Consider the following 57,671-nt stretch of genomic DNA (forward strand, 5'->3'; position numbering starts at 1 on the left):
GGGCGGAGCGGCTGCTCAGCACCCGGCACAACGAACGCGGCATGCCCGTCGAACCCCGTGTCCTGGTCGAGCAGGCCCTGACCGGGCCGGAGTACTCCGTGGAGCTGCTCGGTGGCGAGGTCTACGCGATCGTGGCCAAGCACCTGGGGGCGCCGCCGTTCTTCGTGGAGGTCGGCCACGACTGCCCGGCGCGGCTGCCCGAGGAACAGGCCCGGGGGATCGCCGACACCGCGCGGGAAGCCGTGCGCCTGCTGGGCCTGACCTGGGGGCCGGCCCACGTGGAAGTGCGCCACACCGCCCGGGGACCGGCCGTCGTCGAGGTCAACCCCCGGCTGGCCGGCGGCATGATCCCGCACCTCGTCCGGCTCGCCACCGGCCGGGACCTGATCGCGGCCGTGCTCGGCGCCGCGCTCGGCCGGCGTCCCCGCCTGGCCGAGGGGGCCGGACACCACGCCGCCATCCGGTTCGTCACCGTGCCCGGCGACGGCACGCTCAGCGCCGTCACCGGGCTGGACCGGGCCAGGGCCGTGCCGGGCGTGGTGGACGTGCGGTGCACCGCCACCCCGGGGCAGCGGCTCACCGTGCACCACTCGTTCCGTGACCGGGTCGGCCACGTCATCGCGGTCGGCGAGACCGAACGGGACGCGGTGACCGCGGCCGAGACGGCGGTCGCCGGCATCGAACTGACCATCGCGCCGCCGTCCGCGCCCCTGGTGCCGGCGGCGGACCGGACCTCATCGGGGGGTGCGGCATGAATCCCCTGCGCGTCGCGATCCTGCGCGCGGACGACCACCACCACCGCTACCTGGAGTCCCTGCTGCGCGGCCGGTTCGACGTGGTCTTCACCGCGGTCGAGCCGGGCGCGGCCAAGGTCAGGCGACTGCTGCGGCGGCGCCGCTACCGCGACTACGCCTATTACAAGTACCACGAGTACCGCCGGCTGCTGACCGGCAAGGACCGCTACCGCCGCGAGTACTTCCGGCACGACCCTCCACTGTGGTCACTGGCGCGCGATGCCGTGGTGGTGGAGTCGATCAACGCGCGCGAGGTCGCCGAGGGGCTGGCCACGGCCCGACCCGACGTCACGGTGGTGATCGGGTGCTCCATCCTGCGCCGGCGCGTGCTCGCCGCGGCCGGGCCGCGGATCGTCAACGTGCACGGCGGCCACCTGCCCGACTACCGGGGCAACCACTGCGTGTTCTTCGCGCTGTACAACGGCGAACCGGACAAGGTGGGGGTGTCCATCCACCACGTCAGCCAGGGCGTGGACACCGGACCGCTGATCGAGGTGGTCCGCCCGCCCGTGCACGGCGGTGAGACCGCCGAACACCTCTACTGCCGCGCCGAGAAACTGGCCCTCACCCGGCTGGTGGCATTGCTCGAACGGGTGGAGCAGGGCGAGGACCTACCCGCCCACCCGCAGGAGGACCGCGGCCGCACCTACCGGACTCGGGATCGGGGCCCCGGGCACGACCTGCGGATGTGGTTGCGGCGGTTCACCGCACCGGCCCGCACCCGCCCGGCCGCCACCAGGACCAGCTCCCGATGAACCGGCCACGCACCCCCCGGTCCGTTGTGGACACCGCGCACCCGGCCTCCCCCAACCACACCGCGGGCTTCCTCGCCGGCGCCGGCGCCTACACCGCGTGGGGTCTGCTGACCCTGTACTGGCCGCTGCTGGAACCGGCCGGCGCGGTCGAGATCCTGGCGCACCGCATCCTCTGGTCGCTGGTGTTCGTCCTGGCCGTGCTGGCGCTGCGCCGGCGCTGGCGGTGGCTGGTGGGCCTGTGGCGCCAGCCCCGCGTCCTGCTCATGCTGATGGCCGCCGGCTGCTTCGTGGGCCTGAACTGGGGCTGCTACGTCTGGGCGGTCAACAACGGCCACGTGATCGAGGCGTCCCTGGGCTACTACATCAACCCGTTGTTCAGCGCCCTGCTCGGCCTGCTCGTGCTGCGCGAGTCACTGGGGGCGGCCCAGCGGGTGGCGCTCGTGCTGGCCGGCATCGGGGTGGCCTGGCTGGTCGTGCTCTCCGACCGCGCGCCGTGGATCGCGCTCGCGCTCGCCGCCTCCTTCGGGCTGTACGGGCTGGTGAAGAAGCGCGCCAACACCGGTGTGCTGGAGAGCCTGGCGGTGGAGAGCGCCACGCTGGCCGGGCCCGCCCTGGTGTTCCTCGCCATCACCGGCGCGTCCGGGAACAACCACTTCGGCCCCGACCCGGTCCAGGACCTGCTGCTGGTCAGCACCGGCCTGGCCACCACCGTCCCGCTGATGCTGTTCGGCCACGCGGTCAACCGCGTCCCCCTCACCACGGTGGGCATGTTGCAGTTCCTCACCCCCACGATCCAGTTCCTCATCGGCCTGTTCGGCTTTCACGAGAACCTCGGCTCTACCGGCCTGGGCCCCTACTGCCTGGTGTGGGCGGGCGTGCTGGTGTTCGTCGTGGGGGACGTGCGCGCCAGGCGCCGCCGGACGCAGGGCCCCGGTCCGCAGCGGGAGTTGCCATGAGCCAGTCCACAGCAGGCCAGTCGGCCGCGACCAACCAGCCGGTGTGCCCAGCCCAGCCGCGGCGGCGGGGACTGGTCGCCAGCGGCCTGGGCAACGCGCTGGAGTGGTACGACTGGAACGTCTACGCGGTGTTCTCCTCGGTGTTCGCCGCGAGCTTCTTCCCCCACACCTCCCAGGCCGCGGGACTGCTCCAGGCGCTGGCCATCTTCGCGGTGGGGTTCTTCTTCCGGCCGCTGGGCGGTCTGCTGCTGTCCGCGGTGGCCGACCGGTTCGGCCGCCGCGCCGGCATGGTCCTCACCGTGGGCCTGATGGCCTGCGGGTCGCTGCTCATCGCCGGCTGCCCGACCTACGAGCAGATCGGCTTCGCCGCACCGGCCCTGCTGCTGCTCGCCCGGATCGCGCAGGGGCTGTCCACGGGTGGCGAGCTGGCCACCACATCGTCCTACCTGGCCGAGCTGGCGCCACCGCACCGGCGCGGGCTGTTCTCCTCGGCGCTGTACGTCAGCGACATCCTGGGCACCATGGCCGCAGTGGCCACCTCGCTCGCGCTGCGGTCGTGGCTGTCGGCCGAGCAGCTCGCCCAGTGGGGCTGGCGGATTCCGTTCGCGCTCGGCGCCGTGGCCGGGGTCGTCACCTTCCTCATCCGCCGGGCGGTGACCGAGACCTCGGCGTTCACCGAGGTCGGCGGCGCGGCTCGGCGGACCCCGTTGCTGGCCGGGGTGCGCCGGCACCCCCGGGCCTCGCTCCAGGTGTTCGGCATGACCGTCGGCGCCACGGTGTGGTTCTACCTGTTCGCCGTGTACCTGCCCAGCTACGCCAAGACCGCCAACCCCGGGGCGGCGCGCGCTATCGACCTGGCCTCGCTCGGGGCGCAGGCGTTGTTCTGCGTGGTGCTCCCGGTGTTCGGCTGGGCCTCGGACCGGTGGGGCCGCCGGCTGTGGATGCTGGTGTTCTGCGGGTTGGGCGCGCTGACGGCCGTGCCGCTGTTCCTCGTGCTGACCCCGAGCGCGGTCAGCCTGTTCCTGGTGCAGGCGCTCGCACTGCTGGTGTTCGCGTTCTACGGGTCGATCGCCCCGACGTTGATGTCGGAGATGTTTCCCACCGACGTGCGCTCGGCGGGCATGGGCTTTCCCTACGCGATGGCGGTCGCGCTGTTCGGCGGCACCGCCCCGTACCTGTTGGAGTGGCTGACCGAGGTGGGCCAGCGCGACCTGTTCGCGTGGTACCTGGCCGCGCTGTGCCTGGTCTCGCTGCTCACCAGCCTGACCCTGGTGGACCGCCGCGCCCAGGACCTCCGCGACGTGCGCTGACCGCCTCGCCCGGCCGCGCTGCGCGGTGTGGGCTCGGCCAGGGGAGTCGTCACGCGCGATGAGCCGGTGGACGAGACGCCAGCTACCCGCGGTGGGCGACCGGCACCAACGACCTGTGGGGCGGCACGGTCAGCACCGACGCCATCCTGGCCGCGTACTCGAAGCTGGTCGACCGGATGCGGGCGAGCAACCCCGGCATGAAGATCCTCGTCGCGCGGATCATCCCGGTGGAGCCGAGCGGCTGCGCGGCGTGTCCGCAGCGGGTGGTGGCGCTGAACAAGGCGATCCCGGGCTGGGCCGCCGGGAAGAGCACGGCCCAGTCGCCGATCACCGTGCTGGACCAGTGGACGGGTTTCACCGCGGCCACGGACACCAACGCCGGGGTGTGACCCGGCGACTCCGGTTTCCAGAAGATGGCCGACCGCTGGTATCCCGCCGTGGCAGCGGCCCCCGGCGACGGGCAGCGGATCAGCCAGGCCTGGAACGCCGCGGTCACGCAGAGCGGAATGGTGGCGATGGCGCGGAACCTGACCTGGAACGGCGCCCTGCCGCCCGGTGGGTCAGCCAGTTTCGGCTTCCAGGCGAGTTGGACCGGCGCCAACGTTCTCCCCGCGGTCAGCTGCGCGCTCGGCTGACCGCGCTGGCCGGCATCGGGCGGGTCCAGCCGACCGGCGGCCGGCCCAGCACGCCAGCATCGGCACGGGCACCACCGGCCACGTCGGGCTCACCAATACGCTGGAGTCCCCGACCAGCCCAGCCGAGCAGAGAGAACCGCGTTGACCAACACCCCCGACGAGCGCAGGCCCAGCTACTTCGAGCGGCTCGGCGAGCACCGCTACCAGCCGACCCCCCACGCCGGCGGCGCGTGGCGCGACGACGAGCAGCACTTCAGCCCGCTCGGCGGTCTCATCGTGCACGCGATCGACCGCGCACGTGCCCGGGAGCGCCGCCCTGACCTGCTGGTCAGCCGCATCAGCTTCGACATCCTGGGCCGCATCGCCGTGGACGAGTTCGACATCCACGTGGAGACCGCGCGCCCTGGCCGCACCATCGAACTGGTGGACGCCACCGTCGTCATCGCCGGGCGTCCGGTGGTCCGGGCCCGCGTCTGGCTGCTGGCGGCGCTGGACACCAGCATCGTCGCCGGCGGCGAACCCGACCCGCTGCCCGCGCCCGAGTCGCTGCGGCCCTGGCCGATGGACTCGCTGTGGCCGGGTGGGTACATCGCCTCCCTGGACGTCCGGCCCGTCGGCGCACCCCAGCCAGGACGCACCACGGCGTGGGTGTCCACCCCGGTCGAACTCGTGGCCGGCGAGCCGGCCAGCCCGTTGGCGTCCTACGTCGCGCTCGTCGACACCGCCAACGGCATCGCCGTGCGCCAGGAACCCACCAAGTGGATGTTCCCCAACGTCGACCTGTCGATCCACCTCTACCGCCAGCCGGAGGGCCGCTGGACCGGTCTGGACACCAGCGTGGTCTTCGGCAGCCACGGCCAGGGGCTCACCAGCACCGTCCTGCACGACGTCCGCGGACCGGTCGGGTACGCGCAGCAGATCCTCACCGTCCGCCCCCTGGAGTCGTAGCACGGTCACGGGCGCCCGCCGCGCGCGGTCACGCCCCTGATCCGGGCCCACCGCACGCGGTTGGGGTGGCCGGGGAGCGGCCCGCGTTGGGGCCAACTCCCGTACCCGCGGCCACCCCCAGCCGGTTCGGGCCGGCCGGGCGCCGCGCCGGCCACAATTCCTCCTCACGGGACATCCCGGCCTGCCCCTGGCGGGCGCCGGCAAGCCACGCCCGTCGGAGGCGCTCCATGACCAACTCCCGCGATCCCGGCCCCACCTCCGGCCAGTCGCGCTGGGTGGACCTCTCCGCCGGCCGGTTCCACTACCGGGCCTGGGGCGGCGGTCGAACCGACGGCATCAGCGCCGTGCTGCTGCACAGCAGCGCCGGCTCGTCGGCCAGCTGGTCCCGGGTGGGCGCCGCCCTCGCCGCCGCGCGCTCCCACCACTGGTCAACGCGGCGCGGCGACTCCGGGGAGTTCCTCGTGCGGGCCTACCACCTGGCCCGCGCCCTGCTGACCCGGGTCGGCGAGCACCACCTGGCCTGGCTGGTCGCCGACCGCGCCCTCACCCCCGCGGCCCAGTCGCCCGATCCCCTCCTGATGGCGAGCTGCGCCTGGCACACCGGCACGGCTCTGCTGTTCCTCGGGCACTTCCGGGAATGCCGCGACCACACCGTGGCGGCGGCCCGCCACCTGTCCGCCGAGGCCCCCACCGCCTCCGCCGACCTCGCCCTCTGGGGTGCCCTGCACGTGCTGGCGGCCGAGGCCGCGGCCGGCGCGCAGGACGTGCCCGACTGCCAGGCCCTGGTCGCCGTGGCCGCCGAGGCCGCCCGGCAGCTCCCGGCCGACCGGGAGACCACCGGCGTCTGGTTCGGCGCCGACCTCGACCGCCTCGTGGCCCTGGCCGGGATCGCCTGAACCCGGGCCGGGTCTACGGCCAGCGCCCGGTCGCACCGGTCCGGGCCGCGCAGCAGCGGCACGCGAACGCGACCACCGGGATCACCGGCAGGTCGGTCATGGCCATGATGTTCGCCTGGTGCCACAGCAGCGCGGCCCTCGGCAGGCTCACCGCGCCCAGCGCGCGGCCGATGAGAGCGTCCAGCCTCGGGTTCTCGTAGCCGCCGTAGTTCCCGGCGCCGCGCAGCAGCTGCACCATGACCGACCGGTTGTTGTTGCCGTGCCAGTCCGGCGTCCAGCCCGGTGCGGCCAGCTCCCAGTGCCCGGTCTCGTCGGACATCAACTCCGCGTAGAACGCCGGCGTGGACAGGTACTTCGGCTCCAGCGCGATGCCCGCCCTGGCCAGCGCCGCGTCGCAGGCGTCGAACACCGACCGGTGCAGCGGGCTGTCGCGCACCAGCATCGCCAGCCGCAGTCCGTTCGGGAAACCGGCCTCGGCGAGCAGCGCGCGTGACTTCTCCGGGTCGCCGCGGTCGCCGGGCGTCGGGTACGGGTTGTACTTCGAGTAGCCGAGCGCGCCGGGCGGCACCATGGAGTGCGCGGGCACCGCGGTCACGCCGGGCAGCGCCGCGAAGATGTCGCGCACCGCGACCTTGTCCACGGCGTAGCCGATCGCCTGGCGCACCCGGAGGTCGGACAGCGCACCACCGGCCCGGAGGTTCAACACCAGGTACGGGTTGAGCGTGTAGCCGGGGCAGTGCTCGTCGGTCGCCGCGCCGTTCCACGTCACGATGCCGAACGGCCAGGCGGGATCGGCGCGCGGGCCGTGCCGGCGCACCACGATCCGGTCCGCCTCGGCCCGCCGGACCGGATCGGTCTCCGGCCGCCACACCGGGTTGCGCTCCAGCACCACCGCGTCGTCCGTCCGGTGCGCCACCCGGTACGGGCCGGCGGAGCGCTCGCCCTCGTGGGGTTCGGGCAGCGCGGTGGCATAGCCGGTGGACAACAGGTTGACCAGGTCGTTGGCGGGGTGGTGGAGGTGGAACACGAGGGTCCGGTCGTCCGCGGCCCGGACGTCCCGGACGGTGTCGGTGAAGAACCGGGCCACGTCGCCCGCGTGCCCCGGGTCGGTCATCCGGGCCAGGCCCCGGACGAAGTCGTGCGCGGTGACCTCGCGTGGTGGCTCGGTGTCCCACAGCACGCCGGGGCGCAGCCGCACGACGCACGTCAGCAGGTCGGCGGACAGGCCTCCGTTGTCCTGCGTTGGCACGGCCTCCGCCACGTCCGGCACGGGCACGAACACCTGGTCGCGCTCGGCCACGTCCGCCACCACGGGCACGGCGAACAGCTGCCGCGACAGCACCCGCAGCACCTGACCCGGGCGCAGGTGGTAGCCGCTGTCCGGGTCGAGGTGGTCCGGGTCGCCCGGCCCGAGGAAGGTCAGCGTTCGGGTGCCGGTCGTCGCCGCGGTGGTACCGCCGGGGCTGGCGTTCGCGCTCACCAAGGTCTCCTCCCGTCCGGGATCGCCACTGGTTCTTCCCGTCACATCGGCCGTTGCGCCACGAACAGCCCGGTGCCGTTCACCCAGCCCGGCAGGTACTCGCCGACCAGGCCCGCGCGTTGGAACGCCCGGTGGTAGTCGTCCTCGGTGAACAGCGAGACGACCTCGGTCTCGGTGAACCCGTCGATACCGGTGCGGTCGGCGACGACGAACCGGATGGTCATGCGGACGCGGTCGCCCTCGCGCACCGAGTGGGTGATGCGGGAGACCACCCGACCGTCCTCTTTGGACATATGACCGCCCACGTAGCCGTCGATGAACCGGTCGGTGAACCACCACGGCTCGACGATCAGCACGCCGCGCGGAGCCAGGCAGCGCGCCATCGCCGCGATCGCGGTCGCGAGGTCCTCCGGCGTCGGCATGTACGTGACGGCGAAGAACAAGCAGGTGACCACGTCGAACTCGCGGTCGACGGCGATCTCGCGCATGTCGTGCGGGTGCACGACCAGGCCCGGCACCCGGCTCTCGGCGATCTCGCGCATGGCCTCGGCCGGCTCCACGCCCGCCACGTGCGCGAAGCGCCCGGCGAACGCGGCCAGGTGCGCGCCCGTGCCGCACGCGACGTCCAGCAGTGACCTCGCGCCGGGGCAGCGGTCCAGCGCGACCTCGGCGACGGCGTCCGCCTCAGCGGCCCAGTCCTTGCCCCGGCTCACGAACACCGCGTCGTACAGCTCGGCGTGCTTCCTCCCGTAGCCCACCTCGGTTACTTTACTATCAAATAGCGAATTCGGGAGGTGTCGTGAGCGAACCGGTTGTCCGGGAGTACCTGCTGCTCGGGTTGCGGATCGGTCGGCTGGTCCCGGGTTTCGTGGACTGCTGGTTCGGCGACCCGCGGCTGGCCCGCCAGGTGGACGACGAGCCGCCCGCCGACCCCGCCGCGCTGGCCGCACACGCCCGGGCACTGCGCGCCGACCTTCCCGCCAGTGGCCTGTCCGCGCGGCGGTCACGCTTCCTGGACGGCCAACTCGGCGCGCTCGCGTGCACCGCGGACCGGCTCGCCGGGGTGGAGGTGCCGTTCCTGGCGGAGGTCCGGGAGTACTTCGGGGTGGAGATCGAACCGACCGACGTCGAGGTGTACGCGGCGATCCACGACGAGATCGCCGAGCTGCTGCCCGGTTCCGCTCCCCTGCTCGACCGCGTGACGCGGTTCCAGGAGCACGACCGCGTCCCGGCCGGCCAGCTCGTGCCCGCCGCCCGCGCCGTGTCCGACCGGCTCAGGCTCCGCACCCGTGAACTGTTCGGCCTGCCCGAGGACGAGTCGGTCGCCTACGAGGCGGTCGCGGACCGGCCGTGGAACGCGTTCAACCGCTACCACGGCCACTACCGCTCGGCGATCGCGCTCAACTCCGACGTGCGGCACCGCATGGCCGCGCTGCCACTGCTCGTGACGCACGAGGCCTACCCCGGCCACCACACCGAGCACTGCCGCAAGGAGCGGGTGCTGGTGCGCGAGCAGGGGCACGACGAGCAGACGATCGCACTGGTGAACACGCCCCAGTGCCTGATGGCGGAGGGCATCGCGGAGGCCGCCCTGCCCGCCGTGCTCGGGGCGGGGTGGGGTCGCTGGACGCAGGACCTGCTGGCGGAACTCGGCCTGGCGCTGGACGGCGAACTGTCCGAACTCCTGCTCCGGCGCACCACACTGCTCATGGCGGCCCGCCAGGACGCGGCCATCCTCCTGCACGACCGGGGCGCCGACCCGGACGAGGTCGTGGCCTACCTGCGGCGCTGGATGCTCGTGGACGAACAGCGCGCCGCGCACGCCGTCCGGTTCCTCACCGATCCCCTGTGGCGCGCCTACTCCACCACCTACATCGAGGGTTCCCGACGGGTCCGGGCCTGGCTGGACGCCCGACCGGAGGACCAGTCCGTGGCCGACCGCTACCGGACGCTGCTGGACGAGCCGCTGACCCCCGCGGACCTCGCGGTGTGAGCCGGGGCGGCGGGCAGACTACGCACCCGCCGCCCCGACCGGCGTCCTTGTCTCAGCCGCGCGCCTTGAACAGCTCGGCCGCCAGTCCCTCGATGTGGCCGTGCCACGCGTGCAGCGCCGAGTCCCGCAGGTCCGCCGAGCCCGTGTCACCCTGCTGCGTCAGCGTCAGCCGCGCGCCGCCGTTGCCGGGCCGGAACTCGTAGCGCACGGTTCCCGCCGGCTTGCCGTCGTTGAGCCACTCGAACTCGACGTGCTCGGCCTTAGCCGCGGACAGCACCTTGCCGGTGGAGGCGCCGGGATGCGCGAACCCCGACGGCACCGGGTCGCCCTCGGACACGCCGTCCGAGCCGCCGGACAGCACCGCCCACACCTTGTCGGCGGGTTCGCGCAGCTGCCGCTCGAACCGCACGATCCAGCCGTCGCCGGTGGTCAGCACCACGCCCTCGTCCAGACCGAACTCCTTGACCAGCCGCTCGTGCAGGGCGACCGAGTCGTTGTCGACCTCCACCTGGTCAGCGCCACCGGCGACCTGCTCCAGCGCGTCGAGGCAGTCGGTCCAGCCGGACGCGTTGCTGGCCGCGGCCGGGCGGTCGTCGAAGGTGTGCGAGAAGACCAGCTGCGAGCCGCCGTCCACCGGGGTGATCTCGAAGCGCAGCAGGTCGTCCTCCTCGCGGAACGCGAAGACCTTCGGCGGGTCGACCTCGGTGATGATGCCCTCGAATGTCGAGCCGTCACCCGCGTCGAAGCTGACCTTGCCGCCCTCCTTCAGCTCCAGCTCGGCCACGGGGAAGGGGTACCACTTGCTGATGTGCGAGGGCTCGGTGAGGGCGCTCCACACCTTCTCCGGCGGGTGCGCCAGACGGCGTTCCATGCGCAGTTGGGACCGGCCGTCCACGGTCAGCAGCGCGATGTCCTTCACGGGACTGCTCCTTAGTCGTTTCGATCACGGGAACGGGAAGGCTCGACAAGTACCCCGAACATAACAGGGCGAGAATATACTGACAACAGTATATATGCGATCCCACTCCATTGGGTGACGCACAGTCACCGCGCCCCGCGCGTGGCCGCGGGTCACCGCGTCCACCGGGTGACGCCCTGGTCACCGGGCCAGCGCCTCCACCCGCTCCACCAGGGACAGTGGCGTCGGCATGCCCGCGATCTCCGCGCGCACCTCGGCCGCGGCCGCCCGCGCCCGGTCGTCGGACAGCAGCCGCTCCACCGCCTCGACGTCCAGTTCGTCCGGCGTCACCCACCGGCCCAGCCCCCGGTCCTGCATCAGCACGGAGTGGATGAAGTTCGGCGCGACGGCGGGCACGGTCAGCTGGGGCAGGCCGGCGTCGAGCGCGTTCAGCATGGTGCCGGCGCCGCCCTGGTGCAGGATGGCCGTGCAGCCGTCGAGCAGCTCGCGCAGGGGCACCCACTCGCGCAGGTACGTCAGGCCCGAGGGCAGGGAATCCGGGTCGATGTGCCGGGGGTCGATGCCGATCAGCACGAACTCCGCGTCCGACCGGCGGGACAGGTCCGCCAGCAGCGGCAGGAACCGGCCGAGGAACGCCTCCGCGTCCACGTCCGGCCCGATCAGCCCCATCGAGCCGAGCGTCACGGCCACGCGCGCCCGCCCCTCGGGTCGGCGGCGGAGATCCGCCGGGACCACGCCGCCACCGTTGTGCGGGATGTGGCGCAGCAGCCACGCGCCCTCCTGCGCCGGCACCATGGACGGCGGCGCGATGTCCACGACCGCCCGTGGCACGGCCGCCAGGTGCTCGGCCGTCAGGCCCAGCCGCTCCAGCGTCGCCGGGATCAGGCGAGCCAGCTCGTCGTAGAACCGTCCGGTGCGCAACAGCCCGAACCCGTGCTCCACGGCCGGCACGCCGAGCAGGGCCGCGGTCACCAGGCCCGCTCCCTGCAGCTGGGAGTGCACGATGAGGTCCGGCCGGAACTCGCGCGCGGCACGCACCATCGGGTCCACGAACGTGCTCGCCACGTAGCCGAGGACGGGCCAGCCCTCCTCCACGGTGTGCAGCCGCGACCAGACCATCCGGCGGTGCGCGGGTTCGAGTTCCGGCATCGCCTCGGCCGAGCCCGGGTCGGCCGGACCGAAGTCGACCACCGGCAGCCCGCCGGCCACCGCGAGCGCCGCACCGGAGGTCGCGACGCGCACGTCGTGGCCGTTCGCGCGCAGGGCCCACGCGAGCGGGACCATCGGCAGGAGATCCTTCGCCTGGGGTGTCGAGAGGAAGAGCACCCGCATGTCCGTCCTCCAGAGCCGATGGTCTCTTGCTGTAAAATCCTATAGCTGGGCCTGCGGAGCGGCAATCGGGGGGAGCACCATGGGTGGCTACAGCGAGCGGCACGCCGAGGTCTACGAGGACATCCTGGTGAGCCGGGGCAAGGACTGGGCCGCCGAGGCCGCGCTGATCACCCGGCTGGTCCGCGAGCACCGCCCGGACGCCGGCTCACTGCTGGATGTCGCCTGCGGCACCGGAGTCCACCTCCAGTCCTTCCGCACCGAGTTCCCCGACGTGGCCGGCGTGGACGCGTCACCGGCCATGCTGGACCGCGCCGCCGCACGGCTGCCGGACGTCCCACTCACCCTCGGCGACATGCGCGAGTTCGACCTCGGCCGCACCTTCGACGCGGTGACGTGCCTGTGCTTCGCAATCGGTTACATGACCACCACGGCGGAGCTGGGGCGGGCGATCGGCCGGATGGCCGCGCACGTGCGGCCGGGCGGCGTGCTGGTGGTGGAACCGTGGTGGTTCCCGGAGCGGTTCCTCGACGGGTACGTGGACGGGCACCTGCTGCGCGACGAGCACCGGGTCGTCTCCCGCGTCACGCACTCCTCGCGGGACAACGGCGCCACCCGGATGGAGGTGCGCATCGTCATCGCCGAACCGTCCGGCGTCCGCGAGTTCACCGAGTACGAGGTGGTCTCGCTGTTCACCCTGGACGAGTACCTGGCCGCGTTCCGGGCAGCCGGGTGCACCGCGCGGTTCCGGCCGGACGAGCCCAACGGCCGGGGTCTGTTCGTGGCGACACGGGGCTGAGCCGCGCCCGCGCCCGCCGCGCCGGCGTGGCCGCGGGGCGGGCCGGCTGGACCGGGACCGCTGGTGGGACTTGCGGTCCCGGTCGCCACGCGGCGGGGTTGTGCGGCTAGCGCGGTGGTTTGGTTCCCGAGGTGAGCAGGGCCTGGCCGGTCAGCACCACGGGCCCGGCACCGAACTCGGCGCGCAGTGCCGCGACACCGTCCGCGCGCAGCGCCCGCGCCCGGTCGGCGGGCATGGTGGCGAGCAGCGCGATCAGCGGCCCCATGGTGCGTTCGAACATGTGCCAGCACGCCACGGCGTCACCGATCTCGATCAGCGCCGTCTCGAACGGCCGCACCACCACGTCGGTGAAGCCGGCACCGGCGAACAGCTCGCGCAGCCGGTTCGCGTCGGACAGCGCCACCGGGCCCGGACCTGACGGCGGTCCGTCGGGCGGCGGCACGTGCCTGGCGATCACCTGGGAACTGATCCGCAGCGCCATGCAGAGTCCGGGATCGCCCAGCGTGGTGGCGACCATCCGGCCGCCGGGGACCAGGGCCTCGTGCACGGCGCGCAGCGCGGCGTCGGGCTCGGGCATGTACTGGAGCCCGACCCGGCACACCGCCACGTCGAACTCCTCCGGCGGCAGACCGAGTTCGCGTTCGTCGGGGATCACCCGGAACTCGACGTTGGCCGCGCCGGCGCGCTCGGCCCACTGCCGCGCTCCGGCGATCATCTCCGGGGAGAGGTCGAGACCGAGCACCGTCCCGGTCGGGCCGACGGCGGCGGCGAGCGCGTCGGTGGGGTTGCCGATGCCGCAGGCGAGGTCGAGCACCCGGTCACCGGGGCGGGGGGCGGCCTCGGCGAGGATGCGGGCGGTCATGGTGCCGGAACGCGCGGAGAGGTTGTCCCGGAACTCCAGCCATCCCGGGGCGGAGAGGGCCCACTCCTGGCGCTGCCGCTGGCGAGCGGTGTCCGCGTTGACCATGCACTGCTCTCCGATCATCCGAAATCTGCTAACATAAAATATAGTAAACGCCCGAGTGGCTCTTCCGCGGGAACCGCGCAGACCGATGTCAGGCGGACGGATGACCGACGACGTGGACCACCCGGTCCGATTCGACGTGCTGGGGTGCGCACGCGTCGCGTGGCGGCACTTCCTGCCCGCCCTGGCACTGGCCAGGGGCGCCAGCCTGACCGCGGTGGCCAGCAGGGACCAGGGCAGGGCGGAGCGGTTCGCCCGGGAGTTCGGCTGCGCGGCGGTCACCGGGTACCGGGCGCTGCTCGACCGGGACGACGTGGACGCCGTCTACCTGCCGCTGCCCACCGGTCTGCACGCGCGGTGGGCGGCGGAGGCGCTGCGCGCCGGCAAGCACGTGCTGGTGGAGAAGCCCATGGCGACCACTCGCGCCGACGCCGAGGAACTCGTGGAACTGGCCCGGCGCGTCGGCCGGTGCGTCGCGGAGAACCGCATGTTCGCCCACCACCCGCAGCACGAGGCGGTGCGCGCACTGGTCGCCGACGGCGCGATCGGCGCGCTGCGCGTCGTCACCTCGGCCATGGCGGTCCCGCCGCTGCCGACGCACGCGCCTGTGGTCCGCGTCGAGCGGCCTGGCCGCGGCGACGGACTGCGGCTGCCCGCGGCCGACCAGTTCCGGGAAGCGATCACCGCCTTCGCCCGCGCCGTCCGGGCGGGCGCGGTCCGACCCGACGTGCTCGCCGCGACGCTGCGCGGCCTGGAACTCGTGGACGCGGTGAGGGAGGCGGCATGACCGACGACGAGAGCGCCGAGACCAGGCAGCGCATCCTGGAACTCGTCCACGACTACGACAAGCAGACCGCGCCGGAGGGCGCGTTCCAGCCCGGGCGCACACCGATCCGCACCTCCGGTGCGGTGCTCACCGCCGAGGACCGCGCGGCCCTGGTGGAAGCCGCGCTGGAGCTGCGGATCGCGTCCGGGGCGACCGCGCGGCGGTTCGAGCGCGCCTTCGCCCGCGAGCTGGGCGTGCGCAAGGCGCACCTGGTGAACTCCGGCTCGTCGGCGAACCTGCTGGCGGTCACCGCGCTCACCTCGCCCACCCTCGGCGCCGACGCGCTGCGGCCGGGCGACGAGGTGATCACGGTCGCGGCGGGCTTTCCCACCACGGTCAACCCGATCCTGCAGAACGGCCTGGTGCCGGTGTTCGTGGACGTGGAACTGGGCACCTACAACACCACCCCGGAGCGGGTGGCGGCGGCGATCGGGCCGCGCACCCGGGCGATCGTCATGGCACACACCCTCGGCAACCCGTTCGCCGCCGAGGAGATCCGCGACGTGGCCCGCGAGCACGGTCTCTACCTGGTCGAGGACAACTGCGACGCGGTCGGCTCACGCTACCGGGGCCGGCCAACCGGCGGGTTCGGCGACCTGAGCACCGCGAGTTTCTACCCCGCGCACCACATCACCTCGGGCGAGGGCGGGTGCGTGACGACGAACAACCCGGTGCTGGCGCGGATCGTGGAATCGCTGCGCGACTGGGGCCGGGACTGCTGGTGCGAGCCGGGCCAGGACGACGCGTGCCGCCGGCGGTTCGCCTTCCGGCTGGGTGGGCTGCCGCCGGGCTACGACCACAAGTACACGTTCTCGCACGTGGGCTACAACCTGAAGACCACCGACCTGCAGGCGGCGCTGGCGCTCAACCAACTCGGCAGGCTGGGCGAGTTCACCCTGGCGCGGCAGGAGAACTGGCGGCGGCTGCGCGCGGGGCTGGACGGCCTGCCGTGGCTGCTGCTGCCCTCCCCCACCCCGGACAGCGAGCCGAGCTGGTTCGGGTTCGCCATCACGGTGGCCGCCGACGCGCCGTTCGGCCGGCACGAGCTGGTCCGGTTCCTGGAGTCGCGGCGGATCGCCACGCGCATGCTGTTCGCCGGCAACCTGGTGCGCCAGCCCGCGTACACCGGCCGGAACTTCCGGGTGTCGGGCAGCCTGGCCAACACGGACGCGGTGACCGAGCGGAGCTTCTGGATCGGCGTGTACCCCGGCATCACCGCTGAGATGGCGGACTACGTGGTGGCGTCGTTGCACGAGTGGACCGCCCGGTTCGGGTAGCGGGACTCCAGCAGCCGGGCCAGGTGTGCGGCGAGCGCGGACGAGTCGCGCAGCCGTGTGCCGTCGAGGGTGTGCACGCGGGTCACCTTGTGGCCCGCGGAGGTCAGGAACACCCCGTCGGCCGCGTGCAGGTCGGCCGCGCTGATCGGTTCGGTCCGCACCTGCCAGCCGGCGGCCTCGGCCGCCGCGAACAGCGCGGCCTGGGTGGTGCCGGGCAGCACGCCGAGGCTGGCCGGGGTGGTGCGCAGGACATCGCCGTGCGCGACGACCACGGTCGAGGTCGGTCCTTCCAGGACGGTGCCGTCCGGCGCGGTGAAGATGGCGTCGTCCGCGCCCTGCTCCTCGACGTAGCGGGTGGCGGCCATGTTGACCGCGTAGGACAGCGACTTCACGCCGTGCAGCAGCCAGGGCGCGCGACCCACCAGCCCGGGGTCCAGGCCCCGCTCCAGCGACAGCGCGGCGACCCCGGTCCGCCGCAGTTGCCTGCGCCTGGGCGAGACCGGGATGCCGTAGGCGAAGGCGGTGGTGGCGGTGCCGTCCGGTGCGGTGCCGCGCGTGCAGACGAGGGTGAGCGACAGCTCGTCGGGGCGGCCCCACCCGGCCACGGCGGCGGCGACGCAGCGCCGCCAGGCAGCCGGGTCGGGTGGGGGCAGGCCGAGGAGCGCGGCCGACCGGGCGAGCCGGTCCAGGTGGGCGTCCAGTTCGCGCGGCACGGCGTGCTCGACCAGGACGGTCTCGAACACGCCGTCACCGCGCATCAGGCCGAGGTCCCCCGCCCGCACCAGCGGTACGGCCGGGTCGGCCAGGGTGCCGTCCAGCAGGGCCAGCAGCCGGTCGTCGGTCACCGCAGGCTCTTCGCGCGGAACAGGTACATCGACAGCGGCGCGAAGATCACCAGCAGCGCGGCGCACGCCACCAGGCCCCCCAGCAGCTGGCCGCTGGTCAGATCGCCGGCGGTGAGGCCGCGCACGGTGGTGACCGCGTGGGTGATCGGGTTGGCGTTGACGACCGCCGCCAGCCAGCCGGGCATCGTGTCCGGCAGCACGAACACGTTGCTCGCGAACACCAGCGGGAACAGCACCATCGAGCTGAGCTGGTTCACCGACTCGGGCGACTTGAGCACCAGGCCCGCCGCGTTCCACATCCAGCCCAGGCAGAACGCGAACAGCTGGAGGAACAGGAACGCCCCCAGCACGCCCAGCACACCGCCGGCGGGCCGGAAGCCCAGCAGCACGCCGAGCACGGTCACCACGACCAGGGCGATCGCGTAGCGCAGCACGTCACCGAGCAGCGCGCCGGCGAGGATGCCCGGTCGCCAGATCGACAGGCCCCGGAAGCGGTCGAAGATGCCCTTGGTGATGTCGGTGTTGAGCGAGATGCCCGTGTACATGTTGATCATGATCACCGTCATCACCAGGATGCCCGGCATCAGGAACTGGAGGTAGTCCCCGGTCGATCCGGCCAGCGCCCCACCGAACAGGAAGGTGAAGACCAGGGTGAACATGATCGGCAGGATGAACGAGGAGTAGAGCTGGTCCGGGTCGTGCTTGATCTTGAGCAGCGCCCGCCAGGCGAACGTCCAGGACGTCGCGAGCGCACCGGGCCGCTTGGGCCGCGTGCGGGTGATCAGTGCCGCGCCGGCGGGCCGGTCGGCGTCGGTCGCCGTTGTCGAGCTGGTCATGCCGCGTCCTCCTCCGCACCCTTCTCGTCGACCTCCACCGGATGCCCGGTGAGCGCCAGGAACACCTCGTCCATGCTGGGCTCGGCGAGCCGGTAGCCGCTGACCGCCACGCCCGCGCGGCTCAGCTCCACCAGCGCCGCGCCGACCCGCTCGGGGTCGGACGACGCCACGGACAGCGCGTCCGGCTCGGCCGCGAGGTGCACCTGCCCGCCGATGACGCGGGCGAGGATGCGCTCGGCCTCGGACCGCTGGCCCGCCTCCGCCAGCCGGACGTGCACCGCGCCGGAGCCCACGGACGACTTCAGCTCGCCCGGCGTGCCCTCGGCCACGATCCGACCCCGGTCGATCACCGCGACCCGGTCCGCGAGGCGGTCGGCCTCCTCCAGGTACTGCGTGGTGAGCAGCACCGTGGTGCCCGCCTCGACCAGCGAGCGGATGATCTCCCAGACCTGGTTGCGCGAACGCGGGTCCAGCCCGGTGGTCGGTTCGTCCAGGAACAGCAGGTCGGGGGTGACGATGAGGCTGGCGGCGATGTCCAACCGGCGGCGCATGCCGCCCGAGTAGGTCTTGACCTGCCGGCCGGCGGCGTCGGCCAGGTCGAACGCGTCGAGCAGCTGCGCGCCGCGCTCGGCGGCCTCGGCCTTGGTGAAGCCGAGCAGCCGGCCCAGCAGCACGAGGTTCTCGCTGCCGGTGAGCTGCTCGTCCACTGAGGCGTACTGACCGGTCAGGCTCATCCGGGCGCGGATCTCGTCGGCCTCCCGGATCAGGTCGTGGCCGAGCACGCGGGCCGTGCCGGCGTCCGGCTGGAGCAGCGTGGCGAGCACGCGCACGGTGGTGGTCTTGCCCGCGCCGTTGGGTCCGAGGAAGCCGTACACCCCGCCCGTGGGCACGACGAGGTCCACGCCGTCCAGCGCCCGGGTCTCCCCGAATGTCTTGACCAGGCCGGAGGCCTCGATCGCCGGTTCGGCCGCCGTCACAACCCCCACCTCCCCACTGTTCGAGACGACTCAGTCACGCATTGAACATACCGCTCTGGTTATACAAACATCAAGGCATGTAAAAACGGTCAGCCGAAAGCTTTACCCCCGCATAACCCGCCGCAGGCTCGCCCGCAACTCGGACACCACCAGGTCCACGTCGTCGTCGGACAGCGACTGGTGCAGCGGCAGGTTCAGCGTCCGCTCGGCGGCGCGGTCCGCGCCCGGCAGCACGGCCGCCGACCGGTACAGCGGCACGCGGTGCAGCGGCGGGTAGCGGAACGTCGTGTAGATCCCCGCCCGGTACAGGTCGGCGGCCACCTCGTCGCGCACCCCCGGGTCCAGCTGCACCCAGTAGAAGTAGTGCGACGTGCGGTGGCCGGCCGGCAGGGGCGGTGGCGTCCGCAGGCCGGGCACGTCGGCGAGTGCCGCGTCGTAGCGGGCCACCACCTCGGCGCGGCGGGCGAGGAAGTCCGGCAGGCGCCGCAGCTGCACGCAGCCGATCGCGGCCAGCACGTCGTTCATCACCGAACGCCGGGAGAACGAGGACACCTCGATCTCCCACCACCGGTCCGCGGCGCGGGCGGCGCGCTGGTGGCCGCTGCGCTCCTCCAGTCCGAAGTAGACGAGCTTGGCGGCCCGGCGGGCCAGGTCGGGATCGCGGGTGTAGAGCATGCCGCCGTCCACGGCGACGGCGATCTTGCCGTGGTCGAAGCTCCACACGCCGAAGTCGCCGAACACCCCGCACGCGCGGCCGTGCACCGACGAGGCCACGGCGTTGGCGGCGTCCTCGACCAGCAGCACCCCGCGTTCCGCGCACAGCCGGGCGATCTCGGCGATGTCGCCCGGGTAGCCGCCGTAGTGCAGCAGCAGGACCGCCCGGGTGGCCGGGGTGAGCGCGCGCTCGACGTCGGCGACGGTGGGGTTGAGGCCGTGCGGGTCCACGTCGCAGAACACCGGTCGGGCACCGTGCGCGGCGATGGCGTTGGCCGCGCCGACGAAGCTCACGGTCGGGATGACGACGTCGTCACCGGGACCGACCCCGGCCAGGGTCATGGCGGTGAAGGTGGCTTCGGTGCACGAGTTGGTCGAGGTCAGCTGCTCGCGGCCGACACCGAGGTGGGCGGCGAAGGCGGCCTCGAACGCGTCCACCCGGCTGCCCCTGCCGATCCAGCCGGTGGCGAAGACCTCGCGGACCGCGGCCAGTTCCTCCTCCCCCAGCGACGGCTGAAACACGTTGATCACCACGCCACCTCCGATATGCTTGAATAACAAATAGTATCGGTATTCGGTTCGACGTCCACCCGGGAGGCGACGAGCACATGCGCGCCCTGTTCTGCTCGACCGACGGCGTGAGCCACCTGTTCCCCCTGGTCCCGCTGGCGTGGGCGATGCGCGCCGCCGGCCACGAGGTGCTGGTCACCTTCGCCGAGCACACCGACCAGGCCGTCGCGTCGGGCCTGCACATCGTCGACGTCGCACCGGGCTTCGACGGCATGGCGATCTTCAACAAGACGCTGGAGGACAACCCCGAGTTCGCCCAGATGTGGTGGAACGAGACACTCGGCGACGACCCGTCCCGCTTCGCCCTCATGCCCGCCGAGCTGAACCGCCCGTTCTTCGAGCGCACGTTCGCGCTGGTCGAGCAGTGGCGGCCGGACGTGGTGGTGTACGAGCAGACGGCCGCGTACGGCCTGATCGTGGCGAGCAAGCTGGGCGTGCCCGCCGTCCAGCGCAACCTCGGCATCGTGCGCACCGGCGGCCTGCACCGGGCCATCGCCGCCCTGCTGCCGGACGTGTTCGAGCGGTACGGCGTGCCCGCGCTCGCCGATCCCGCGCTGGTGCTGGAAACCGTGCCGCCGAGCATGTTCCCGTTCGAGCGGCCGGAGGGCGAGTTCGTGCGCGACGTCGTGTTCACCGGCGGCGCGGTGCTCGGCGACCGCCTGCCCGAGCGCGGCGACCGCCCGCGCATCGCCGTCACCCTGGGCACGAACCGGCCGGGCACGGACGGCCTCGGCCCGCTCAAGGGACTGCTCGCCTCCTCGTCGGCGCTGGACGCCGAACTCGTGCTGGCGCTCGGCGAGACCGACCTGACCCCGCTCGGCGAGCTGCCCGCCAACGTCCGCGCGGTCGGCTGGACCCCGCTGGAGCCGCTGTTCCGCACCTGCGACGGCGTGGTGCACCACGGCGGCGGCACCACGACCATGGCCGCCATCGACGCGGGCATCCCGCAGGTGGTCGGCGTGAACCCGCTCTACCCCGGCAACGAGACGCTCGCGCCGGCCGTGCGCAAGGCGGGCATCGGCATCGTGGCCGACGAGCAGTCCATCGACGGCGACGTGCTCAACCAGATGCTGCACGACGAGTCGCTGCGCGCCAACACCGCCGCCGTCCAGGAGGAGCTGGCGTCGCTGCCCGGCCCGGCGGAGCTGGTGCGCCGCCTGGAGGACCTGGCGCGCTGACCGGTCGGCCGCGCCACCGCGGTGGCGCGGCCGGTGGTGCGCCGGGCGTCAGTCCTCCGGCGGGTCCAGCCAGAGGTTGGTCATGTCGAAGAACTCGATCTGCGGCACGTGCACGGCGTTGCGCACCCGCTTGCCGTGGTACCGCGACGTCATGGCGGCGAAGTTCAGGATCGGCACGATCGGCAGGTCGCGCATCACCTCGACGTCGACCTGGTGCCACAGCTGCTCGGCCGCTGCCGGGTCGGGCTCCTGCAGCGCCTGTTCGATCAGCGCGTCCACCACCGGGCTGCTGTAGCCGCCGTAGTTGGTCGTGCCCTGCACGTCGTTGGTCTGGAACAGCGGCTGCACGATCACCCGGCCGTTGTTGCCGAACCAGTCCGGTGTGAAGCCCGGTTCGGCGATGTCCCACTCGCCGCGCCGGCCGGCCTCCGGGTCGGACAGCACCGAGCCGTAGTACTCGGCCTGGCTGTACTTGCGCCACTCCAGCGCGATGCCGATCTTCGCCAGGTCGGCGGCCACCGACTCCATCACCTTGAGGTGGATGCCGATGTCGCGCACGGCCGCGATGAGCGTGAGCCCGTCGCCGTAGCCGGCCTCCACCAGCAACCGCCGAGCCGTGGCCGGATCGCCTCGGTCGTCGGGCGTCGGGTAGGGGTTGAAGTCCCGGTGGCCGATGCTGCCCACCGGGATCACCGAGCGCAACGGCGTGTTCGGTGCGTCCAGGTCGTCGAGGATCTCCCCGATCGCGACCTTGTTGACCGCGTGGGCGATGGCCTTGCGCACGCCCAGCTTGCCCACTGCGCCGTCCTGGTTGGGGCTGCGCAGGTTGAACACCAGGTAGGGGTTGAGCGCGAAGCCCGGGTAGCTGCGCGGAGCCGCGTCCTGCCCCGCCTTGGGCCGTGCCCAGGACACCGCCGTGTACGACCACGCGAGGTCGATCTCGCCCCGGTCCATCTTCTGCTGCGTCACGGCCACCGGCTCGTTGCCGACCCTGATGTCGATCCGCTCCACGTACTGGTTGCGGATCGGGTCGGTCTCCTTGCGCCACTCCGGATTGCGCTCCAGCAGGATCTTCAGCCCGTTGTCGGCGTACTCGGCGAGCCGGTAGGGCGCGCAGGACAGCGTGTTGCGGCGGAACTCCGCGCTGTCCGGCAGGTACGCGTCGTACTCCTCGGGCGCGGGGCTGGTGAAACCGGTGGCGAGGATGTTCAGGAAGTCGTTGGCCGGCTGGCGGAGCCGGAACACCAGCGTCTTGTCGTCGGCCGCCCGCAGGCCCGCGATGTCGTGCGTGTTCTGGAACTCCGCCAGCGCCGCCGGCGTTGGCTCGCGGCCCTCGAACGCGGTGCGGTAGGCGTCGCAGTACTCGCGGAAACCCACGATCGTGCTGGTGAAGTAGTGCAGGGCCCCCGCGCCGGAGACCGGGTTGGGCAGCCGCTTCAGGCCGCGGATCACGTCGTGCGCGGTCACCTCGCGCGGCGGTGTCGAGTTCCACCGCACACCCTCGCGGAGCCGGATCGTGTAGGTCCGCCGGTCGGCGCTGATGCCGCCGTTCTCCTCGGTGGGCACCTCGGCGGCGAGGTCCGGCGCGGGCGTGAACGCCGCCGTCGGGTCGGACAGGTCGGCGGATGCCGGGTAGGCGAACAGCTGCCGGGACAGCGCGCGCAGGATCTGCGCGGACGTGGCGTAGTAGGCGCTCGCCGTGTCGATGTGGTCGACCCCGCCGGGGCCCACGAGTCGCAAGGTCCCGCCGTATCGGGGGGTACTGGACATCCTCTTGTCGACCTCCTCCAGCCGCGTGGCGATCAGAGCGCGGAGCCGGGCCCCGTACGGCCGACTGTAGTGGAGCACCACCGCCAGGCGCTATACGATAGTGAAGTGATACGCCTATTGATGGGCTTTTAGCGGGCAGCGAATACTGAATCCTGTAGTGGACAGCGGTTGGGCGGTGGCCCGGCCGAGGAGAGGGGCAGTCCCGTGGAGACCAGCGCTCACGACACCGAGTCCGCCGTCGTCCGGATGGCCCGCGCGAACACCGCGGCGCGGTCGGCCGACACCGTCCTGCCCGCGTCGCTGCTGGAGACCATCCCGTCCGGGCCGCTGGAGGTGCGGGAGAACTGGGAACGCGTGCGCTCGCTGTTCACCATCGACCCCGAGATGGTCCACCTCAACGTCGGCACCATCGGCTCGGTGCCCAAGCCCGTGCTCGACCTGCTGCGCACCACCGACGCGGACTACGCGCGCACCCCGCGTGACCCGTACCCGCCCACCACGTTCGCCGAGGCCCGCGCCGCGCTCGCCGCCGCCTACGGGTGCGACCCGGACGAGCTGGCCATCACCCAGGGCGCGGCCGACGGCAACGCGCGCATCCTCAACGGGCTCGACCTCGGCGAGGGCGACGAGGTCATCACCACGACCCACGACTGCTACACCGCGCAGGCCCCGCTGAACATCCTGCACAACCGGCGCGGCGTCGTGGTCACCAAGCTCACCCCGCCCCTCGGCCCGGACCAGTCCGCCGAGGACATCGTGCGGATGTTCGCCGAGGCCATCACACCCCGCACCAAGGTGCTCCAGTGGGCGGGCGTCACGTTCACGGTCGGCACCACCATGCCCACGCGGATGCTCGCCGAACTGGCCCACGAGCACGGGCTGATCACCATGGTCGACGGCGCGCACCTGCCCGGCCAGTTCGACTTCAACCTGCACGAGTTGGGCGTCGACTTCCTCAGCGGGTCCGGGGCGAAGTACCAGTGCGGCCCGATGGGCACCGGCATCGTCTACGCCCGCAACAAGGTGCTGCCCGAGCACAACCCGCTGCCGCTGCCGACGTTCTGGCCGGTGATCACGCTGTGGTACCCGATCGACGGGGAACTGCCGCCGCGCACCACCACCCGGGAGCCGACCTACGACATCGGCACCTACCTGCAGAAGACCGGTTCGGCCGACCTGTCGCGCGGCCCGGCGCTGCAGGCGGTGTCGGAGATCTGGGACCGGATCGGGCGGGCGAACATCCAGCGGTACGTGTGGGGCCTGTGCTCCTACCTCAAGGAGCGGATCGTGGACCACTGGGGCCGCGACTCGCTGTTCAGCCCGCTGGACGACGAGCGCCTGCACAGCGGGATGGTCGCGTTCCAACCGTTCGCCGACCCGGCCCACGCCGTGGACGTCGCGAAGTTCTTCGAGTTCGAGAACCGCATGGAGCAGCAGCACGGCGTGAACCTGCGCTTCACGTTCTTCCCGGTCCGCGACGTCGAGGGGGAGCGGTTCGCGGTGCGCCTGGCCCCGCACCTCTACAACTCCGTGGCGGAGCTGGACCACGCCGTGGACGCGATGATCAAGGTCTGCGCGGAGCTGTCCCGGTAGCACTCGGTTGCGCCGGTCGCGCCGCACCGGCACGAACGCCCGGCGGCACGAGCAAGACCGCCCGACTCGACGAAGTACCGCCGGGAGGCGGCCGCGGCCTGAACGGCGAGGAACACGTCCGAAGGTCAGGTCACCAGGGCACGACCCCGTTGTCGTCGAACAGCTGGCCGGTGCGGCCGTCGTCGGGCAGGGTCGCCAGCCGGATGGCGATCGCCGCGCCCTGCTCGGCGGTCCGGATCCCGGTGACGCCGGTGAGGTCGGTGCGTGCGGTTGCCGACCTGGTCCGCGTCACGACACGGCTTTGACCTCCGCCCGTGGTCGGCCACCCCACGACAGCCCCGATCAAGCAACGCACGTCGATCACCCGGCCACGGCGGCGAGCCGAACCACTAGCCGCCCGGTGTCGGGTCCGCCGCGCTGAGCGGGCCGGACACCGGCGCGAGCGCACCGCCCGGGAACCACCTGGCACCGTCGTGGTTGTGGCCCGTGGTGCTCAGCTGCATGGTGACCACGGACGCGGCGTACAGGCGCAGCGGTCCGGGACCCGGGCCGCCGCGCCACGCCGCGTACCCGGCCGGCGTGGCCGTCGCCTCGGGCACCCGGTCGCGCAGCGCGGACACGTATGCCAGGGCGGCCGGTTCCTGTGGGTTCTCCCGCAGCGGGATCACCGCGGCGGCGGGGATCGCCAGCAGCGGCGCGGTGAGCAGCCACGGGGCCAGGTAGCTGCCCTCGCCGGGCAGCCTGCCCTCGGCGACGTCGCGCAGCGCCCGGTCCGCCTCCGCCCAGCCCGAGACCACCACCACGGGGCCGTGGCCCTCGCTCATCCCGTTGCGGCGCAACGACTCCCGCACCACCTCGCCGGCGGCCACCGACCGCGGCGAGGTGTCAGCGACGAGCGTGGCACTGCGGTGTCCCCGGCGCGCCAGGAACCCCACCGCCGCGCGCAACGCCTCGGCGTCGGAGTCGGCGAGGTCGTCGGCGGGGCAGCTCGTCCCGGTCGGCCGGCCCGCGAGCAGCGCGCCCAGTGCCGCGTCCGCGCACTCCGGACCGTCCGCTGTGGACATGTCCAGAGTGGACGGTGGGGTGCCGCGGCTCGAACCGGTGTCCACCGGGAGCGACACCACGTCCTCGCCGCGGCGCAGCCACAGCGAACCGCGGCCCTCGGGCAACGCGACCAGTGCCCACCGTCCGGTCGTGCCCGGCCGCGGCGCGGTGTCGGTGAGCGCGGCGGGATCAGTTCCCACGGCGATGCCGTCGGCGGACACCCGGACCAGGTTCCAGCCCGGCCGATGTGGTGCCAGCAGCACCTGTGCCGCCGTTTCCCCGAACACCACGTCCCGCAGCCACGGCAGCCCCGCCACCGGGCGCCGGGGATCGACGGCGGTCAGCTGTGCCGCGCCGGCGAGCACCACCACCGCCACCACCACCGCCGTGCCGTGCACCGGCAGAGCCCGGCGCGGGCGCGCGGCGGCGAACCACGCCAGCGCCGCCACCCCGGTGAGCAGGGCGGCCCGGTCGAACACGAGCCGCTGCGCCGCGTCGCCGAACCAGGCCACCCCGCACTCGGCCCCGGCCACGGCGGTGGCGGCCACCCCGACCGCGGCGGCGAAGCGCCAGCCCACCGCCGCGACCACGACGGCGGCCAGCGCCAGCCCCAGGGGCACCACCACCGAGACGGGGGCCGGGGGCCGTTCGGCGAGCACGGCCAGTGCCGACTCGCCCACCACGACCGCCACCCCGGCCGTCGCCACCACCACGCGCGCCGCCCGCCCCGGGGCGGCCACCGGCCGCAGCAGGGCCGCCCCGGTGAGCACGACCAGCGCGGCGAGCACGAGCAGCCGCAGCCAGGTGGCCCAGCCGGGCCCGGCGGGCGCGGCCAGCGGGTGCCCGTGCGGGGCGAGCACGGCCAGCAGACCGCCGCTCATCGCGAAACCCACCGGCCGCACCCGCGCGCTGACCGGCCCCGGCCCCGCCGCGTGGCGGCGCGGACCGGGCGGACGCGCCCGCGCCCCGCCGTCACCTCACGTCCGCGTCAGCCACGGCGAACAGCACGCCGTGCGGGCGCGCGCCGCCGCGCGGGCCGTGCGGCCAGTTCTCCCGGTCGAAGTTCACGCACGGGGACTTGTCGTTCTCGTCGCGGAACGACTCGTCCAGCGCCAGCCCGCGCCGACCGTCGAAGTCGATCACGCACACCCGGTGGTCGCCGTCGATACCGGTCTGCGCGACGAAGTAGTTGGCCGTGGCCAGGCGCTTGATCTCGGTGGTCTCGCGGTAGCGGCCGTCCCAGCCGCGGGCGAAGTTGTCCATCGCACCCCAGTGCGGGCCGACCGCGACCCGGCCCTGCGGCCCGCCCACACCGCCCTTGATCGGCAGCACGTCGACCAGTGCCGGGCAGTCCGGCTCGACACCGCCGCCGGTCACCTCCTCCGGGGAGTCGATGCGGCAGCGCGGGTCGTTGCCGGACGCGAGCAGCGCGCGGATGTCCAGCACGTACACCATGCCGCTGTTCTGCTCCGGGGTGAGGCGGGGGTCCGAGCCCATGACGGCGTTGAACAGGTACCGGTCGTCCGGGCTGGTCTGCAGCCAGCTGCCCCCGCTGAGCTGGCCGCTGAGCACACCGCTCGGGTCGAACTCCCGGTAGGCGGCGGTGTTGTCGAAGACCTGCCGCCACTGCGGATCGGGGCTGGTGATGTCGGGCGTGTAGTAGATCGCGCCGCCGGCCATGGTGCCCGCGAAGGCACCCCGGTGGTCCCGGCGGTTGGTCACGGTGGTCTCCATGACCATCTGGTTCTCCTCGAACACCGCCTCGTCCTGGCGCGGACCGGCGGGCAGCGCGGTCACCGACACCAGCTTGGGGTTGTCGCGGTCGGCGATGTCGAAGATCCGCACGGTGGTCCGCAGCAGCGTCGGGTCGAGCTGCACGGTGTCCGGGTCGAGGTAGTTGCGCACCTCGGCGAAGTCGCTGACCAGCAGCCGGTTCAGGTCCTCCCTGGCCTGGATGCCGTGCGGGTTGGCGCAGCTGGGCTTGGGCAGCGGCGGCACGTTCCCGCACAGCTCGGGCATTTCGGCGTCCTCGGCCGAGGCGGGCGTCTCGCTGAGGGTCCTGCCGTCCTCACCGATCCGCACGATCCCCCCGGGCGACCCGGCGAAGCCGTTGCCGACGCGCGTCTCGCCGTTGCTGTAGGTGCAGGGGCCGGAGACGTCCGGGCCACCCATGTAGGACCCGTAGGCCGTGCCGTCGCGCAGCACCCAGTAGGCGTCGGGGATGGAGGCGCACGGCGTGTCCGCGCCCAGGTTGATGCCGGCCAGGCGGACCTCCGGCAGCTTGGACACGTCCAGCACGAACGTGGTGTCGCTGAACATCGCGCCCGCGTAGACGCGGTCACCGGCGTGCCAGATGTACTGCATGTGGTGCGGCTCGCTGCCCACCTGCGGGCTGAGCACGGCGGTGTTGACGACCCTGCCGTAGCTGCGCGAGCCCTTGGTGGCGTCGATGACGGCGAGGAAGTCCGGGTCGTCGCCCTGACCGCCGTCCGCGTCGCCCGCCCAGGCGAGCAGCCACTCCCGGGGACGGTGTCGGTCGGGCAACGGGACCAGGTGGTTGGTCGCCCGGTAGACCTTGCCGTCCGAGCCGACCACGGTGGACGTGGTCACCTCGGCGTGGGCGGAGCCGGTCGGGACGGCGGCGGTGAGCATCCCGACCATCGCCAGCAACACGCCGGCCACGGCCGACGCCCTCCTGACCCACGGTCCGGTCGATGCGGATCCACGCATGGGCTCTCCCCGGGTAGCCGCGATTTTTACTTTAAAAAATGCTATCGACTGGGGTTGCGCTGGGGCAACCCGACCAGGCACCCTCCCAGCAGATGGACGCCGACCCGACCGGGCGAACCGTCCATAACTTGCCAGGCATACACGAGGGAAGTATTGTTCGCGACATGGCCGCCGTGTTCGCCGTACTGGCCGATCCGGCCCGTCGGCGCATCGTCGAGCTGCTGCTCGAACGACCCCGGCCGGTCGGGGAACTGGTCGAGCAGCTGGGCATCTCCCAGCCCGGGACGTCCAAGCACCTCAAGGTGCTGCGCGACGCCGGAATCGTGCGCGCGCGCAAGGACGCCCAGCGCCGCGTCTACGAGCTGCGCCCGGAGCCCCTGATGGAACTCGACCGCTGGCTCAAGCCCTACCGCAGGCTGTGGGCCACGGGGCTGGACAACCTGGAGCGCTACCTCGACACCATGCCCGACTGAGGGCCGGGTCCCACCGTGGTGGGGCGCCGGGGTGTCACCGCACGGCCAGCCCGTACAGGCACGCCACCAGGCTCCGCGCCTGGATGTTCACGTAGTGGCTGTGCCGCAGCAGGTCCACGAACTGGTGCAGCGCCACCCAGCGGTGCCTCGGTGTCTCCGCGCCGTCCGGCGCGTCGACCTCGACCACCACGTGCCGGGTCCGCGCGTGGTAGAACCGGCCGCCCTCCTCGGACTGCGTGACCGCCAGGCGCACCCGCTCGGGTCGCGCGCCCAGCACCGCGTCCAGGTAGCGGGGCCGGGCGCGGGCGGGCAGGTGCCGGTAGTTGGCTGGCGTGCACTGCACGGTCGGCGCGAGTTCCACCACGTCCGCGCAGCCGGCCTCGGCGCGGGCGTGCACCAGCGCGTGCAGCACGCCGCCGATGCGGGTGACCAGGAACGCGGCCAGCCCCAGCCCGCACGGCCGGATCATGGGCTGCGCCCAGTGCGCCACCTCGCGGTCCGGCGCGTGCACGGCCACGCCCACCACGTCGAAGAACGCCCCGGTGCGGTGCGAGACGCGGTCGGGGTGGTGCCGCCAGTCCGACAGCCCGGCCAGCGGCCGGGGCGCGGTGCGCAGGTCGACGCGGGTGCGGATCTCGCTGATCCAGCGCAGCAGCTCGCCGGTGGTGTGCGCGCTGCCAGCGCCCGGCTCGCAGGAGCGGGCCAGGGCGGCGCGGAACCCGTCACCGCGACCGCCGCCGTCGCCGGCGAGCGCCGCCGCGATCCCCTCACCCGCGAACGGCAGGCAGGCCAGCACCGTGCGGGCGTCCATGTTGACCGCGTTGTCCCTGGCCAGCATCTGGTGCACCTCGCCGAGGGTGAACCAGCGGAACCCGTCGAGCACCGGCAGGTCCTCGTCCACCTCGACCACGACGTTGCGGTTGCGCTTGCGGTAGAACCAGGCGCCCTGCTCCGAGTGGCGCACGTCCACCAGCACGCGCTCCCCCGGCACGTCCAGGAAGTGACTGAGGTAGGGCACGGAGCGGCCGCGGTGCACACCGGTGTAGTTGCTGCGGGTGGCCTGCACGGTCGGGGAGAGCTGCACGCCGTTGACGTTGCCCGGCTCGACCTTGGCCTGCATCAGCAGGTGCGGCACGCCGCCGAACTCGCGGACCAGGATGCCCAGCACGCCCACCTCGGGCTGGTGGATGATCGGCTGGTTCCAGTGCGAGACCTCCTGGTCGGGCACGGTGACCTCGATGCCACGCACGGCGAAGAACCGGCCGCTGTCGTGTGCGAGATCGCCGGTCCGCGGGTCGGTGTGCCAGCCGGTCAGGCCGTCCAGCGGCACGTGGCGGACGGCGAGGTCCGCGGCGGCGGACCGGTCGGCGAACCACCGGTCCGCGTCCGGGCCGACCAGGGCCCGCCGGGTCAGCGCCGACCGGGCCAGGCGCGCGGGCGCGGCCACCTCCCGGGCCGCCACCGCGGTGGCCCTGGGCACGCCCGTCACAGCCATGCCCACAGTTTACTATCAGAACAGGTTGCAGACTGTGCGTCCGGAGCGGTCAGGTCAACCCGAGCATGCGGGTGCAGCGCTCGGCGGCCGCCGGCGACCCGCTGATCTTCACCGCCCCGGCGGCGATCGCCTGGAGCGGCGACAGCAGCCGCGCGCCGATCCGCACGAACGTGTCCGTGTCGCACTCCACCGCCAGATCCGGCGCGGGCACCGGGCCGCGCCCGAACGACACCGCGCCCGCGGTGACCGAGATGCTGAACACCTGGTCGGCCACGCGGAACTCGTAGACCTCGTCCACGTCCGGCACGCGGTCCTCCCGCACCATCGCCTGCACGGCCAGGAACCCCCACTTGGCCCGGGTCGCCCCGGACGAGTCGGCCTCGTCCAGGAACCGCAGGCCCCAGCGGGCCAGCGCCAGCACCGGCCCGCTCAGCTCCTCCCCCAGCTCGGTCAGCGCGTACTGGCGGGCCCGGCCGTCGCCCGGCACCGGCTGCTGCACCACCACACCCCGCTCCACCAGCGCGCGCAGCCGCTCGGTGAGCAGGTTCGGCCCGATGCCCGGCAGGTTCTCGATCAGCTCGGTGAACCGCGTCGGCCCGATCAGCAGTTCCCGGACGATCAGCAGCGTCCACCGCTCGCCGATCACGTTCAGCGCGCCCGCCAGGCCGCAGAACTGGCCGTAGTCGCGTTTGGACGACACCACAGACCCACCTCGCTTCCGGCTGGCCCATGGTAGTCGCGGGCGCGCTCACGGCGTGGGCACGGTGGACGCCGCCCGCGCGGCAGCGGCGAGGTGGCTGGGTGTGGTCCCGCAGCAGCCGCCGAGCACGGACGCGCCGAACTCGGCGCGCCAGCGCGCCGCGAGTGCCGCGAAGTCCCCGGGCTCGACGCCGGCCGGGACGTGCTGGTCGACGTGGCCGCGCTCGGGCAGTCCGGTGCGGTCCTCCACGTTGGGGTACGCGCCGAACGGCACACCGCAGGCGCCACCCAGCGCGGTCAGGCACGCCTCGACGTCCTCCGGGCGGGTGCAGTTGACCAGCACCGCCGCCGCGCCCTCGGCCGTCACCGCCCGCGCCGCCTCGACCAGCGGCTCCCCGGACAGCAGCCGCGCGTGCGGCCCGCAGACGAACGACACCCAGGTCGGCGCGCCCGCGGCCACCGCCTCGGCCACGGCGATCCGCGCCTCGCGCACCGTGTTCATGGTCTCCACCAGCACCAGGTCCACGCCCGCCCGCAGCAGTTCCACGGCCAGCCACCGGTGCTCGGTGCGCAGCTCCTCGTCCGGCGGCACCAGGTCCGGCCGGTAGCAGTCCTCCACCGGGGCGACCGACCCGGCCACCCGCACCCGCCCGCCGGACGCGTTGCGCACCGCCGTGGCCACGCCCACCGCCGCGTGCACCATCCACGCCAGGCCCGCGTCCGCCAGCCCGGCGCGGGTCAGCGCCCGCAGGTTGCAGCGGAAGGTGTTGGCGGTGATCACGTCGGCGCCGGCGGCCACGTACTCCTCGTGCACGGCCCGCAGCACGTCCCGCTTCTGGCCGGTGAGCACGGCCCGCGTGGTCCACCACGGCGCGGCCACCGGGATGCCGCGCCGCTGGAGTTCGGTCGCCACCGCGCCGTCGAGCAGGGTCAGCTCCGCCATGCCAGTCCTCCGCGCTGTGTCGTCACGTCGCGCTCGGCGTCAGCTCGCGCCCAGCGCCCGCCTCAGGTCGTCGAGCAGGTCCTCGGGGTCCTCGATGCCCACCGACACGCGCACCAGGTCGTCGGTGATGCCCAGCCGGGCGCGCACCGGCGGCGGCACCGGCCGGTGCGTGGTCGCCGCCGGGCACCCGGCGAGCGAGCGCACCCCGCCCAGGCTCACCGCGTTGGCGAACAGCCGCAGGCGGCGCAGCAACGCGGTCACCTCGCCCCGGTACCGGAACGACACCAGGGACCCGAAGCCGGTCATCTGGCGGGCGGCGACCGCGTGCCCGGGATGCGTGGGCAGCCCCGGGTAGCGCACCTCGGCCACGGCCGGCGCCGCGGACAGCTCCGCCACCAGCCTGCCGGTGGTGGCCACCTGCCGCTCGGTGCGCAGCGACAGCGTCTTCAGGCCGCGGTGCACCAGGAAGCAGTCGAACGGGCCGGGCACGCTGCCGACCGCCGTGCGGTGCGCGGTGAACGCCTCGTGCAGGTCCTCCCGGTCGTGCACGAGCGCGCCACCCAGCACATCCAGGTGCCCGGCGATCGACTTGGTGGTGCTGTAGAGCGTCACGTCCGCCCCGAACCGCAGCGGCCGCTGCAGCACCGGACCGGCGAGCGTGTTGTCCACCAGCACCACCGCGCCCGCCTCGTGCGCGCGCCGGCTCACGTGAGCCAGGTCCACCACCTTGAGCAGCGGGTTGGTCGGCGTCTCCACCCACACCAGCGCGCCCTCGGCCGCCCCGTCGGCGAACACCCGGTCCACCACCTCGGGGTCGGCCAGGTCCACGTACCGGACCGCCACGTCCCGGTCCCGCAGCGTGGCCATCAGCGAGTGCGTGCCGCCGTAGACGTCGTCGGCGACGATCACCAGCCGCCGGGCGAGCACGGCCAGCGCCGTGGCCCCGGCGGCCTGCCCGGAGGAGAACACGGACGCGAACCGCACGTCCTCCAGGGAGGCGAGGACCCGCTCCAGGCTCTCCCGCGTCGGGTTCTCACCCCGGGCGTAGAACCAGCGCGGCGGGTCCTGCGCGTCCCGCTCGTAGGTGCTGGCCAGGTGCAGTGGCGGGACCACGTCGCCGGTGCCGGCGGCCGGCTCCTGGCCCACGTGCACCAGCCTGGTGTCGAACCTCATGCCACACCGCGAACCAGCAGGCACCGCGACGGCAGGCGCACCTCGCCGTCGTCGGCGCGGAACGGGTCGACCGCCTCGGCCAGCGCGTGGCGCACCGACGGGTGCCGCTCGTCGCCGAACCGCTCCCGCAGCAGGCCGCGCAGCCTCGGCGGCAGCACGTCGAGCGTGAAACCCGCGAACGCGTCCGGGCCGGTGAGCCGGAAGTCCACGACCAGTTCGGTCACGGCCACCTCCCGGAACCCGGCGGCGGCCACCTCGGCGCGCAGCCCGGCGGGGTCGGCCATCGCGAACGGGCCCGGCCCCGGCGGTGGCGGGTCGAGGGCCAGCAGCCGGGACAGCGCGCCGAACCCGAGGGCGATCATCGGCACCTCGGCTGGCGGGCCCCACACGGCGGCGGCCAGCACACCGCCGGGCCGCAGCGCCGAGCGCAGCGCGGCCAGCACCGCGGCGCGGTCGCCCGCGAACGGCAGGGCCCAGCGGCTGAGCACCACGTCGTGTCCGCCGGGCACCACCTCGGTGCCCCCCACCAGGAACCGCACACCCGGCCGCCCGGCCGCGCGCTGGCGCGCCAGGGCCACCATGCGCGGCGACAGGTCGACGCCCACCACCGCGCCGGTCGGGCCCACCGCGTCGGCGGCGCTCAGCGCGGGCTCCCCCAGGCCGGTGCCGAAGTCCAGCACCGACCGGCCCGGCCGCACCCCGCCCAGCCGCAGCAGTTCGGCGGACACCGCGCCCGCCGCCCGCTCGAACTCGCCGGTCCAGGCCAGCCAGCCCGCGCTCACCGCGTCCCAGGTGGCGGTCTGCTCGGCGCGGATCCGGTCCACGTCGCTCGTCGTGGTCACGGGCGGTCCCTCCGGTCACAGGAAACGGGTGGTGGGGTGTTCGGTGGTCCAGAACCCGGGCCGCACCGAGTCGAGCGCGGCCACCAGCGCGTCCACATCGGACGGTGTGGTGTAGACGGCGAACGACGCGCGGACCGTGCCGACCAGGCCGAGGCTGTCCAGGAAGGTGCTGGCGCAGTGCACCCCGCAGCGCACCGCGATGCCCCGCTCGTCCAGGTGCCCGCCCACGTCGTAGGGGTGGATGCCGTCCACGACGAACGACACGATGCCGCTGGGCGTCCGCTCGGGCGCGCCGATGACGCGCACACCGGGCCGTTCGGACAGCCGCCGCACCGCGTACCGGACCAGGTGCTGGTCGTGGTCGCGCACCGCGTCCCAGCCCAGACCGTCCACATAGGCCAGTGCGGCGGCCAGGCCGACCGCGCCCGCCACGTTGGGGGTGCCCGCCTCCAGCCGGGCGGGCACCGGCACGTACCGCACCGGCTCGGTCGCGCTGACGCCCTTCACGGTGCCCCCGCCGACGCGGGGCGGGCGCAGTTCGGCGAGCAGCTCGCGCTTGCCGTACAGCACCCCCACCCCCATCGGGCCGTACACCTTGTGGGCGGAGAAGCAGTAGAAGTCGGCGTCCAGCGCGCGCACGTCCACCGGCCGGTGCGGCACGGCCTGCGCGCCGTCCACGACGACCAGCGCGCCGTGCCGGTGCGCGGCGGCGATCAGCTCGGCGACGGGGTTGACGGTGCCGAGCACGTTCGACACGTGGGACACCGCGACCAGTCGCACCCTGGGGCCGAGCAGGTCGGCGAACCCGGCCACGTCGACCCGGCCGTGCTCGTCCACGGGGGCGACCAGCAGCCGGGCATCGGTCTCCTCGGCGAGCCTGCGCCAGGGCAACAGGTTCGAGTTGTGCTCCATGCCACTGACCAGCACCGCGTCACCGGGGCCGAGCAGGCGGCGGCCGAGCCCGTCGGCGACCGCGTTCACCGAGTCGGTGGTGCCCGCGGTGAACACCACCTCGTCGGCGTGGCGCGCGCCCAGCGCGGCCCGCACGGCCTCGCGCGCCTGCTCGAACACGTCGGTGGAGCGGCGGCCCAGCTCGTGGTAGCCGCGGCCGACGTTGCTGTTGGTGGTGGTGTAGTAGCCGGTGATGGCGTCGAGCACGGCCCTGGGCTTGTGCGCGGTGGCCGCGTTGTCCAGGTAGGCGCCGGGGTGCTGGGCGAGGATGGGGAAGTCGGCCCGCACGGTGTCGGGCAGGCGGTGCCCGAGGACGTCCCGGTCGGCGGTGTGCGTCATCGGTGCTCCTCCTTGAACAGGCCCAGGAACCGGGCCACGTGGTGGGCGGGCAGCGGAAACACCTTCTGCTCCGGGTAGGGCCGCTGCTCCGGCGGCGTGTAGCCGGGCTCACCCCTGGCCGGCACGCGCCCGGCCACGCGCAGGTGCGGGCCGTAGAAGAACCAGCAGATCTGGCCGACCTGCTCGGTCAGCAGCACCGGGTGCACCCGTGCGGGATACATCGCCAGATGCGTGCGGACAGCCCGGAACTCACCGCGCGGCCCGAACGAGTGGCCGTGCATCACGTGGCCGAACACGTCGTGCACCACGCGGAAGACGTCGTTGTGGGTCAGCTCCACCCCGTGCTCGACCACGCCGGACGGTGTGCGCAGCGGGTGGAAGCCGGTGGGGCGACCGGGGCCGTGTCCGGCGGCGGTGAGGAAGACGTGCAGGACGCCGGACTCGCGGACCCGCCGGGCGAGGTCGCGGGAGTCCCGGTACGGCTGGCCTTCGTCGGACCACGGCCGCACCTCCAGTCCCGCGGCGCGGATCGCCCGGTACTGCGCCAGGTTCTCCTGCTTGAACAACTCATAGCGATCGGCGGTCTCGTCGTCCCACGCGAGTGCCGGCGCGCGGTCGAACAGGTCGGCGTGCTCCAGGCAGAACCGCTCGTCGAACGTGAGACGGAACCGCGGCAACGCCGTGATCTCCGTCGTGGAGAGGCGGGGATGAGCGGCCACATAGGACTGCGCAACGGCAACCAGGTCCGGTGTGACGCCGGGTTCGCAGCCCACGGTCCCTCCTGACGCCAGACGCAGGAAACAACCTGTTTTTCAAGCAAATAGTAGCATGGGTAGGCGCACGCGATCGGTCGGACCGGGACGCGACAGGGCCGCGCCGGTCAGCTGACCGGCGCGGCCCGTGGCGATGTCCGGGAGGTGGGCGGCGGGCTCAGCCGCGCAGTCGGCCCGCGTAGTCGTTGGCCGCGTACCAGTCGCCTCGGCCCTGCGGCAGCAGGTCCAGCACCTGCCAGACCGGGGAGTACAGGTCGATCCCGCGCTCGCGGTCCGCCTCGCTCCAGTCGGCGAACGCGGTGTAGCAGTGGCGCACGCCGTCGTCCTCGCGGCGCAGCACGGTCAGGCCCGGGCGCAGCGTGCCGTCCGGTCGGACCGCGCCCACGTCCCGGCCGAACGTCGTGCCACCCGCCGAGATCAGCCGCAGCCCGTCCCAGCCGCGCCGCCTGCCCCACGCCCGCAACTCCGCCACCGACGCCTCGGCCACCACCGCGAACGCCGTGTGCCTGGCCAGGTGGTGCGACACACCGTGCAGCCCGTCCACCCACATCGAGCACATCGGGCACGCCTCAGGCGCGCCCGGCGCGAACATCAGGTGGTAGACGACCAGCGTCCGGTGCTCGCCGAAGAGGTCGCGCAGGCTCCGGGTGACCTCCGGCTGGTCGAGACCGGGGTCGGCCGGGCCCTCCCGCAGCGCGTAGTCGTCGCGCAACAGGGCGCCCGGCGGCAGCGCGCGCCGCGCCTCGGCCACCGCCTCCAGCGCGTCGCGCAGGTCCTGCTCGGCCTGCCACAGCGCGGTGCGCGCCGCGCGGTACTCGTCGTCGGCGTTGTCGGGCCACAGGCCCACCGGGCTGCTCACCGCGGCTCACCTCCACGCGTCGCGTCGGACTCAGACCGCCGCCACGGGCGGGACCTGCCCGGCGTGGCGGGCCGGCATGCCCGTCTCCAGCCCGAGCACGTCGCAGCAGCGAACCACCGCGTCCATGTCACCCTCCAGCGCCAGCCGGCCGGTCACCATGGCGATCAGCGGCGTGAGGCGCCCCGCACCGATCTGCACGAACGTGGCCGCGTCGGTCCGCGCCACCATGGCGGGCGACTCGGCCGCGCCCTTCACCGCACTGGCCCGCCCGCCGGACACCGCGATGTGGAACACCTGGTCGTCCACGCGGAACTCGTAGCACTCGTCCACATCGGACACCTTGGACTGGTCGAGCATCGCCTCGACGGCGAGGAAGCCCCAGTGCGGCCGGACGGTGTCCTCCGGGCGGAGGTCGCCGACGAACTCCATGCCCCAGCGCGCCAGGCCCAGGACCAGCGGGCGCAGCTGCTCGCCGACCGGTGTCAGCGCGTAGGCCAGCTGCGCGCCGGTGCCCCGCACGTCGACCTGGTGCACCACGCCGCGCTCCACCAGGAACTTCAACCGCTCCGCCAGCAGGTTCGTGCCCAGGCCGGGCAGGTTCGCCAGGATGTCGCTGTATCGGGCGGGGCCCATCAGCAGCTCGCGAACGATCAGCAGCGTCCACCGCTCGCCCACCACGTCCAGAGCCGACGCGAGGCCGCAGTACTGCTGGTAGGTACGCCTGGTTGACATGGCTCGTCCCTCTCCGTTCACCTCCACTATTGTAACCTAAAGCGGTTCACCGGCACTCCGGCGCGGTTCACCGGCACCCGACTGTGCGTCAGCGACCGGCTGGGCGAGCCCCGAACAACCCCTTGACCAGCACGGGCTTTGCCATCTCCTGGAAGTCCACCTCGGGGTCGAGGTCCCGAATGGTTCCTTCGATCACGAGTAGCGACAACAGCGGGAAGATCAGCTCCGGCGCGGCGTGCACCCCGTGCCTGCGCTGCAGGTCGAACATCTCCGTGGCGAAGGCGACCAGGCTGAACTCCTTCGCGGACTGGCCGTGGCTGCGCTCGACCAACTCGGCCATGCGCGGCAGGAACCCCGCGACGTCCGCGCCGGGCGCGAGACCGGTGGAACTCTCCACCACGATCTCGGCGGCGCGGTCACCCCGACCTACGGCCATGTTCATGAAGAACTCGGCGAACAGGCGGCGCAGCCGGTCGGACAGCTGCACGCTGAACCCGGCGTCCAACACCACGACCTGGGCGGAGGTGGTGAAGTACAGGTTGCCGGGGTGCATGTCGCAGTGCACGAACCCGTCCACGAACAGCATCTGGTAGATCGCGGTCAACCCGGACCTGCCGAAGCGCTTGCGGGTGGCCGCCGAGCAGCGCTCGGCGGTGCCGGTCTCCAGTCCGTTGATGAACTCCATGACGATGCAGCGGGGTCGGGTCGCCTCGGTGAACACCTGCGGCACCCACACGCGCGGCACCGCGGCCAGGTTCGCCCGCAGCCGCCGCAGCGCGCTGGCCTCGCGGTCGAAGTCGAGCTGGTTGAGCACCGCGGCCGCCATGTGGTCCACCACCTCGGTGACCGGCACGCCGCGCAACACCGGCAGCTTGGCCAGCAGCGCCGCGCCGCGGCGCATCAGCAGCAGGTCGAGCGCCATCACCCGGTCCACGCCGGGCCGGCGCAGCTTGAGCGCGGCCTGCCGCCCGGACCGCAGCCGGGCCCGGTACACGCAGGCCACGCTGCCACTGGCCACCGGTGTCCGGTCCACCTCGCGGAACAGCTCGTCCAGTTCGTCGCCGAACGCCTCGGCCAGCGCCCGCTCGGTCTCGGCGTGGTCCATCGGCGGCACGTCGTCCTGGAGCACGCCCAGCTCCGCGCACAGGGCGGGCGGCAGCACGTCGCGGCGGGTGCCGAGCACCTGACCGGCCTTGACGAAGGTGGGCCCGAGCCGGATGAGCAGGGCGGTGGTGCGTCGGTACAGGTGGCGCAGCGCGGCCTGGCGGCCGGAGCGCGCGCCGTGCACCAGGCCGCCGACCAGGGTGGGCACCAGCGCGGCGAGCAGCACGGCGCCCACCCGCGCGGCGCGCAGCACCACCGCGGGGCGGGACAGGGCGATGCGGTCGGACATCGTGTGGCTCCCCGGAGTCAGGCTGCCCCGCTGATGCCGGGCACGGCGATGGCGCGCAGTTGGAAGGTGGTGTGGTCGCAGTACCAGATCCGGCTGCCGTCCCAGGTGACGCCGGTCGGGTTGCCCGCGACGTCGTAGCTGGCGACCTCGCGCCGCAGCGCGACGTCGACCAGGTTGATCGTGCCGGCCCGGTAGTCGGCGTAGACGACGTAGCGATCCGAGACGGTCACGCCGGCCACCGGCCGGGACACCGGGATGGAGTCGATCAGCTCGCCGCCGTCCACGCTGCGCAGGTCGAGCACGCGCAGGTCCTCGTAGCCGAACCAGACACCCTCGCGGGTGGCCTCCAGCCCGCACAGCAGGTTGCCGGGCCGGGGGTTGGGCACCTCGGCGACGGCCGCCCCGGTGTCGGGGTCGATCAGCCGCAGCGCCCGCTGGTCACCGACCACCTGCACCAGGTTGCCGGACAGGGTGGTCAGGTCGGTGCGCACGCCGGGGCAGGCGATGCGCCGCACGACGTTCCCGCTCACCGGGTCCAGGGCCATGATCTGGTTGGACACCGCCTCGGAGAACCAGAGGAACTCGCCCGACCACGTGAGCCCGCACAGCTTCAACGCGCGGACCGGGATGTCGCGGACGGTGCCGACGGACATGGGCATCAGGCGCTCCTTCGGCGGGAGAGGGCGCAGTCGAGCCGCCAGCCCAGCGGGTCGCGCACGGCGGCGGACCGGGACGGCGGGACCAGTTCGGCGACCACGTCCTCGCCGGGCAGCACCGGCGTGTGCCGGACCGGCCAGGTCCACACCGCCCAGTTGCAGCCGGGGTAGGACGGGAAGTTCGACAGCACCACGCCGTCGGCCAGCTCGGCGCTGAAGTGGCCCATCACGGCGTGCAGCTCGCCCGCCCGGTCGATGCGCAGCGACCGCGGCCCCCGGGGACGCCCGGACCGGCTCGCGCCGACCTCGCTGACCACCGCCGGGACGTGCGCGCTGAGCAGCACCGGCTCGCGCTGGAAGAAGTGCAGCTGGGCGGCTGGCGGGGCGGCGGCGCGCACCGCGCCGAGCCGGTAGCCGAGGTGGTCGTCCCGCCACACGCCCCAGCCCTCGCCGTCGAGCTGCACGGCGGTCAGGTGCGTGGTCAGCCGGCGCGGCACGATCCGGCCGCCGGGCGCGAGGTTGCGCCGGGCGAGCGCGCCGACCAGCTCGACCATCTCCTCCTCGGGCCCGAGGTTGCCCATCAGCTCGGCGACCACGACGTCGGCCCGGCGCGGCAGGCGCACCACGCGCGCGTCGCCCTGCACGACGGTGATCCGGTCGCGGAAGTCGTTGTCGGCGGCGATCCGCTCGGCCAGGGCGGCCATCTCGGGGTCGGCCTCGACGGCGTACACGTGGCCCGCGCCGTGCCGGAGCGCGAGCACCGACAGCACCAGCGTTCCCGCGCCCACGTCCACGACCACATCGCCCGGCCGGACGGTGCGCGCCAGGGCGCGGTCGTAGGCGTCCAGGCGGACGCGGTCGCCCAGCATCACCTGGTGCATGGCGAGCAGCCGGGAATCCATGTGGGGCGCTCTCCCCTCGGTCCGCCGGGCAGGCCGGTGGGTGCCGCCCGGCGAACCGGACAACACCCATCGGCTACTTGCTATTTGAATTTAAACTATCCGCCGTCGGGATGGCAACCGCCCCGACCCCGGGCCACGGCCTCAGATGTTGACCGCCGCCGTCTCGCCGACGTGCGCGTCGCGCATGGCCAGCGCAACGCCGGTCAGCCGCGCGCGGACCTCGTTGTCCGTGGTCACCAGCGGCGCGTCCGCGCCGTCCAGCTTCAGCTCGGTGCCGGTCGCCTCCACGTCCCGCAGCTTGCCCGCGACGTGCACGGCGTTGTCCGCGTAGAGCGTGCCCTGCGGCGTGCACAGCTCGAAGTTGGCGTCGATGTGCAGGTCGCTCGGGAAGCTGACCCGGCTCAGGCTGTCCTCGGTGCCCTCGCCCAGGGTGCCGCCGGACACGCGCGGCCACGACGCCCGCAGCATGACCCGGCCACCCAGCTCGGCGCAGTGGCCGGTGACCGCGACGCGCGCGAGCTGCGCGAGCACGCCCGGGCCCTCGCTGTGCTTCTCCGGCCCGAACAGCAGGATCTCCGCGCCGGCCGCCTTGCGGTAGTCGCCCGCCAGGTCGACCTTGACGGTCTTCCCGCCGACCTCCAGCTCCAGCTGACCCTCCAGGGTGACCTGCATGATCAGCGAGGGGTCGACCAGCATCGACATGCACGGGCCGGCGCTCGCCGCGAAGAACACCTCCGGGGTGATGCCGACCGGCTCGTTCTCGTCGTTGGCCGGGTACCACGCCTCGGGCAGCGTCGTGCCGCGCACGACGTTGGGCGCCTGCACGACGTCGAACGGGCCGTCGCCGCGCGGGTGGCCCAGGTAGGGGCCGGTCAGCGGCTTCTTGAAGGGCGGCACGCTGTCGACGACACCGTAGATGTCGATGACGTTGCGGTGCGCGAGCCGCATCGTGCTGGTCTCCAGGATGCCGAACCGGCGGATGTAGAACTCCGCGGGGAAGTTCTTGCCCGGCACGATCTGCCGGACGTGGCCGGAGTTGGGCAGGAACGGGTTGGACAGCACCTGCAGCCGGTCGTCCAGCTCGTAGCTGTAGCCCTTGATGCCGACCTCGGGGGCACTGATCAGCTCGGTCTCGAAGGACGCGTAGCCCTTCTCGTCCACCGTGTGCTCGAAGCCGGGCATCGGCCACTTGTTCAGCTGGACGAAGCCGGAGAGGTTGATGGTCTCCCGCCGACCCGCGTAGTAGTCGTCGCCGAAGACCACTGTCGCGGCGGCGAGGATGTGCGGGCGGATCGGCTTGGGCTCCAGGTTCAGGGACTCGTAGGTCTCCTTGGAAAGACTCAATCCAGACACCTCCAGCGTCTGTCGAGTTGGCACCGCGCCTGGCGTGGCACCGGAGAGAACGTGAAGCGGTCACGCTGCCCACAACGCTATATATTAATTAAGTATTGTCAAGGGCTGGGTTCAGACCCACGGCGCGATCGGGTACCACGGGATCAGCTCGCGGCGCTCCAGGATCCGCACGTCCCAGTACAGGACCAGGAACACGCCGGCAGCCACCAGGGCCGCGGCGGTCAGGGCGGCCCGCCGGCGCGGGTCGGCGGCCAGCCAGCGCCCCAGCCGCTCGCCGGCCAGCAGGGTGACGGCGAGCAGGCCGACCGCGATCAGCACGACGTTGCCCAGCGACTGGAGCACGAACGCGGCCGCGCCGTAGAGCACGTCGCCGCTCTCGGCCGCGTCCCGGAACATCACCCGGAACAGCGGGAACGGGCGGCCGATCAGGAACACGCCGATGAGCGCGCCCAGCAGCACCAGCGGCGCCCCCGGCCGGCGGCGGGCCAGGCGCGCCAGCGGGTCGGGCACGATGCCGGCCGCGGCGAGCCCCAGGTACAGCATGACCAGGCCCACCGCACCGAACACCACCATGGCCTGCACCAGCCGAGGTGCGAGCTGGCCGGCCGCGGCGGTCGTCTGGAACTGCGGCATGCTCGTGCCGACCAGCGCGACGACCACGCCGTAGGCCGCCGAGACGGGCAGCATGCCGGCGCACAGCAGGCCGAGGCCGCGCAGCACCTGCCGCACGCGGTCCACTGTGGACCCGTGGTCGGCCGCGACCGGCGCCATGGCCCCGAACGCGGCGATGTTGCACGCGGTGAACGTGCCGGCCAGGCCCGACACGAACGCGAAGAGCACGCCCGCGCCCACGCCGGCGATCGGTGTGCTGGCCGCGTCGTGGCCGAGCAGGGTGTCGGCGACCGTGCCGCCGATCGTGCTGTCGACGAACTCCGCCGACCAGACCACGGTCAGCAGGAAGCCGACGAGCGCGCTCAGGCCGACGACCAGCCAGGGGCGGCGGGGGCGCAGTCGCGGTGCGGAGCGGAAGTGCTGGGTGCTGGTGGACATGCCTACCTCCGGGTGGGTGGACCGGATCAGGGGGTGCGCATCCGCCGCAGGTAGGTGACGGCCGTCCAAGGACGGGGCCCGGTGACGACCACGCGGCCGGTGAGGACCGCGCGGGCGAGCCGCACGCGGCGGAAGACGGTGAGCATCAGCGCGGCCGGCTCGAACCGGACCCGGGCGTCCGCGGTGCCGGTGGGCGGTCCGGCGGTGATCCGGCCGCCGCCGCTGCCGAGCACGACCGGGTCGGTGTGCGGCGACCGGAACTCGACGGCCAGGGGGCGGCCCTCCCGCGCACCCCTGTCGAACAGCCGGCCCGTGTCCTCGGACCCGAGCAGCCGCACCAGGAACAGCTCGAACGCGAAGGCCGCCTCCGCCGAGGGGATGTGCCACGCCAGCCCGCAGGCCCGCGCGATGTCGTGGCCGTGCAACAGGATCTCGTTGAGCTGGTGGGCCAGCAGCGCGGCGACGGGCAGGCGGGCACCGCCCAGCCACGTCGCCGGCGCGCCCGGGTCCAGTGCGCGGCTGTGGTCCAGCAGGTGCGCGACCGCGTCCCGCAGTGCGCGCGCGAGCAGCAGGGGTGACCGCTCGGGGTACTCGCGCAGCGCCACGTCGTTGAGGTGGGCGATGCCGCCCAGCGTGGTCCGGGCGATCAGCCGGTCGAGTTCGGGCACGCCGAGCGGTGCGGCCGGATCGCGCAGCAGGCCCGCGTTGAGCCGGGCGACGATCGCCGTGTGGGCCGCGACCTCGGCGGCCGTCCACGCCCCCACCGCCGCCCGGTGCTCGTCCGGGCAGGCGAGCACGAGCGCGGCGAACCGGTCGGCCGCGTCACGCAGCGCGGCGCGCAGCCCCGGCCACCGCTGGTCGCTGAGTTCGAGCCGCACGCGCACCTCACCGGGATCATCCAGCAACTCCACATCGGACAGTGCCGCGCCTCGGCGGCCTCCCGGTGCCGCGACCCGGTCTGCGCCTGGGTCGGCTCGCCGCCCGCGTCGGATCGACCTGCGGGCGGCGAGCCGTGCTCGGTGCCGACGTGCGCGTCCGCGGGCACGCCGCCGGCCCGCGGACAGCGGCCTGGCCGGCTCACCGCTGGGTGATGGTTCGTCCCCAGCGGGCCAGCGCGAGCAGGGGGCCCTGGAGCCGCCGGCCCAGCGGGGTCAGCCGGTACTCCCGATCCCACTCCACCACGCCGTGGGCGCACAGCGCCGCCAGGCGGGGCGCCAGCAGCTCGCGGTCCAGCCCCGGCACGCCCGCCAGCAGTTCGTCCTCGGTCGCGGGCGCGACGAGCAGTTCGCGGACGACGAGCACCGTCCACATGTCGCCGAGCACGTCGAGTCCGGCGGCCAGCGGGCAGAACTGGCGGTCGCCGTCGTCTTCTGGCAACACCCGGATCAACTCCTCGCCGCCGCACACGCGCAGGGCGCCTCGGCGCGCTCCCGCGGCGACGGGTTGTTGTGCTTGACCATCGCGACCACCATCGGGACGAACACGACCGCGTTGTAGAACAGGTGCAGTTCCACGCGCGGCAGCAGCAGCTGGAGCACGCTGGTCGGCACCGGGCGCCCGGCGAGGTTCGCGCCGGACATGGCCTGCACGAGCAGCAGCAGGTGCTCGAAGTGGTGCCACACCTGGATGACCAGCGCGGCGGTCCACCAGGTGCGCGCCCGGCCGACGAACCCGGGCCGCAGCAGGATCAGGCCGATCATCATGACCAGCGCGTACCCGTAGTGCATCCACTCCGAGTGGACCAGCCACGGTAACGGCATGCCCAGCACGCCGCGCGCCTCGGCGACAGGCATGCCCAGCACGTAGATCTGCACGGCCTGCGCCAGGTGCTCGGCCCAGTGGGCGGCCACCACCACCATGAACAGCATCAGGGCCCGGCGGTGCCGGCTGGTGTTGAGGGTGCGCAGCACGGGGAGGTCGAGCGCGTGGGTCATCACGGGGTCTCCTTCACGAACGGGGCCAGTGCGGCGGACAGTTCGTCGGGCACGCGCACCGGCAGCACGCCGCTGGCGGTGCGGCGCAGGCAGGAGACGACCTGCCCGCCGCGCGCGACCAGCCGCCCGCAGCGGCGGAACTCGTAGTCCATCTCGACCCGGTTGCCCCGCCGGCCGCGCAGCGTCATGGCCACCTCGATCTCGTCCAGCGCGAAGCACTCGGCGAAGTACTCCATCGCGCACGACACGGTGGCCAGCGCGAGTTCCCCGCGCCGCACCTCGCGCAGCACGCCGGGGGCGTGGTCGGCGAGGAACGCCTCGCGGCAGTGCCCCTGCCAGTGCAGGTAGTGCGCGAAATAGACGTTGCCGACCACATTGGTCTCGTCGAACGTGACGCGGTGCCGGAACACGTACTCGCGCACGTCAGTCCACCTCCACAGCGATCGCGACGACGGGTTCGCCGACCCCGGCCACCGCGGGCCGGGCGACCACGACCACCGCGCCCGTGCCGCGCAGCACGAGCAGGCCGTCGTCGGTCACCTCGGCGACCTCCAGCCCGGTGCGCCGGTCGAGGCCGGCGTGGCCGAGGGCGACCCGACCGGCCGTGATGCGGCCGGCGGCCACTTCCAGGGGCTCGTCGAGCTTGCGCGCCACGGCGGCCGCGGTGTCGCCGTCGGAGGCCTCGAACGGCTCCAGCGCCGCGGTCGTGCCCCAGGCGACACCGACCGGGTGGTCGGCGTCGGCGAGCAGGGTGTGTCCGGCCACGCCGCTGTCGACCACCAGCTCGACCCGCTGGGCGACATCCAGCTCGATCAGCCGGCGGCTCAGCAGCGGACCGACCAGCGAGGCGGGCATGGCCTCGTCCCAGCGGGCCGGGCCGATGGCGCGCAGGCGCAGCCCGTCCCACCGGGCGACGCGCGCACCGGTGGTGTCGAGCACGTCCACGTCGAACACGTAGTCGTCGGCGGTGTGCGCGGTCTCCACCGCGTGCACGCGCAGCACGCCCTCGGGCGCCCGCCACACGGTGAACCGGTCGGCGCCGACCGGCAGCGCGCGGCGGTGCGGGACGCACGCCAGCAGCACGTGCAGGGCCGCGTCGTGCGCGCCGGGGTCGCCGAGCAGCAGCCGCTGGTGGTGGAAGTCGGAGAACCACCGGGTGTCGGGGTCGGCGCGCACCCGGGCCCGCACCTGGAAGGCGGACAGCCGGTCGTAGCCGACGAGCCGCCGGAACCGGCCCCGGTGGAACAGCAGTCGGCCGTAGAACGCGTGCGGGCCGCCGTCGACGGGCGGGTTCTCGTCCGGCGGCCCGTCCGGGCCGGCATCGCCGGCCTCCCGCACCACGGCGGTGAACCGGTCGGTGGCGAAGCCGTCGCTGTCGTCGCGCAGCGCGACCCGCACCGCGCCCGCGCCGTCGTCCAGTGCCGGCACCCGGAGGGTGCGCGTGCCGCGCTCCGGCACGGTGACCGGGCTGCGCAGGTCCAGCTCGGCGAACTCCCACGCCCGCGGCTGCCCCACCGCCGCGTCCACGGCCTGCGCCATCGCCTCCAGGCCGACCACGGCGGGCAGCACCGGCACGTCCGTGACGCGGTGCTCGTCGAGGTAGGGATCGTGGCCCAGGGACAGTTCCGCCGCCAGCACGGCCTCCACGCCCGGGTAGCGGACCAGCAGGTCCTCGGCGAAGCGCAGCGGCTCGGGCGGCGCGCCCGCGACCGACAGCGTCGGCCCCTCGGGAAAGCGCCCGGTGACCAGCAGCGTCAGCGGGGCGTCCGGGTCGGCCAGCACGTCGAGCATGGCCGGCGGGCCGTCCGCCGCGCTGATCGGCATGATCCCGGCCGCGGCCAGGCCGTCCACGACGCCCATCCGCTCGCCCATGCCGACGCCGTCCCACAGCGACCACTCCAGCAGGTGGCACCGCCGGTCCGGGGTGGCGGCGCGCTCCAGTTCGGCGCGCAGCCAGTCGTTGGCCACGCAGTACTCGGCCTGCCCCGGCAGCCCCCGGCGGCCGATGATCGAGCCGAACCCGACGACCAGCCGCAGTTCCGGCGCGGCGGCGAGGAGCAGGCGCAGCCCCACCACCTTCGGGTCGAGCGTGGCGCGCAGCGTCTCGGCGGTCACCGCGCCGAGCAGGCGGGGCTGGTTGACGCCCGCGCCGTGCAGCAGGCCCCGCACCGGCCCGATCCGCGCCGCGGCCGCCACGGCGGCGCTGACCTGGGCGGCGTCGGTGACGTCGGCGCGCAGGTAGTGGACGGTGACGCGCTGGCCGAGCGCGCGGACCGCCTCGGCGACGTGCGGCGCGTCCGGGTCGGACCGGCCGAGCACGACCAGCGCGCAGCCGGTGCGCTCGGCCAGCGCCGCGCCGCACCGGGCGGTGATGCCGTTCGCCCCGCCGGTGACGAGGCAGACCTCGCCGGGGCCGAGCGGGATCGCACCGCCGGGCGTCAGGCGGCGGGCGTGCGTGGTCAGCTGCTCCACCCCGCCCGGCCGCACCCGCAGCTCCCGGTAGCCGGCGGCGGCGACCAGTTCCGGGTCGAGCGCCTCGCCGGCGACGTGGACGACGGTGACCGCGCACCCGTCCAGCTCCACGGCCGCGCTGCGGCCGACGGCGGCGGCCGCGGGGTGCCCCCGGTGGGCGATGACCAGGCGGTGGGGCCGGTACCCGGCGACCAGCGCGAGCACGCGGGCCACGTCCTCCGGCCGCTCCCCCGCCAGCCACACGGCCAGGTTCCGCTCGCCGGCCGTGCCGGGCAGACCGCGGGTGGCGCGCAGCCAGTGGCCGGGTGGGGCGTCGAACTCCCAGGTGCCGCCGGGTGGTTCCGGCACCGGCTGGAACGGCGTCCAAAGGTGCTCGAAGGCCCGCACCCAGCGGTCCACGCCCACGGGCGGCTGGTCGCCGGCCGCCTCGACGGCGGGCTGCGCGGACAGCAGCTCCGCGACCTCCGCGACGGTGGTGTCCACGATGGACAGTGCGCTGCCCGGCGGTCTGCGGCCGAGCAGTTCGGCGATCGTCCCGACGACCTGCACCGCCTGCAGCGAGTTGAGGTGCAGGTCGCCGAGCAGGGTGCTGTCCGGTGTGATGGTCGCCAGCGGCAGCTCCAGCACCCGGCTCAGCTGTTCGCGCACGACGGTCAGCGGCCGCGTTCCGGTCCCGGTCGCGTGCGGCTCCGGCGCGGACACCTCGACCGGGGCCGGGGCGTCCACCAGGTCCTCGACGCGGGGCGCGCCCAGGCCGGGCAGGTCCGTCTCGCAGGGGTTGGCGAGCAGGTCGATCCCGGTGTCCAGGCCGAGGGGCCGGTGGACGCGGCCGGCGAACCACGCGCCGAGATCCCCCGCCAGGCACGCGGCGAGCGTGGCCGTGGCCAGGGCGTGGCGCCTCGGGTTGCCGCTGTCCAGGGAGACCGCGCTCGCCCCGGCGGCGCGGGCCAGGTCGGTGAGCGTGGTCCCGGGGCCGGCCTCGACCAGCAGATCGCAGCGGGCGGCGAGCCCGGCCAGCGCCTCGGTGAACCGGACGGGCCGGGTCACCTGCGCGGTGAGCAGGTCGACCAGGTCGGTGTCCGAGGGCAGCGGCCGGCCGGTGACCGTGGAGAACACCGGCCGGGCCGGCGGCCCGAACGGCACGTCGGCCAGCACGGCCCGCAGCGGCTCGGCCACGGCCCGCATGGCGCTGCTGTGGAACGCGTGCGACACCGGCAGTCTGGCCGCCCGCACCCCGCGGGCCCTGGCCCGCGCGAGCAGCTCCGCGATCTGCTCGACCGGCCCGCCGAGGGTGGTCTGGGCCGGCCCGTTGTGCCCGGTGATCTCCACGTCCAGGCCGTCGGCCAGGGCGCGGGCCAGGTCCTCGTCGCCGGCCACGCCCGCCATCGCCGTGCCGGGCGTGCCGTGCTCGGCCATCACCCGGCCGCGGGCCACCGCGACGGCCTGCGCGGCCCGGGCGTCCAGCGCACCGGCCCACGCCAGCGCGGTGATCTCGCCCAGGCTGTGCCCGACCGCGCCGACCGGCTGGCAGCCACAGGCGTCCAGCCAGGCCAGCGCGGCCAGCGAGTGGCGCATCACGGCGGGCTGCGCGAGCGCCGTGTCGGTGGCGCCGTCGACCACGGCCGCGCCCGCGTCGGGCACGTCCAGTCCGGCGGCCCAGCAGTCCAGGTCCGCGCGCACCGGCGCGGCCTGGCCGGGCAGCAGCAGACCGACCCGGCGTGGCGGGCCGGCGGCGAGCACCACCCCGGCCGCCTCGTCCACCAGCACGGCACCGTCCCAGGTGGACAGGTGGGTGCGGGCGCTGCTCGCCGCCAGGTGCAGGCGGTCGGGGGTGTCGGCGACCAGCGCGCAGCGCACCGCGCCGGGGCCGCGCCGCTCGGCGTGCAGGGTGGCGGCGAGGTCGTGCAGCTCCGCGCCGCTCAGCGCGGGTGCCAGGCCGGCCACCGCGGTGAGCCGCTCGTCCAGCGCGGCGGTGTCGGTGGCGTCCAGCAGCACGATGTCGTGCCGGGTCGGGGCGCGGCTCAGCGCCGCCACGCGCGCCGGCAACGCCGTGACCGGCCTGGCCGGCAGGCCGCGCAGCACCACGTGGGCGTTGATGCCGCCGAAGCCCATGGACGACACCGCGGCCAGGGGTGTGGTCGCGCTCCACGGCTCGGCCTCGTCCAGCAGGCGCAGTGGCGCCTGCGGTGCGCGCAGCAGCTCGTGCGGGTCGCGCACCCCGGTCGTGGGCGGCAGCACCCGGTGGTGCACCGCGAGCACCGCCTTGATCAGGCCGGCCACACCCGCCGCGGCCTTGGTGTGCCCGATGTTGGCCTTGACCGAGCCGAGGGCGGCCCTGGGCGAGCCGGCGCCGCGCACCGCGCACAGCGCGGTCAGCTCCACCTCGTCGCCGACCCGCGTGCCGGTGCCGTGCCCCTCCACCAGCTCCACGGCGTGCGGCGGGACACCGGCCATCCGGTAGGCGCGGGTCATCGCCAGCCCCTGCCCGGGTGCGCTGGGCCGGGTCAGGCCGCCAGCGCCGTCCGAGGACGTGCCCCAGCCCACCAGCACGGCGTAGGTCCGCACGCCCTGGCGCTCGGCGTCCTCGGCGCGCATCAGCGCCACCACGCCGCAGCCCTCGCCCGGCAGGAACCCGGTGGGCCGCTGGTCGTAGACGCGCATCTCGTCCACGGCCAGCGCCCCGGTGCGGGCGAACCCGACCAGCTCGAACGGGTCGAGGCTGAGGTCCACGCCGCCGGCGAGGGCGAGGTCGAGGTCGCCGTCGAGCAGGGCGCGGGCCGCCGTCATGACCGACAGCAGGCTCGACGCGCACGCCCCGTCCACGGTGAACCCCGTGCCGTGGAAGTCGAAGTGGTTGCACACCCGGCCGGCGATGGTGTTGGCCAGTCCGCCGGCCAGCGACTCGTCCCCCGGCACCGGGAACGGCGCGCGCACCAGGTCGCCGAGCAGGGCCAGCGCCTGGCGGGCCTGGTCGGCGCGCACGCCCGCGCCGTCCAGCGCCGCCTCGGCCGCCCGCCGCAGGAACGGCCAGCGCAGCCGCAGCTGCGCCGCGCGGGAGAACTCACCGGCCAGGGTGTTGCCGAACACCACGCCCACCCGGTCGCGGTCCAGCCCGCGCCCGTCCGGGAAGCCCGCGTCGGCCAGGGCGTCCGCCGCGGTCTCCAGGGCGAGCCAGTGGGTGTGGTCGACGGCCCGGTGCAGCGGCCCGGGCACACCGAACCGCTCGCGGTCGAACCGCCACCCGCGCAGCAGGCCCGCGTGCGTCAGGTAGGTGCGGTCGGGGTCGTCGGCCGGCCCGTGGTAGGCGCTGGACAGGCGCTGTTCCGGCAGCCTCCGGAAGGCGCGCCGCCGGCCCAGCACGGTCTCCCACAGCCGCCCTGGTGTGTCGGCGTCGGGGTAGCGGCAGGCCAGGCCGACCACGGCGACGCCGGGGCGAGCGCTCACGGGGCACCGCTCGCGATCGTCCGGCGCGGGCGCCGCCACTCCAGGACCAGCAGCCCGCAGGCGCGCAGCACGCAGGTGATCACCAGGGCGAAGAACAGGCCGAAGGTGATCCCGGACAGCACCAGCACGGCGTAGACGGCCGCGGCGGTCGCGCCGAAGAGCACCTGGTTGCGCGGCCGGCCCGGGCTGCTGCCCGGATCGGTGATCATGTAGTTGGTGAACAGGATGAACGCCAGACCGGTCATGGGCACCAGCGCGCCGAGCAGCGAGTGGTCCAGCAGCAGCCAGCGCAGCACCGCCTGGAGCACGAACGCGCCCAGCCAGCCCAGGATCAGCGGCATCTTGCCGGTGAGCTTCGCGTTGAGCATGGTGCCGAACATCAGGATGCCCAGCGGCAGCAGCCAGTCCACAGTGGTCACCGGGAACGCGGTGAAGTGGTACGGGGGCGCGATGCCCACCCACGGGAACAGCACCAGCGTGACGGCGATGCCCGTGTTCGACGGGTTGAGCACGTGCCGGAGCTTGCCGTTGACCCGCAACCGGACCAGGTACTTGCTGCCGTTGCCGACGGTGATGGCGAACAGGTACGGCCACAGGGAGGTGTTGCCCCACAACAGCATTCCGCACGCCAGCCCGGTGATGTGCGCGGGCAGCAGGAACACCACCAGCGCGCGGAACCCGCCCGCGTAGGCGGGCCTGCGGTGGCGGGCCCAGGCGTCCAGCGTCTCGAACAGCAGCACGGTGGCGTAGCTGGTGAGCGCGGCGGCGATCGGCGTGACCGGTGCCTGCTCGAAGCCCAGCACGGTGTGCCCGAGGATGTTGAAGATGGTGATGGTGGTGGCGAAGCGCGCCAGCGCGCGCACCCGCCTGACCTCCGGTGCCAGGCCGGGTTCCGGGGGCGGTGCGGGTGTTGGGGTCGCGTCGGCGGGTGCGGGCGCGCTGCCCTGGTCGAGGTCGGGTGAGGCCGTGGTGGTCATCGCACTACCGCCGTTCCGTCGCTGGTGAGCAGGATCGTCCCGTGGCCCGGCCGCACGTCCACCTTCGCCTCGTGCTGGCCCTGGGCGTCGCGCCAGCTGATCGTGGCGGGCGTGCTGCCGCCGCCGGGCAGGGCGAGGTGCGCCAGGGGCGCGGAGACCCCGGTGTGGCCGTTGGCCGGGTAGAGCTGGGTGCGCTGCGGCCGGTCCGGGTGGTGCAGCCGCACCTGCGCGCCGATCACGTCGGTCACCGCGTCGGGTCCGCCGGCCGGCGCGGGCCGCACCAGGCGCAGGTCCGCGGCCGGCCCGGCGGGCGCGGTGTTGCGCAGCAGCACCGAGTCCTCCCACTGGTTGGCCACCACCGCGTCGAGCTTGTTGTCGCCGTCCACGTCGCCGTAGGCCAGCGCGCGGGTGTTGTCGTCGGTGGCGATGCCGGCGCGCTCGGCCAGGTCGGCGTACCGGCCGTCCGGACCGCGCACCCAGAACCGGTTGGGCTCGTGGCCGGACAGGTCGTCGCCGGGCCCGAAGTTCGGCCAGAACGCGGGAAAGCGCAGCAGGTCGTCGTTGCCCATGGCGAGTTCCTGCAGCATCGGCCACCGGTTCGTCTCGCCCTTGAGGAAGCCGTTGGCCTGCATGATCTCGTCCACGCCGTCGTTGTCGAAGTCACCGCCGCGGACGTCCCAGCACCAGCCGGCGCGGGCCAGGCCCAGTTCCTCGCTGCGCTCGTCGAAGGGCAGCCTGCCCGCGGCGAGGTCGGCCGGCGTCCCGGCCGGGGTGAACGCGAAGTTGCTCTCGTGCAGGGCGAACGGGGTGGTGATGTTGCTGACCACCACCGTCGGCAGCGGCGCGTCGCCGTCGTAGGTGAACGTGACGCCCATGCCCTTGAACGAGTCCCACCCGAGGACCGTCGACTTCGGACTGGTCATGTCCCGCTCGCCGCGCACCTCGGTGAACTTGACGTTGCCCGGGGTGGACTGGTTGAGCAGGAGCTGGTCGGGGCCGAAGTCGTTGGCCTGGTAAAGCTCGGGCAGGCCGTCGCCGGTGAGGTCCTGCAGGCCGGTGGCCAGCGTCCACGACCCGGCGGCCTCGCGGGACAGCGCGGTGCTCACGTCGGTGAAGGCCGGCAGTTCGTCCGGCCTGCCGGTGGGCTTGCCCAGCAGCAGGCGGTTGGTGCCCGCGTTGCGCGCCAACGACATCGAGTCCTGCATCTGCATGCGGGTCTCGTCGGTGGCGTCCGGGTCGAGGACCCGCGCGCCGTCCGGGAAGTAGTTGCCGATCAGCAGGTCCAGGTTGCCGTCGCCGTCGATGTCACCGACGTTGAGCGTGCCCGAGTTCCACACCGCCATCGGCGTGACCAGCTCGACCGCGCGGTAGCCGCCGGCGACCGGCGCGCCGGGTCCGGTGGTGTTGAGGTAGACGACCGGTGAGCGGCCCCAGTAGTGCACCACGTGGTCGCTGTCGCCGTCGGCGTCGATGTCGACGGGCACGCAGCCCATCGGCGCCATGGTGTGGTCGTAGGGCAGGCCGGTCGGCACCAGCCGCACCGGCTCGTAGCCGTTGGGGTCGGCCAGGCGGACCGGGCGCAGCGTCACCGAGTCGTCCCGGGGGTCGACCAGGCACAGGTCGCCCGCCCAGCCCTGACCGCGCACATCGGACAGTGCGGCGGCCGCGCCGACCGAGGAGATCCAGCCGCGGATCTGGTGGAGGTCGGGCGCGACGACGCGCTCCCTGCGGGCGTTGGCCGGCGCGGGGTTGAGGATCTCGGCGGCGAAGCCGTAGCGCGCGGTGAGCGCGTCCGCGTCCGCCTCGCTCAGGCCGGGTCGGGCGACGAACACGCCGAGCGCGGCGCAGACGGCGACGATGACGGTGGACACCAGGATCTGTCGTGCGTGGACACGCATGTGGTTCGCACTCTCCCTCGCGATCAGCGGCGTGCGTCGACGAGCGCGCGGAGCCGTGCCTTCCACCGCAGGTACGCGTGGACGTCCTCGGAGTCGGTCAGGCCCCGCGCGGCCGTCTCGCTCCACTCGGCGGTCTCGGCGACGTCGACGCCGAGGAACCGGGTCACCGACCGGGCGGTGTGCTCGGGCACGATGCCGGAGCGGTGCCGGGCGGCGGCCGCGAACACCACGCCCTGGGCGAAGTGGGCGTAGTGCGGTTCGGCGGCCCGCTCCAGCGCGCCGAAGGTGGCCTCGTCGGCGGCCCCGGCGTAGGTGACGGCCAGGCCGACGCCCGCCCACACGTGGGGTCGGGCCAGTGCGGGAAGGCGCCCGATCACCGCGCCCACGCCCGCCGCGTCGGCGGACTCGGCGAACCACAGTGCCCGCCCGCACCCCGCCAGGCGCGCCTCCCACCGGGCGTCGGGCCTGCGGTGGGCCCTCCGTTGCAGCGCGCGCAGGCCGCCGAAGTAGACCTCGCCGAACCCGGCGCCGTCCAGGGCCAGCCAGCGCAGCAGCGGAGCCGAGGGCAGCCGCGGCACGGCGGTGACCCGCATCGGCGTCAGCAGCCAGCCCGCGCCCACGTGCACCAGGTGCGTGTACCGGTCGCCGGGCCCGTCCAGCAGCCGCCGCAGTGCCCGGGCTCGGCCCGCGGTGGCCAGGTCCAGCAGCCCCGCGAACATCCCGGCGCCCTCGTAGGCGAAGCCCCGCTCGGCGTCGGGCACGCGGCTGTGCAGCTCCTCGTGCGGCGAGCGCCAGTGGGCCGCGCCAATGTTGAATCCGGTGAGGAACATGCGTGCGTGTTGTTCCAACACGGCCCGGGCGACCGGGCGGTCGGTGCGAAATCCACGTGCCCCGAAGTCGGCCATGGACAGTGGCAGCGTGATCGACGGTCGGAATCTCGGCCAGAAAGCAGGAGTTTGTCTTTTGTTGAGCGCTCGCACCGTCACCCCATCCGTTGCGAAGATCACCCAGAGCGCCCCAGACACCCGGGAGAAGACCGGACAAAGCTCTTAATCCTGTCCTGCCTGCCGTGTCTACCAGGAGTTCCGCAGCGCATCAAGACGGGGCATCAACTTCACACGATCGTCGCAGGCAACTAAATGACCCATCCCCCGGCACCTTTGACGCGCTTTAGCGCACCGTCCGCGAACAAAGTTTCCGCCGCTGTTGAAAATCTTCCACAACGATCATTCGGCCAGTTCGCCGACACCATGCCGTCACCATTTGGCGTAAACCTACAAATTGTCCACACAATTGTTCGCGGCGACGCGGCCAGCCGGCCGGGCACTACGGTTGGCAAAGAGTTCTCGCGTCTTTGTCGTGCCGGGCGGGCACACCGGCCCCGGACACCCGCGCCCCACCCCGCACGGGCGCCGCGGCCGCGCGGCGCGGTCACCGGCCGCCAGCGCCCGCCCGCCACGCCACCCGCACGGTCCACTGTGGATGAGTCGGTCCCGCCGTCCCGGCGGAGGGCGGGCCGGAGGCAGCGGCGGCCACCGACGCGGTCGGCGTCGCCCGGGTCGGACGCGCCGCGCACGCCACCGCCCGCCCAGGTCGTGGGCACGCTGGCGACGAAGGACTCCGACTCGGGCGACCGGACAGGACGGTGGGTGCCCACAACGACAACCACCCCCCGGGGCACCGGTTGTCCGCCGGTTCGGCAAGCTTTGCTCTGACTTCTATCTTTTGTAGCAGCAAGCGTGCCGCCACTGTCAAGCCCGCAGGGACCTGACGTGGCCAAGGTTGCCCAGCTCACCACCAGTAACTACCATTTTTTAAATGGCAACCTCGTGCCTCGTGTGCACCGGCCCGGTCACCCAGTTCCTCGACCTGGGACGCCAGCCCCTCTCCGACGCCTTCCCCGCCCCCGGCGACGACCTGTCCCGGGAGTACTTCTTCCGGCTGGCGCTGGGCCAGTGCTCGACCTGCACCATGGTCCAACTCCTGGAGGTGCCGCCCGCCGAGCGGATGTTCCACCAGACCTACCCCTACCGCTCGGCCGGCTCCGCGGTGATGCGGGAGCACTTCGCCCGCGTCGCCGAGCTGCTGCTGGACGGGCGCACCGACCCGTTCGTGGTGGAGATCGGCAGCAACGACGGCACGTTCCTGCGCACCGCAGCCGAGCGCGGCGTGCGGCACCTGGGCGTGGACCCGTCCGGCGACGCCGCACTGGAGGCCGCCGCGCGCGGCGTGCGGGTGCGGGTGGACTTCTTCACCGAACCCCTCGCCCGGCACGTGCTGGCCGAGCACGGTCCGGCGGACGTGGTGTTCTCCGCCAACACGGTCAGCCACGACCCGAACGTGAACTCGATCCTGCGCGGGGTGGCCGCGCTGCTCGCGCCGGACGGGGTCTTCGTCTTCGAGGACCCCTACCTGGGCTCGGTGCTGGCCAACACGGCCTTCGACCAGATCATCGACGAGCACGTGCTGTTCTTCAGCGCCCGCTCGGTGGTCGGGCTGCTGCACCGGGCCGGACTGGAGCTGGTCGACGTCGAGCGACTGCCGGTCCACGGTGGACAGATCAGGTTCACCGCGGCGCACACCGGGGCACGGCCCGCGGCCGCGGCCGTGGACGAGTTGCTGGCCGAGGAGGACGCGCTCGGCGTGCACCGGATGAGTCGGCTCCGCGAGTTCGCCGCGCGCACCGCGGACCGCCGCCGCGCGCTGGTCGCGCTGCTCAGGCGCCTGCGGGCGGAGGGCGCGCGGGTGGTGGGCTACGGCGCGACGGCCAAGAGCGCCACGGTCGCCAACTACTGCGGGCTGGGCCCCGAGCTGGTGTCGGCGGTCATCGACGCCACCCCCGCCAAGCAGGGCCGGCTCACGCCGGGAACGCACATCCCGGTGCTCCCTCCCGAGGCGTTCGGGCCGGGCACGGCCGACTACGCGCTGCTGTTCGCCTGGAACCACGCCGAGGAGATCATGGCCAAGGAGCGCGCCTTCGCCGAGGCCGGCGGGCGCTGGGTGCGCTACGTGCCGGAGGTCAGCGTCGACTGAGCGGTGTGCTCGCCCGCCGCCACGAACCCGGGCACCGCCGCGACCACCGCCACGGCCACCGCGAACGCCGTCACCGCGACGAGGCGCACGGCGATCCGGCCCACCGGGGCACTGAGCGCGAACCACGCCAGCGCGGCCACCCAGGCCAGCGCGCTGGACCGGAGCACCCCACCGGCCCAGTCACCCGCCACCAACTCGCCGAGGGCCGCCGGGGCGGTGCCGACGACCAGCGCGCCCACACCGACGGTGGCCGGCAGCAGGCGCGCCGCCGCGCTCCACGCCCAGGCGTGCAGCGGCAGCACGGCCAGCGCGCCGGTGGCGAGCACCACGGGCAGCAGCACGACGCGCGGGTCGAGCCGGTCGACCCGGGTGGGCGCGAGGGCGAGTTCACCCACCACGGCCGTGGCGGCGGCCGACACGGCGAGCACGCGCGTGCGCGGGCCGAGTTCGCCCGCGAACGGCCGCAGCAGCGCGACCGCGGCGACCACGACCAGCGCGGCCACCGTGAGCAGGCGCAGCCACACCCCGCCCAGCGACGCCGGACCGCCCGCGTCGACGCCGTGGTGCTGCGCGGCGGCGGTGCCGGCGGAGCACACCAGGAGCACGGGCACGACCAAGAACGGGAAGCACCACCGGACACCGCGGCCCATCGCACCCTGCCTTTCCCCGAGCACATTTGCTTTACTTTGAGATAGTAGGCTCGATCGGGTCGGGCCGGAGCGAGGTGGTGCGGGTTGAACCAGGAGTTTGTCGCCCTTCCGTTGCGCCGACTGGCCGACGCCGCACTCGACCGGGCCCGGCGTCCCGGCGTCCGGCACGCCGCCGTGCAGGTCATCCGCACCAGGCACGGCCACCTGCTGCTGCGCAACGGCAGCACCACCGCCACGGCCGACACCGAGCGGACCGCGCTCTCGGTCCGCGTGCTCACCGACCGCGGACACGGGTTCGCGGCCACCTCCGAACTCACCGCCGAGGCCGCCGCCACCACCGCGGAACACGCCTGGCAGGTCGCGCGGGCGTGCCAGCCGCTGGGCGGCGGCGTGGTGTTCGCCGACGAGCCGGTGCACGCCGACGCCCTGTGGTGCTCCGCCTACCAGGTCAACCCGTTCGACGTGCCCGAACCCGAGCGGGCCGCGGTGCTC

52 protein-coding genes and 1 pseudogene (2 of these 53 only partly in view) are annotated in these 57,671 nt (G+C 73.6%); 17 read left to right on the forward strand and 36 right to left on the reverse strand.

Annotation, left to right across the window (positions count from 1 at the left end; genetic code table 11):
* From LX83_RS23125 to LX83_RS23160, 8 genes are all read left to right on the forward strand, one after another.
* Positions 1-755, forward strand: partial view of an ATP-grasp domain-containing protein gene (locus tag LX83_RS23125; RefSeq protein ID WP_253774825.1) — the 3' portion only. The gene continues 541 nt to the left of window position 1, outside the view; the window shows 755 of its 1,296 coding nt (coding positions 542-1,296); its start codon lies beyond the left edge, outside the window; the stop codon is at positions 753-755.
* Positions 752-1,549, forward strand: coding sequence for a formyl transferase (locus LX83_RS23130; protein ID WP_253774827.1), 798 nt, complete (start codon positions 752-754; stop codon positions 1,547-1,549). The genes LX83_RS23125 and LX83_RS23130 overlap by 4 nt, the downstream gene beginning before the upstream one ends.
* Positions 1,546-2,505 carry an EamA family transporter RarD gene (gene rarD, locus LX83_RS23135; protein WP_253774829.1) on the forward strand — a complete coding sequence of 320 codons (960 nt, stop codon included), beginning with the start codon at positions 1,546-1,548 and terminating at the stop codon, positions 2,503-2,505. Before LX83_RS23130 ends, rarD begins: the two co-directional genes overlap by 4 nt.
* Positions 2,502-3,815, forward strand: coding sequence for an MFS transporter (locus LX83_RS23140; RefSeq protein ID WP_253774831.1), 1,314 nt, complete (start codon positions 2,502-2,504; stop codon positions 3,813-3,815). Before rarD ends, LX83_RS23140 begins: the two co-directional genes overlap by 4 nt.
* 146 nt (positions 3,816-3,961) lie before the next feature.
* The gene (locus LX83_RS23145) at positions 3,962-4,204 is read left to right on the forward strand and encodes an SGNH/GDSL hydrolase family protein (RefSeq protein WP_407649648.1); all 243 of its coding nucleotides are present in this window, start codon (positions 3,962-3,964) and stop codon (positions 4,202-4,204) included.
* A 48-nt stretch (positions 4,205-4,252) separates the two neighbouring features.
* A complete protein-coding gene (locus LX83_RS23150; protein ID WP_253774835.1) occupies positions 4,253-4,450 on the forward strand; it encodes a cellulose binding domain-containing protein in 198 nt (65 codons plus the stop codon).
* Positions 4,451-4,591: 141 nt separating this feature from the next.
* Entirely contained in the window at positions 4,592-5,398 is an 807-nt protein-coding gene (locus LX83_RS23155; RefSeq protein WP_253774837.1) for a thioesterase family protein, read from the forward strand.
* A gap of 227 nt (positions 5,399-5,625) precedes the next feature.
* Entirely contained in the window at positions 5,626-6,294 is a 669-nt protein-coding gene (locus LX83_RS23160) for a hypothetical protein (RefSeq protein ID WP_253774839.1), read from the forward strand.
* A 13-nt stretch (positions 6,295-6,307) separates the two neighbouring features.
* Here LX83_RS23160 and LX83_RS23165 read toward each other — a convergent pair whose 3' ends face one another.
* Together LX83_RS23165 and LX83_RS23170 are read right to left on the reverse strand one after the other, a co-directional pair.
* On the reverse strand, positions 6,308-7,774 hold the full coding sequence (locus LX83_RS23165) for an ABC transporter substrate-binding protein (RefSeq protein WP_253774841.1): 1,467 nt from the start codon (positions 7,772-7,774) through the stop codon (positions 6,308-6,310).
* A 41-nt stretch (positions 7,775-7,815) separates the two neighbouring features.
* Positions 7,816-8,532: a class I SAM-dependent methyltransferase gene (locus LX83_RS23170; RefSeq protein WP_253774844.1), complete on the reverse strand. Its 717-nt coding sequence runs from the start codon at positions 8,530-8,532 to the stop codon at positions 7,816-7,818.
* A 41-nt stretch (positions 8,533-8,573) separates the two neighbouring features.
* Between LX83_RS23170 and LX83_RS23175 the strand changes: the two genes are divergently transcribed.
* Positions 8,574-9,767 carry a DUF885 family protein gene (locus tag LX83_RS23175; RefSeq protein WP_253774846.1) on the forward strand — a complete coding sequence of 398 codons (1,194 nt, stop codon included), beginning with the start codon at positions 8,574-8,576 and terminating at the stop codon, positions 9,765-9,767.
* Between the two features lie 52 nt (positions 9,768-9,819).
* Here the strand turns inward: LX83_RS23175 and LX83_RS23180 are convergent, their stop codons facing one another.
* Both LX83_RS23180 and LX83_RS23185 read right to left on the reverse strand, forming a co-directional pair.
* The gene (locus LX83_RS23180; protein ID WP_253774848.1) at positions 9,820-10,686 is read right to left on the reverse strand and encodes an SRPBCC family protein; all 867 of its coding nucleotides are present in this window, start codon (positions 10,684-10,686) and stop codon (positions 9,820-9,822) included.
* A gap of 180 nt (positions 10,687-10,866) precedes the next feature.
* On the reverse strand, positions 10,867-11,970 hold the full coding sequence (locus LX83_RS23185; RefSeq protein WP_253774850.1) for a glycosyltransferase: 1,104 nt from the start codon (positions 11,968-11,970) through the stop codon (positions 10,867-10,869).
* Positions 11,971-12,097: 127 nt separating this feature from the next.
* On the opposite strand from LX83_RS23185, the gene LX83_RS23190 reads away from it, so the two are divergent.
* Entirely contained in the window at positions 12,098-12,814 is a 717-nt protein-coding gene (locus LX83_RS23190) for a class I SAM-dependent DNA methyltransferase (RefSeq protein WP_253774852.1), read from the forward strand.
* A 106-nt stretch (positions 12,815-12,920) separates the two neighbouring features.
* On the opposite strand, the gene LX83_RS23195 is transcribed toward LX83_RS23190, so the two are convergent.
* Positions 12,921-13,799, reverse strand: coding sequence for a class I SAM-dependent methyltransferase (locus tag LX83_RS23195; RefSeq protein ID WP_253774854.1), 879 nt, complete (start codon positions 13,797-13,799; stop codon positions 12,921-12,923).
* Between the two features lie 82 nt (positions 13,800-13,881).
* Between LX83_RS23195 and LX83_RS23200 the strand changes: the two genes are divergently transcribed.
* Both LX83_RS23200 and rfbH read left to right on the forward strand, forming a co-directional pair.
* Positions 13,882-14,565, forward strand: a complete 684-nt coding sequence (locus LX83_RS23200; RefSeq protein ID WP_253774856.1) for a Gfo/Idh/MocA family protein — start codon at positions 13,882-13,884, stop codon at positions 14,563-14,565.
* Positions 14,562-15,881, forward strand: coding sequence for a lipopolysaccharide biosynthesis protein RfbH (gene rfbH, locus LX83_RS23205; RefSeq protein ID WP_253774858.1), 1,320 nt, complete (start codon positions 14,562-14,564; stop codon positions 15,879-15,881). The genes LX83_RS23200 and rfbH overlap by 4 nt, the downstream gene beginning before the upstream one ends.
* Here rfbH and LX83_RS23210 read toward each other — a convergent pair.
* From LX83_RS23210 to LX83_RS23225, 4 genes are all read right to left on the reverse strand, one after another.
* The gene (locus LX83_RS23210; RefSeq protein ID WP_253774860.1) at positions 15,836-16,726 is read right to left on the reverse strand and encodes an aminotransferase class IV; all 891 of its coding nucleotides are present in this window, start codon (positions 16,724-16,726) and stop codon (positions 15,836-15,838) included. The genes rfbH and LX83_RS23210 overlap by 46 nt on opposite strands.
* Positions 16,723-17,562, reverse strand: coding sequence for an ABC transporter permease (locus tag LX83_RS23215; RefSeq protein ID WP_253774862.1), 840 nt, complete (start codon positions 17,560-17,562; stop codon positions 16,723-16,725). The genes LX83_RS23210 and LX83_RS23215 overlap by 4 nt, the downstream gene beginning before the upstream one ends.
* Positions 17,559-18,539 carry an ATP-binding cassette domain-containing protein gene (locus LX83_RS23220; protein ID WP_253774863.1) on the reverse strand — a complete coding sequence of 327 codons (981 nt, stop codon included), beginning with the start codon at positions 18,537-18,539 and terminating at the stop codon, positions 17,559-17,561. The genes LX83_RS23215 and LX83_RS23220 overlap by 4 nt, the downstream gene beginning before the upstream one ends.
* A 102-nt stretch (positions 18,540-18,641) precedes the next feature.
* The gene (locus LX83_RS23225; RefSeq protein ID WP_253774864.1) at positions 18,642-19,784 is read right to left on the reverse strand and encodes a DegT/DnrJ/EryC1/StrS family aminotransferase; all 1,143 of its coding nucleotides are present in this window, start codon (positions 19,782-19,784) and stop codon (positions 18,642-18,644) included.
* Positions 19,785-19,861: 77 nt separating this feature from the next.
* Between LX83_RS23225 and LX83_RS23230 the strand changes: the two genes are divergently transcribed.
* Positions 19,862-21,001 carry a nucleotide disphospho-sugar-binding domain-containing protein gene (locus LX83_RS23230; RefSeq protein WP_253774865.1) on the forward strand — a complete coding sequence of 380 codons (1,140 nt, stop codon included), beginning with the start codon at positions 19,862-19,864 and terminating at the stop codon, positions 20,999-21,001.
* Positions 21,002-21,049: 48 nt separating this feature from the next.
* Here the strand turns inward: LX83_RS23230 and LX83_RS23235 are convergent, their stop codons facing one another.
* Entirely contained in the window at positions 21,050-22,732 is a 1,683-nt protein-coding gene (locus LX83_RS23235) for an ABC transporter substrate-binding protein (RefSeq protein ID WP_253775191.1), read from the reverse strand.
* Positions 22,733-22,975: 243 nt separating this feature from the next.
* On the opposite strand from LX83_RS23235, the gene LX83_RS23240 reads away from it, so the two are divergent.
* Positions 22,976-24,364 (forward strand): aminotransferase class V-fold PLP-dependent enzyme, encoded by a 1,389-nt coding sequence (locus tag LX83_RS23240; RefSeq protein WP_253774867.1) that lies wholly within the window; start codon positions 22,976-22,978, stop codon positions 24,362-24,364.
* 130 nt (positions 24,365-24,494) lie between these two features.
* Here the strand turns inward: LX83_RS23240 and LX83_RS23245 are convergent.
* From LX83_RS23245 to LX83_RS23255, 3 genes and pseudogenes are all read right to left on the reverse strand, one after another.
* Positions 24,495-24,626: pseudogene (locus LX83_RS23245) on the reverse strand (dehydrogenase); the annotation flags it as partial.
* A 127-nt stretch (positions 24,627-24,753) separates the two neighbouring features.
* Positions 24,754-26,301: a DUF6239 family natural product biosynthesis protein gene (locus LX83_RS23250; RefSeq protein ID WP_253774869.1), complete on the reverse strand. Its 1,548-nt coding sequence runs from the start codon at positions 26,299-26,301 to the stop codon at positions 24,754-24,756.
* 79 nt (positions 26,302-26,380) lie between these two features.
* Positions 26,381-28,138 carry a hypothetical protein gene (locus LX83_RS23255; RefSeq protein ID WP_253774871.1) on the reverse strand — a complete coding sequence of 586 codons (1,758 nt, stop codon included), beginning with the start codon at positions 28,136-28,138 and terminating at the stop codon, positions 26,381-26,383.
* 164 nt (positions 28,139-28,302) lie between these two features.
* On the opposite strand from LX83_RS23255, the gene LX83_RS23260 reads away from it, so the two are divergent.
* Positions 28,303-28,611, forward strand: coding sequence for an ArsR/SmtB family transcription factor (locus LX83_RS23260; protein ID WP_253774873.1), 309 nt, complete (start codon positions 28,303-28,305; stop codon positions 28,609-28,611).
* A 34-nt stretch (positions 28,612-28,645) separates the two neighbouring features.
* Here LX83_RS23260 and LX83_RS23265 read toward each other — a convergent pair whose 3' ends face one another.
* From LX83_RS23265 to LX83_RS23370, 22 genes are all read right to left on the reverse strand, one after another.
* Positions 28,646-30,106, reverse strand: a complete 1,461-nt coding sequence (locus LX83_RS23265; RefSeq protein WP_253774875.1) for an NDP-hexose 2,3-dehydratase family protein — start codon at positions 30,104-30,106, stop codon at positions 28,646-28,648.
* Positions 30,107-30,155: 49 nt separating this feature from the next.
* Positions 30,156-30,806, reverse strand: a complete 651-nt coding sequence (locus tag LX83_RS23270) for a winged helix-turn-helix transcriptional regulator (protein WP_253774877.1) — start codon at positions 30,804-30,806, stop codon at positions 30,156-30,158.
* Between the two features lie 48 nt (positions 30,807-30,854).
* Complete coding sequence (locus tag LX83_RS23275) at positions 30,855-31,748, reverse strand: homocysteine S-methyltransferase family protein (RefSeq protein ID WP_253774879.1); 894 nt, start codon at positions 31,746-31,748, stop codon at positions 30,855-30,857.
* Between the two features lie 39 nt (positions 31,749-31,787).
* A complete protein-coding gene (locus tag LX83_RS23280) occupies positions 31,788-32,921 on the reverse strand; it encodes a trans-sulfuration enzyme family protein (protein ID WP_253774881.1) in 1,134 nt (377 codons plus the stop codon).
* Positions 32,918-33,763, reverse strand: coding sequence for a class I SAM-dependent methyltransferase (locus LX83_RS23285; RefSeq protein WP_253774883.1), 846 nt, complete (start codon positions 33,761-33,763; stop codon positions 32,918-32,920). The genes LX83_RS23280 and LX83_RS23285 overlap by 4 nt, the downstream gene beginning before the upstream one ends.
* Before the next feature lie 15 nt (positions 33,764-33,778).
* A complete protein-coding gene (locus tag LX83_RS23290) occupies positions 33,779-35,053 on the reverse strand; it encodes an aminotransferase class V-fold PLP-dependent enzyme (RefSeq protein ID WP_253774885.1) in 1,275 nt (424 codons plus the stop codon).
* Complete coding sequence (locus LX83_RS23295; protein ID WP_253774887.1) at positions 35,050-35,730, reverse strand: crotonobetainyl-CoA--carnitine CoA-transferase; 681 nt, start codon at positions 35,728-35,730, stop codon at positions 35,050-35,052. The genes LX83_RS23290 and LX83_RS23295 overlap by 4 nt, the downstream gene beginning before the upstream one ends.
* Positions 35,731-35,983: 253 nt before the next feature.
* The gene (locus tag LX83_RS23300) at positions 35,984-36,685 is read right to left on the reverse strand and encodes a DUF899 family protein (protein WP_253774889.1); all 702 of its coding nucleotides are present in this window, start codon (positions 36,683-36,685) and stop codon (positions 35,984-35,986) included.
* A gap of 30 nt (positions 36,686-36,715) precedes the next feature.
* The gene (locus LX83_RS23305; RefSeq protein ID WP_253774891.1) at positions 36,716-37,417 is read right to left on the reverse strand and encodes a winged helix-turn-helix transcriptional regulator; all 702 of its coding nucleotides are present in this window, start codon (positions 37,415-37,417) and stop codon (positions 36,716-36,718) included.
* An 88-nt stretch (positions 37,418-37,505) separates the two neighbouring features.
* Positions 37,506-38,810: an ABC1 kinase family protein gene (locus LX83_RS23310; RefSeq protein WP_253774893.1), complete on the reverse strand. Its 1,305-nt coding sequence runs from the start codon at positions 38,808-38,810 to the stop codon at positions 37,506-37,508.
* Positions 38,811-38,827: 17 nt separating this feature from the next.
* Complete coding sequence (locus LX83_RS23315) at positions 38,828-39,469, reverse strand: NHL repeat-containing protein (protein ID WP_253774894.1); 642 nt, start codon at positions 39,467-39,469, stop codon at positions 38,828-38,830.
* Complete coding sequence (locus tag LX83_RS23320) at positions 39,469-40,368, reverse strand: 50S ribosomal protein L11 methyltransferase (RefSeq protein WP_253774896.1); 900 nt, start codon at positions 40,366-40,368, stop codon at positions 39,469-39,471. The genes LX83_RS23315 and LX83_RS23320 overlap by 1 nt, the downstream gene beginning before the upstream one ends.
* Before the next feature lie 141 nt (positions 40,369-40,509).
* Complete coding sequence (locus LX83_RS23325) at positions 40,510-41,712, reverse strand: DUF6004 family protein (protein WP_253774898.1); 1,203 nt, start codon at positions 41,710-41,712, stop codon at positions 40,510-40,512.
* Positions 41,713-41,832: 120 nt separating this feature from the next.
* On the reverse strand, positions 41,833-42,771 hold the full coding sequence (locus tag LX83_RS23330; protein ID WP_253774900.1) for a hypothetical protein: 939 nt from the start codon (positions 42,769-42,771) through the stop codon (positions 41,833-41,835).
* Positions 42,772-42,797: 26 nt separating this feature from the next.
* Positions 42,798-43,682, reverse strand: coding sequence for a maleylpyruvate isomerase N-terminal domain-containing protein (locus tag LX83_RS23335; RefSeq protein WP_253774902.1), 885 nt, complete (start codon positions 43,680-43,682; stop codon positions 42,798-42,800).
* A gap of 166 nt (positions 43,683-43,848) precedes the next feature.
* Positions 43,849-44,151, reverse strand: a complete 303-nt coding sequence (locus LX83_RS23340; RefSeq protein ID WP_253774904.1) for a winged helix-turn-helix transcriptional regulator — start codon at positions 44,149-44,151, stop codon at positions 43,849-43,851.
* Positions 44,152-44,156: 5 nt separating this feature from the next.
* Positions 44,157-44,705 carry a hypothetical protein gene (locus tag LX83_RS23345; protein WP_253774906.1) on the reverse strand — a complete coding sequence of 183 codons (549 nt, stop codon included), beginning with the start codon at positions 44,703-44,705 and terminating at the stop codon, positions 44,157-44,159.
* Positions 44,705-45,127 carry an acyl-CoA thioesterase gene (locus LX83_RS23350; RefSeq protein ID WP_253774908.1) on the reverse strand — a complete coding sequence of 141 codons (423 nt, stop codon included), beginning with the start codon at positions 45,125-45,127 and terminating at the stop codon, positions 44,705-44,707. Before LX83_RS23350 ends, LX83_RS23345 begins: the two co-directional genes overlap by 1 nt.
* Before the next feature lies 1 nt (position 45,128).
* Entirely contained in the window at positions 45,129-50,621 is a 5,493-nt protein-coding gene (locus LX83_RS23355) for a type I polyketide synthase (protein WP_253774911.1), read from the reverse strand.
* Positions 50,618-51,598, reverse strand: a complete 981-nt coding sequence (locus tag LX83_RS23360) for an enediyne biosynthesis protein UnbU (protein ID WP_253774914.1) — start codon at positions 51,596-51,598, stop codon at positions 50,618-50,620. The genes LX83_RS23355 and LX83_RS23360 overlap by 4 nt, the downstream gene beginning before the upstream one ends.
* Positions 51,595-53,496: an FG-GAP repeat domain-containing protein gene (locus LX83_RS23365; protein WP_253774916.1), complete on the reverse strand. Its 1,902-nt coding sequence runs from the start codon at positions 53,494-53,496 to the stop codon at positions 51,595-51,597. Before LX83_RS23365 ends, LX83_RS23360 begins: the two co-directional genes overlap by 4 nt.
* Positions 53,497-53,519: 23 nt before the next feature.
* Positions 53,520-54,521 carry a DUF1702 family protein gene (locus LX83_RS23370; protein WP_308204031.1) on the reverse strand — a complete coding sequence of 334 codons (1,002 nt, stop codon included), beginning with the start codon at positions 54,519-54,521 and terminating at the stop codon, positions 53,520-53,522.
* A 793-nt stretch (positions 54,522-55,314) separates the two neighbouring features.
* Between LX83_RS23370 and LX83_RS23375 the strand changes: the two genes are divergently transcribed.
* A complete protein-coding gene (locus LX83_RS23375; protein ID WP_253774920.1) occupies positions 55,315-56,529 on the forward strand; it encodes a class I SAM-dependent methyltransferase in 1,215 nt (404 codons plus the stop codon).
* Here the strand turns inward: LX83_RS23375 and LX83_RS23380 are convergent.
* On the reverse strand, positions 56,502-57,140 hold the full coding sequence (locus tag LX83_RS23380) for a DUF6239 family natural product biosynthesis protein (protein WP_253774922.1): 639 nt from the start codon (positions 57,138-57,140) through the stop codon (positions 56,502-56,504). The genes LX83_RS23375 and LX83_RS23380 overlap by 28 nt on opposite strands.
* A 123-nt stretch (positions 57,141-57,263) precedes the next feature.
* Here LX83_RS23380 and LX83_RS23385 point away from each other — a divergent pair, with 123 nt between their 5' ends.
* Positions 57,264-57,671, forward strand: the start of a protein-coding gene (locus tag LX83_RS23385) for a TldD/PmbA family protein (RefSeq protein ID WP_253774924.1). Its footprint extends 1,080 nt past the window's final position; only the first 408 of its 1,488 coding nucleotides appear in the window; the start codon lies at positions 57,264-57,266; its stop codon lies beyond the right edge, outside the window.

Source organism: Goodfellowiella coeruleoviolacea (genome assembly GCF_024171785.1).
Taxonomy (GTDB): domain Bacteria; phylum Actinomycetota; class Actinomycetes; order Mycobacteriales; family Pseudonocardiaceae; genus Goodfellowiella; species Goodfellowiella coeruleoviolacea.

What these genes read in the sequence shown, in the direction of transcription:
- LX83_RS23185 (WP_253774850.1), bottom strand. Translation starts at nt 11,970, where the DNA reads ATGGTCCCGCTCGCGTGGGCCCTGCGCGCGAACGGCCACGACGTGCGC.
- LX83_RS23290 (WP_253774885.1), bottom strand. Translation starts at nt 35,053, where the DNA reads ATGACGCACACCGCCGACCGGGACGTCCTCGGGCACCGCCTGCCCGAC.
- LX83_RS23330 (WP_253774900.1), bottom strand. Translation starts at nt 42,771, where the DNA reads ATGTCCACCAGCACCCAGCACTTCCGCTCCGCACCGCGACTGCGCCCC.
- LX83_RS23375 (WP_253774920.1), top strand. Translation starts at nt 55,315, where the DNA reads ATGGCAACCTCGTGCCTCGTGTGCACCGGCCCGGTCACCCAGTTCCTC.
- rarD (WP_253774829.1), top strand. Translation starts at nt 1,546, where the DNA reads ATGAACCGGCCACGCACCCCCCGGTCCGTTGTGGACACCGCGCACCCG.
- LX83_RS23255 (WP_253774871.1), bottom strand. Translation starts at nt 28,138, where the DNA reads ATGCGTGGATCCGCATCGACCGGACCGTGGGTCAGGAGGGCGTCGGCC.
- LX83_RS23160 (WP_253774839.1), top strand. Translation starts at nt 5,626, where the DNA reads ATGACCAACTCCCGCGATCCCGGCCCCACCTCCGGCCAGTCGCGCTGG.
- LX83_RS23190 (WP_253774852.1), top strand. Translation starts at nt 12,098, where the DNA reads ATGGGTGGCTACAGCGAGCGGCACGCCGAGGTCTACGAGGACATCCTG.
- LX83_RS23365 (WP_253774916.1), bottom strand. Translation starts at nt 53,496, where the DNA reads ATGCGTGTCCACGCACGACAGATCCTGGTGTCCACCGTCATCGTCGCC.
- LX83_RS23315 (WP_253774894.1), bottom strand. Translation starts at nt 39,469, where the DNA reads ATGCCCATGTCCGTCGGCACCGTCCGCGACATCCCGGTCCGCGCGTTG.
- LX83_RS23345 (WP_253774906.1), bottom strand. Translation starts at nt 44,705, where the DNA reads ATGACCCACGCGCTCGACCTCCCCGTGCTGCGCACCCTCAACACCAGC.
- LX83_RS23260 (WP_253774873.1), top strand. Translation starts at nt 28,303, where the DNA reads ATGGCCGCCGTGTTCGCCGTACTGGCCGATCCGGCCCGTCGGCGCATC.
- LX83_RS23305 (WP_253774891.1), bottom strand. Translation starts at nt 37,417, where the DNA reads ATGTCAACCAGGCGTACCTACCAGCAGTACTGCGGCCTCGCGTCGGCT.
- LX83_RS23200 (WP_253774856.1), top strand. Translation starts at nt 13,882, where the DNA reads ATGACCGACGACGTGGACCACCCGGTCCGATTCGACGTGCTGGGGTGC.
- LX83_RS23265 (WP_253774875.1), bottom strand. Translation starts at nt 30,106, where the DNA reads ATGGCTGTGACGGGCGTGCCCAGGGCCACCGCGGTGGCGGCCCGGGAG.
- LX83_RS23320 (WP_253774896.1), bottom strand. Translation starts at nt 40,368, where the DNA reads ATGGATTCCCGGCTGCTCGCCATGCACCAGGTGATGCTGGGCGACCGC.
- LX83_RS23310 (WP_253774893.1), bottom strand. Translation starts at nt 38,810, where the DNA reads ATGTCCGACCGCATCGCCCTGTCCCGCCCCGCGGTGGTGCTGCGCGCC.
- LX83_RS23195 (WP_253774854.1), bottom strand. Translation starts at nt 13,799, where the DNA reads ATGATCGGAGAGCAGTGCATGGTCAACGCGGACACCGCTCGCCAGCGG.
- rfbH (WP_253774858.1), top strand. Translation starts at nt 14,562, where the DNA reads ATGACCGACGACGAGAGCGCCGAGACCAGGCAGCGCATCCTGGAACTC.
- LX83_RS23230 (WP_253774865.1), top strand. Translation starts at nt 19,862, where the DNA reads ATGCGCGCCCTGTTCTGCTCGACCGACGGCGTGAGCCACCTGTTCCCC.
- LX83_RS23215 (WP_253774862.1), bottom strand. Translation starts at nt 17,562, where the DNA reads ATGACCAGCTCGACAACGGCGACCGACGCCGACCGGCCCGCCGGCGCG.
- LX83_RS23360 (WP_253774914.1), bottom strand. Translation starts at nt 51,598, where the DNA reads ATGACCACCACGGCCTCACCCGACCTCGACCAGGGCAGCGCGCCCGCA.
- LX83_RS23140 (WP_253774831.1), top strand. Translation starts at nt 2,502, where the DNA reads ATGAGCCAGTCCACAGCAGGCCAGTCGGCCGCGACCAACCAGCCGGTG.
- LX83_RS23280 (WP_253774881.1), bottom strand. Translation starts at nt 32,921, where the DNA reads ATGAGGTTCGACACCAGGCTGGTGCACGTGGGCCAGGAGCCGGCCGCC.
- LX83_RS23130 (WP_253774827.1), top strand. Translation starts at nt 752, where the DNA reads ATGAATCCCCTGCGCGTCGCGATCCTGCGCGCGGACGACCACCACCAC.
- LX83_RS23275 (WP_253774879.1), bottom strand. Translation starts at nt 31,748, where the DNA reads ATGGCGGAGCTGACCCTGCTCGACGGCGCGGTGGCGACCGAACTCCAG.